The sequence below is a fragment of the Protofrankia sp. Cj5 genome (assembly GCF_917627405.1).
In the GTDB taxonomy this organism is placed as follows: domain Bacteria; phylum Actinomycetota; class Actinomycetes; order Frankiales; family Frankiaceae; genus Protofrankia.
The window spans coordinates 28900-75247 of the sequence record NZ_CAKJTO010000007.1 but is presented as its reverse complement, the minus strand read 5'-3'; the positions used below and the strand labels follow the sequence as shown (position 1 = coordinate 75247).

The 46348-nt window shown below is 66.4% G+C and carries 34 protein-coding genes, 1 tRNA gene, 1 pseudogene and 1 riboswitch; of the genes and pseudogenes, 24 read left to right on the top strand and 12 right to left on the bottom strand.

The features are described from left to right. The first annotated feature begins 32 nt into the window (after positions 1-32). The 3 genes and pseudogenes from MJ777_RS03535 to MJ777_RS22980 form a co-directional block, all read left to right on the top strand. Positions 33-212 (top strand): DUF4244 domain-containing protein, encoded by a 180-nt coding sequence (locus MJ777_RS03535; RefSeq protein ID WP_239348209.1) that lies wholly within the window; start codon positions 33-35, stop codon positions 210-212. A gap of 91 nt (positions 213-303) precedes the next feature. Beyond that, positions 304-774 carry a TadE family type IV pilus minor pilin gene (locus MJ777_RS03530; RefSeq protein WP_239373111.1) on the top strand — a complete coding sequence of 157 codons (471 nt, stop codon included), beginning with the start codon at positions 304-306 and terminating at the stop codon, positions 772-774. 22 nt (positions 775-796) lie between these two features. Next, positions 797-1216: pseudogene (locus MJ777_RS22980) on the top strand (Rv3654c family TadE-like protein); the annotation flags it as partial. Positions 1217-1348: 132 nt separating this feature from the next. Here MJ777_RS22980 and MJ777_RS03525 read toward each other — a convergent pair. Continuing rightward, positions 1349-3874, bottom strand: coding sequence for a DEAD/DEAH box helicase (locus MJ777_RS03525; RefSeq protein WP_370651458.1), 2526 nt, complete (start codon positions 3872-3874; stop codon positions 1349-1351). Between the two features lie 311 nt (positions 3875-4185). Here MJ777_RS03525 and MJ777_RS03520 point away from each other — a divergent pair, with 311 nt between their 5' ends. From MJ777_RS03520 to MJ777_RS03490, 7 genes are all read left to right on the top strand, one after another. Next, positions 4186-4527 (top strand): anti-sigma factor antagonist, encoded by a 342-nt coding sequence (locus MJ777_RS03520; protein WP_239309048.1) that lies wholly within the window; start codon positions 4186-4188, stop codon positions 4525-4527. A 421-nt stretch (positions 4528-4948) separates the two neighbouring features. Next, entirely contained in the window at positions 4949-5470 is a 522-nt protein-coding gene (locus tag MJ777_RS03515; protein WP_239309046.1) for an ATP-binding protein, read from the top strand. Positions 5471-6038: 568 nt separating this feature from the next. Next, positions 6039-8378: a sodium-translocating pyrophosphatase gene (locus MJ777_RS03510; RefSeq protein ID WP_239309044.1), complete on the top strand. Its 2340-nt coding sequence runs from the start codon at positions 6039-6041 to the stop codon at positions 8376-8378. A 402-nt stretch (positions 8379-8780) separates the two neighbouring features. Next, positions 8781-11834 (top strand): type I DNA topoisomerase, encoded by a 3054-nt coding sequence (topA, locus tag MJ777_RS03505; protein WP_239373109.1) that lies wholly within the window; start codon positions 8781-8783, stop codon positions 11832-11834. Continuing rightward, positions 11834-14182, top strand: coding sequence for a dTMP kinase (tmk, locus tag MJ777_RS03500; RefSeq protein WP_239309041.1), 2349 nt, complete (start codon positions 11834-11836; stop codon positions 14180-14182). Before topA ends, tmk begins: the two co-directional genes overlap by 1 nt. An 83-nt stretch (positions 14183-14265) precedes the next feature. Beyond that, on the top strand, positions 14266-15504 hold the full coding sequence (locus tag MJ777_RS03495) for a DNA polymerase III subunit delta' (RefSeq protein ID WP_239348205.1): 1239 nt from the start codon (positions 14266-14268) through the stop codon (positions 15502-15504). An 80-nt stretch (positions 15505-15584) separates the two neighbouring features. Next, the gene (locus MJ777_RS03490) at positions 15585-16589 is read left to right on the top strand and encodes a beta-ketoacyl-ACP synthase III (RefSeq protein ID WP_239309037.1); all 1005 of its coding nucleotides are present in this window, start codon (positions 15585-15587) and stop codon (positions 16587-16589) included. 80 nt (positions 16590-16669) lie between these two features. On the opposite strand, the gene MJ777_RS03485 is transcribed toward MJ777_RS03490, so the two are convergent. Continuing rightward, positions 16670-18151 (bottom strand): MFS transporter, encoded by a 1482-nt coding sequence (locus MJ777_RS03485; RefSeq protein ID WP_239373107.1) that lies wholly within the window; start codon positions 18149-18151, stop codon positions 16670-16672. 287 nt (positions 18152-18438) lie between these two features. Between MJ777_RS03485 and MJ777_RS03480 the strand changes: the two genes are divergently transcribed. Then, positions 18439-19059: a TetR family transcriptional regulator gene (locus MJ777_RS03480; RefSeq protein ID WP_239309033.1), complete on the top strand. Its 621-nt coding sequence runs from the start codon at positions 18439-18441 to the stop codon at positions 19057-19059. Positions 19060-19567: 508 nt separating this feature from the next. After that, positions 19568-20752 carry a glycoside hydrolase family 26 protein gene (locus MJ777_RS03475; RefSeq protein ID WP_239373105.1) on the top strand — a complete coding sequence of 395 codons (1185 nt, stop codon included), beginning with the start codon at positions 19568-19570 and terminating at the stop codon, positions 20750-20752. Positions 20753-20793: 41 nt separating this feature from the next. Here the strand turns inward: MJ777_RS03475 and MJ777_RS03470 are convergent, their stop codons facing one another. Together MJ777_RS03470 and MJ777_RS03465 are read right to left on the bottom strand one after the other, a co-directional pair. Further along, complete coding sequence (locus tag MJ777_RS03470; RefSeq protein WP_239309029.1) at positions 20794-21429, bottom strand: TIGR03085 family metal-binding protein; 636 nt, start codon at positions 21427-21429, stop codon at positions 20794-20796. A 61-nt stretch (positions 21430-21490) separates the two neighbouring features. Continuing rightward, positions 21491-22300 carry a hemerythrin domain-containing protein gene (locus tag MJ777_RS03465; RefSeq protein ID WP_239373095.1) on the bottom strand — a complete coding sequence of 270 codons (810 nt, stop codon included), beginning with the start codon at positions 22298-22300 and terminating at the stop codon, positions 21491-21493. A gap of 929 nt (positions 22301-23229) precedes the next feature. On the opposite strand from MJ777_RS03465, the gene corA reads away from it, so the two are divergent. The 3 genes from corA (at position 23230) to MJ777_RS03450 (ending at position 27298) form a co-directional block, all read left to right on the top strand. Further along, positions 23230-24417 carry a magnesium/cobalt transporter CorA gene (gene corA / locus MJ777_RS03460; protein WP_239309025.1) on the top strand — a complete coding sequence of 396 codons (1188 nt, stop codon included), beginning with the start codon at positions 23230-23232 and terminating at the stop codon, positions 24415-24417. Positions 24418-25138: 721 nt separating this feature from the next. Then, entirely contained in the window at positions 25139-25510 is a 372-nt protein-coding gene (locus MJ777_RS03455; RefSeq protein ID WP_239309024.1) for a hypothetical protein, read from the top strand. Positions 25511-25958: 448 nt separating this feature from the next. Next, a riboswitch (cyclic di-AMP (ydaO/yuaA leader) is annotated at positions 25959-26129 on the top strand. A 185-nt stretch (positions 26130-26314) separates the two neighbouring features. Continuing rightward, positions 26315-27298 carry a C40 family peptidase gene (locus tag MJ777_RS03450; RefSeq protein WP_239348215.1) on the top strand — a complete coding sequence of 328 codons (984 nt, stop codon included), beginning with the start codon at positions 26315-26317 and terminating at the stop codon, positions 27296-27298. Between the two features lie 528 nt (positions 27299-27826). On the opposite strand, the gene MJ777_RS03445 is transcribed toward MJ777_RS03450, so the two are convergent. Beyond that, the gene (locus MJ777_RS03445; RefSeq protein WP_239348216.1) at positions 27827-28486 is read right to left on the bottom strand and encodes a plasmid partitioning protein; all 660 of its coding nucleotides are present in this window, start codon (positions 28484-28486) and stop codon (positions 27827-27829) included. A gap of 273 nt (positions 28487-28759) precedes the next feature. Here MJ777_RS03445 and MJ777_RS03440 point away from each other — a divergent pair, with 273 nt between their 5' ends. Further along, positions 28760-29275 (top strand): MarR family winged helix-turn-helix transcriptional regulator, encoded by a 516-nt coding sequence (locus tag MJ777_RS03440; protein WP_239373093.1) that lies wholly within the window; start codon positions 28760-28762, stop codon positions 29273-29275. On the opposite strand, the gene MJ777_RS03435 is transcribed toward MJ777_RS03440, so the two are convergent. The 3 genes from MJ777_RS03435 to MJ777_RS03425 form a co-directional block, all read right to left on the bottom strand. Next, positions 29239-29991: a type 1 glutamine amidotransferase gene (locus MJ777_RS03435; RefSeq protein ID WP_239373091.1), complete on the bottom strand. Its 753-nt coding sequence runs from the start codon at positions 29989-29991 to the stop codon at positions 29239-29241. The two genes, MJ777_RS03440 and MJ777_RS03435, sit on opposite strands and share 37 nt — an antisense overlap. 13 nt (positions 29992-30004) lie before the next feature. Beyond that, positions 30005-31270, bottom strand: coding sequence for a Mur ligase family protein (locus MJ777_RS03430; protein ID WP_239348219.1), 1266 nt, complete (start codon positions 31268-31270; stop codon positions 30005-30007). A 99-nt stretch (positions 31271-31369) separates the two neighbouring features. Beyond that, a complete protein-coding gene (locus tag MJ777_RS03425) occupies positions 31370-32671 on the bottom strand; it encodes a M23 family metallopeptidase (protein WP_239313766.1) in 1302 nt (433 codons plus the stop codon). Positions 32672-33031: 360 nt separating this feature from the next. Here MJ777_RS03425 and MJ777_RS03420 point away from each other — a divergent pair, with 360 nt between their 5' ends. The 5 genes from MJ777_RS03420 (at position 33032) to MJ777_RS03400 (ending at position 36534) form a co-directional block, all read left to right on the top strand. Next, positions 33032-33517 (top strand): tRNA adenosine deaminase-associated protein, encoded by a 486-nt coding sequence (locus MJ777_RS03420; RefSeq protein WP_239310205.1) that lies wholly within the window; start codon positions 33032-33034, stop codon positions 33515-33517. Between the two features lie 43 nt (positions 33518-33560). After that, positions 33561-34016, top strand: coding sequence for a tRNA adenosine(34) deaminase TadA (gene tadA / locus MJ777_RS03415; protein WP_239310207.1), 456 nt, complete (start codon positions 33561-33563; stop codon positions 34014-34016). 104 nt (positions 34017-34120) lie between these two features. Further along, positions 34121-34207: transfer RNA gene (locus MJ777_RS03410), tRNA-Ser, on the top strand. A gap of 278 nt (positions 34208-34485) precedes the next feature. Further along, positions 34486-35772 carry a helix-turn-helix domain-containing protein gene (locus MJ777_RS03405; protein ID WP_239373089.1) on the top strand — a complete coding sequence of 429 codons (1287 nt, stop codon included), beginning with the start codon at positions 34486-34488 and terminating at the stop codon, positions 35770-35772. 252 nt (positions 35773-36024) lie between these two features. Further along, on the top strand, positions 36025-36534 hold the full coding sequence (locus MJ777_RS03400; protein ID WP_239373087.1) for a hypothetical protein: 510 nt from the start codon (positions 36025-36027) through the stop codon (positions 36532-36534). 196 nt (positions 36535-36730) lie between these two features. Here MJ777_RS03400 and MJ777_RS03395 read toward each other — a convergent pair whose 3' ends face one another. Further along, on the bottom strand, positions 36731-38107 hold the full coding sequence (locus MJ777_RS03395) for an aminotransferase class V-fold PLP-dependent enzyme (RefSeq protein WP_239310202.1): 1377 nt from the start codon (positions 38105-38107) through the stop codon (positions 36731-36733). 1034 nt (positions 38108-39141) lie between these two features. Beyond that, entirely contained in the window at positions 39142-40425 is a 1284-nt protein-coding gene (locus MJ777_RS03390) for an adenylosuccinate synthase (protein WP_239373085.1), read from the bottom strand. 292 nt (positions 40426-40717) lie between these two features. Here MJ777_RS03390 and MJ777_RS03385 point away from each other — a divergent pair, with 292 nt between their 5' ends. The 3 genes from MJ777_RS03385 to purE all read left to right on the top strand — a co-directional run bounded on the left by MJ777_RS03385 (position 40718) and on the right by purE (position 43995). Beyond that, positions 40718-41758, top strand: a complete 1041-nt coding sequence (locus MJ777_RS03385) for a hypothetical protein (RefSeq protein ID WP_239310200.1) — start codon at positions 40718-40720, stop codon at positions 41756-41758. Between the two features lie 191 nt (positions 41759-41949). Beyond that, the gene (gene purD / locus MJ777_RS03380) at positions 41950-43224 is read left to right on the top strand and encodes a phosphoribosylamine--glycine ligase (RefSeq protein WP_239373083.1); all 1275 of its coding nucleotides are present in this window, start codon (positions 41950-41952) and stop codon (positions 43222-43224) included. A gap of 249 nt (positions 43225-43473) precedes the next feature. After that, positions 43474-43995, top strand: coding sequence for a 5-(carboxyamino)imidazole ribonucleotide mutase (gene purE / locus MJ777_RS03375; protein WP_239310198.1), 522 nt, complete (start codon positions 43474-43476; stop codon positions 43993-43995). A 96-nt stretch (positions 43996-44091) separates the two neighbouring features. On the opposite strand, the gene purB is transcribed toward purE, so the two are convergent. Further along, positions 44092-45534: an adenylosuccinate lyase gene (purB, locus tag MJ777_RS03370; RefSeq protein ID WP_370651591.1), complete on the bottom strand. Its 1443-nt coding sequence runs from the start codon at positions 45532-45534 to the stop codon at positions 44092-44094. Positions 45535-45638: 104 nt separating this feature from the next. Then, the coding region (locus MJ777_RS03365) for a hypothetical protein (protein WP_239373081.1) at positions 45639-46348 on the bottom strand (710 nt) is incomplete at its 5' end.

Below are 46348 nucleotides of genomic sequence, written 5' to 3'. Positions count from 1 at the left end.
GCTCACAGTCGGGTCGAGCCGGCCGCTGGAACATCACTTCCGGAACTGTTCGGAAATTCCGTGACGACACGGGAATGTCGACTGCGGAGTACGCCGTGGGCACAGTCGCCGCAGTCGGGTTCGCCGCCGTGCTCTATGCGGTTATCCATAGTTCGGCAACCCGCACACTACTGACCAACATCATAAATCGGGCATTATCGATTCAGTTCTGAGGCGAATCGAAACGATATTCGGATAACGGCAAAAAATTTTGCCCACAAATTTCTGCCGACGACCGATGATTCCGAGAATGCCAACGACAATATGATTACGCTACGCCGCACCCGCTCTGGCGACACCGGAGAACCTGGCCTTCCTCACGCCGCGGCAGCCGGCAGCAAACGGCGCACGGCTGATGACAGCGGCCAGGCAACAGCCGAACTGGCGTTCGCGATCCCGTCTCTGATACTCGTGCTGCTGATCTCAATATGGCTTGTCAGCGCCGTGGCCATTCAAGCGCGGTGCGCGGAGGCGGCTCGCGTAGGGGCCCGTGCCGCCGCTCGCGGGGAAACTGACGAAACAGTGCGATTATGGTCTGGAAGAGCCGCGCCGCACGGTTCAGAAATATCTATCACTCGTGGCTTTAATTTCGTTGTGGTACGGGTCGCTCTCGACACACACGCAACCATGGGAATCGCTTCCATCACTCCTTTCATCACTATTAAAGCATCATCAACAGCACCGCTTGAAGCAGCCGGAAGCACCGAAGAAAGCCATCTTGACAGCAGTTCCTGAGAATCAGGAAAGAAGGAGAAAAATGCCTTCGAAAGACATGATCGAAACGCGCCCGAAGGAATGGTTTCGATGGCGGCTACACGATGAATCCGACGGCGGGAACATGCCGCGGAGAAAGCGTCCGGGCGACACGGGCTCGGCGACCGTACTCGTACTTTCCGCATTTCTCGTTCTTGGCGCCTTAACCGGCGTCGTCCTGATGGTGGCGATGATCGCGGTCTATCGTCAGCGGGCCGCGAACGCCGCCGACATGGCAGCGCTCGCGGCCGCCAGCGATCCATTCGGAAATCCACTGTCCAGGTGCGCCCGTGCTGACGAAATCGGATTCGCGAACCACGGCCGCGTCCTGTCCTGCATGATCTCGGGAGATATCGTGAAGATTGAAATAGCAATCGATCTGCCCGGAACGCTCAGAGGCTTTGGACCGTTGCTTGCCCAGGCCCGTGCCGGCCCGTGGAACGCAACCGCTGACGGTTCTGCCCTGAGCGCTCCGCCCACCCGCGAAAGCCACGGTCGCGCCGGTGATCCGCGCGTGGAGATGGCCCGCACCACCGGGACAGAGCCAGCTCGCAGCCTACGAAGGCGTGTCCTGCCCGGCTCCGGTCGGATCGAGTCGCCGCAGTACAGCCGCCAGCAACCGGTGCGAGGCCGGCTTGTCCAGCGGTTCGTTACCATTGCCGCACTTTGGCGAGTACACACACGATGGACATCCAGCAACGCACTCACAAGCGGCGATCACATCTCGAGTCGCCCGGAGCCAGGGCCCACCGTGCAGAAAGCCCCGTTCGGCGAAGCCCGCTCCACCCGGATGGCCGTCATAGACAAATACCGTGGCCCTGCCCGTATCGGGATGCAACGCGGTGGACACCCCCCCGATATCCCACCGATCGCAGGTGGCGAACAGCGGAAGGATGCCGATCGCCGCGTGCTCGGCCGCATGGACCGCACCCGGGACATCATCTTCATCGATCTCCGCCTCGGCCAGCAGATCGTCGGTCACCGTGTACCAGACAGCCCGGGTGCGCAGATGCCGTGGGGGAAGGTCAAGCGGCTCCTCCCCCAGCACCCGTCCAGTCACGACCTGACGTCGCTGGTAGCCCACTACCCGACTACTGACCTCGACCATCCCAAGGTGCAGCTCGACCTCATCGACGCGCCGGGAACGGGCCACGTCCATCACCGTGATGTTGGTCACGTCCCTGGCCGATGTTGTCCAGCCCGGCGTGCCCGCCTCAACAAAGGCGACCGCCACATCAAGATCAAATTCGGTGACCACGTAAAAACTGCCCTGATGGAGATATACCGCGCCGCGGTGGACCGTCGCATGCGACGCCGCGGCGTCCACCGTTCCGAGCAGACGCCCGGTCGAGGCCTCCACGATCCGCACGGGCGGACCGCCGATGCCACGGATATCAACATTCGGTCGGTGTTGGTGCGTCCAGTACCAGCCTGTCGGCCGGCGCCGGAGCCGACCGCGACGCACGAGATCATCGACTGTGACCCGGGCCGCCGGCCCGAAAAGATCAAAATCAGCCTCGGTCAACGGCAGTTCGGCCGCCGCGCACTCCAAATGGGGACCGAGCACGTAAGGGTTGTCAGGATCAAGCACGGTGGCCTCGACCGGCCGGCCAAACAAGGCCTCCTGGTGGTGCACGAGATAGGTGTCAAGAGGATCATCACGAGCAATCATGATCACAAAGGCTCCCTGGCCGTCACGGCCCGCGCGACCCGCCTGCTGCCACAACGATGCGAGCGTGCCCGGATACCCGGTGATGATGGCGGCATCCAGCCCGGTAACGTCCACACCCAGTTCGAGAGCGTTCGTCGCGGCAACCCCAAGCAGCCGTCCCGAGCGCAGATCCGCCTCCAGCTCCCGGCGTTCCTCCGGCAGGTAGCCCGCACGATAGGCCGCAACTCGCTTCGCGAGCTCCTCCGACACGTCCGACAACGCTCGCCGGGCCGACTGCGCAACTGCTTCCGCCGCTCGCCGCGAGCGTACGAACGCAAGAGTACGTACACCGTCGATCACGAGATCCACAAGCAGATCCGCGGCTTCGGCGGAGGCCGAGCGGCGAACCTGCCCGCCGTGATCATTGATCGACGAGCCCCCCGGCCCTGCGAGTCCCGTCCCGCCGGGCGCCGATTCCAGGACAGCCGATACCGCTGGTTGCCGGGCCGGCATCGGTGCCGCGGGCGACGGTGCGGACGCTTCGGGACCCGCCAGCTGAAGAGCTGCCGGACAAGGCGGACCAGGCCGAGAGGACGCGGGCGGCTGCCAGGGATCGGTGAGTGGTGGTTCATACAGCACAAACCGTGTCGCGCCCCGGGGGGAGGCATCGTCCTCGACGACTTCAACATCGAGTCCGGTAAGAAGGCCGGCGGAACGGCCGGGGCCGGAGACGGTCGCCGACGCCAGGACGAACACGGGCATCGACCCGTACCGAGCAGCCACCCGTCGCAACCGCCGCAGCACGTGCGCGATGTGGGAGCCGAACACGCCCCGGTAGCCATGGCACTCGTCGACCACGACATATCGAAGACCCCGCAGGAAGACCGACCACCGCCGATGGTAGGGCAACACACCGTGATTCAACATGTCAGGATTAGTCAGTACGAACGTCGCGTGAGCCCGAACCCAGTCGCGCTCGGAGGCAGGCGTGTCGCCGTCGTAAGTAGCGGCACGCACCCCGGTCAGATTGAGCGCACGAACCGCACGGAGCTGGTCGTTCGCCAGCGCCTTGGTCGGAGCGAGGTACAGCGCCCGGGCCGATGGTCCGGCCAGCAGACCGCTGAGCACCGGCATGAGGTATCCCAGCGACTTGCCCGAAGCGGTGCCCGTCGCCAGCACGACGCTGCGTCCGCTGTGCGCATGCTCGGCGGCGAGCGCCTGATGAATCCATGGCGCGTCAATCCCCGCGGCCCTCAGCCGTGCGATCAGTACCGGATCCACCCACGCCGGCCAGGGCGCCCGCATACCAGCCCGAGCCGGGACGTACTCCACGTGTGTGACACACCGCCGACGACGGGCACGCGCGAAAAGTTGATCAAAAATCACCGCGCCACGATCCGGCGCGCCCTCGGGCACTGCGGTTCCGCCCACAGCAGCCCAGCGTAGGCCAGGACGCTCGACCCGCGCCTGGCTGGGCAAACATGCTCACGTGCCGGCTACACAGCCCTGTGTCGTTCGCTGGAGCGTCCCGACGTGACACATCGCGCCGATCGCAGCGAGACATCACACAGTCAACGATGAACAATAGAAAAACAATGAGATCGCAATAATATGCAGAATGCCAGTGGATGCAGGCAACGGCTGTGTCGCGGTGAGCCGGATTGATCCGAGCGTGGGAGGGTAGTGCCGCCGTGATGCCGGCCGTCCGCCGGACGGCTGTCGAACACACGCTAGGAGGAACCGTGGACCTGTCTCTCACGACCCGTGTGGAAGGGGACTTCACGATCGTCGTCGTGGGCGGCGAGATTGACGTCTACACGGCACCGAAGTTGCGTGAGCAGCTCATCGATCTTGTGTCGGGCGGGTCGTACCACCTCATCGTCGACATGGAAAGCGTCGAGTTCCTCGACTCGACCGGTCTCGGTGTACTCGTCGGCGGCCTCAAGCGGGTCCGGGCGCACGAGGGGTCACTGCGGCTCGTCTGCACCCAGGAACGGATATTGAAAATCTTCCGGATCACCGGTCTCACGAAGGTCTTCCCCATCCATGCCTCGGTCGAGGAAGCACTCGCCGCAAAGGACTAGGGCGCGCCTGATGGATGTTGGTCGATGTGGGCACCGATCCGCGCGATCGACGATCCATCAGACACGCCCTGGCCAGCCGAGAACGTCACGAACGGGCGTTTCGCCCGGCCGGGAGGCGGGCCCGGCCGACGGGGCCCGCGGTACACGCGGCCCTGCCGCCGGCTCCCCAGCTCCAGACGGCCGAGCCGGGGAGTCCCGGGCGCGCGGCCAGACGGGCCCCGGCCGATCGCCTGCGCACCCGGGACTCCCCGCGCAACGCCGGACGTCACATGATGGATGCCCGTCGGGCGACCGGACGCAACGAAGTGGTCGGCCACACAGCGCATGTCGGAAAGTCCTGTACCCGGTCATCCCCTCTCCCCCATAACGGTCAGGCACCCCAGAGCCCCCACCACCCATCGAGAGGCAGGTATTTCGACGCATGCCCATCGTCGAGTTGCGCTTCGCCGCCCTGCCCGGGCATGTCCGCACAGCCAGGCTGATCGCTGCCGCGATCAGCCGACGTTCGGGCGTGCCCGACGAGATCCTGGACGAGGTCAAGCTCGCGGTCGGTGAGGCATGTGCCCGAGCTGTCAGCGTGAACCGCCGGTCTGATCCACAAGCACCTGTAATCGTCCGGGTCAACGACGATGACGACGTGTTCGAGATATCGGTGTCCGACCGCGGGCCGCAAGACCGCGGTCGGACACCCGTCCACCACGATGGCCAGGTCCCCTCGCCCGCACTGATCGGTACCGACTGTGCCCAGGTCAGCAAGGATCAGGCCGGCGACGAGATCGGCGACGAGACGTCGCTGGTGGCTCCCGCGGGGCTCGGTCTCGCCCTCATCGAGGGCCTCGTGGACGACGTCACCGTTACCGCATGGCCCGACACACGTGGAACAGTCGTCACGATGCGCTGGCCGATCCGCAAGAAGGCGGACAAACCGATCTCAGCGATCTGACTCCGCGTCACACCGGAACCGAGGCCGCACCGGGACGCCGCGCCGGTCACCGGGGCAAGCCGCCATCGAGCGCGATTACTTATCGTAATCACGTAACATCAACGACACCAGACGGCAACCACTAGGGCATCGAAACCCACCCAGGGAACATGCACAAACCACCAAAGCACAACATTCATCAACTATGACCAACCAAAAACGAGCGCGTGTTACAGCCATGTGGATAGACTGCGCCGCATCGCACACTCGGTCGATCGGCCGGGTGAGATGCCGTGAGTGCTCCCCGTGGTACCGGACGGAGGTTCGGGGGAACGTGGGCCAGTGCGCTGGTTGCCGTATGACGGTACGACAGCGAGCCGGATAATCATCCGGACTCGTTCCAGCCGGCAGTCATGTCGGCGATCGCACTGCATACGTTGACGCGTACGCCGGCCCGGCGTCCCTTCGCGCCCGGACGGCGACCTCGAGGACGTCGTCAGGTGCGACGTCGGGCCGTGCGCGCCCATCGCCACGCCATAACTGGCGCCGGGCGGACTCGGAGGGTGCACCGACCTGACCGGGAGGGCCCATGGTCCCGATCCAAGCCGAGGCAGGTACAAACCCCGGTGGTGTCGCCATCGAACTTAGCGGAGGCCAGCTTGGGCTGGTCGCCAGTGTGGCGGCTATCGCAGCGATCGCGTTGCTGGTCGCCGGGTATCTGGTCCGCGAAGTGCTCGCCGCGAGCCAGGGAAGCCCCCGAATGATCGAGGTCGGCCGGGCCGTCCAAGAAGGCGCCGCAGCGTATCTACGACGGCAGTTCATCACTGTGGCGGGCTTCGTCGTCGTGATCCCGTTTGTGCTGCTGCTGCTGCCGGCGGACACGGCCGGCTCCCGGGTGGGACGCTCGGTGTTCTTCGTCCTCGGAGCCGTTTTCTCCGCGCTTGTCGGCTTCGTCGGCATGTCGCTCGCCACCCGTGCGAACACCCGTACCGCCGCCGCGGCCATCCAGCAGGGGGAGCGTGCCGCCATGCGGATCGCCTTCCGTACCGGCGGTGTCGTCGGGATGTTCACGGTTGGTCTGGGCCTGCTCGGAGCTGCGGTCGTCGTATTGGCCTTCCGTGACACAGCTCCGCAGGTCCTGGAAGGATTCGGGTTCGGAGCGGCGCTGCTGGCGATGTTCATGCGAGTCGGTGGAGGTATTTTCACCAAGGCCGCGGACGTAGGAGCCGATCTCGTCGGCAAGGTCGAACAGGGCATCCCCGAGGACGACCCACGCAACGCGGCCACGATCGCCGACAACGTGGGGGACAACGTCGGAGACTGCGCGGGAATGGCAGCCGACCTGTTCGAGTCCTACGCGGTGATGCTGGTAGCCGCGTTGATCCTCGGCGTCAAGGCCTTTGGCGAGAACGGCCTGGTCTTCCCGCTGCTCGTTCCCGCGGTGGGTGTACTCACCGCGATCATCGGCATCTTCTCAGTCGCCCCACGTACCGGCGACCGCAACGGCATGGCGGCGATCAACCGAGGGTTCTTCATCTCGGCGCTGGTCTCCGCGGTCGGCGTGGTCATCGTCTCGTTCGCCTACCTGCCGGACAGCTTCGCCGGTTTCCCCGGCCTCGAGAAGAGCAGCCAGGGTGGCGACCCGCGGTTCATCGCGATCACAGCTGTCCTTATCGGTATCATACTGGCTACCGCAATCCAGCTCCTCACCGGTTACTTCACCGAAACCAACCGCAGGCCGGTTCAGGACATCGTGAAGGCATCCACCACGGGCCCGGCAACCAACATTCTTTCCGGTATCGGGGTCGGGCTGGAGTCGGCCGTGTATTCGGCGCTGCTCATCAGCGCGGCGGTCTTCGGCGCATACCTGCTCGGGTCCGGCAGTACCACAGTAGCGCTCTTCGCAGTAGCCCTGGCCGGCACCGGACTGCTGACAACGGTCGGAGTGATCGTATCCATGGACACCTTCGGTCCGGTCAGCGACAACGCCCAGGGTATTGCCGAGATGTCCGGTGAGGGCATGGACGGCGAAGGTGCCGCGATCCTCACCTCCCTCGACGCGGTCGGCAACACCACCAAGGCCATCACCAAGGGCATCGCGATCGCCACCGCGGTGCTGGCCGCCACCGCTCTGTTCGGATCGTTCACCGACACGGTCAACGAGGCGCTCATCGACGCAGGCCGGACCGCCCTGGGATCGCGCACCCTCGACATCGCCTATCCGGACGCCCTGGTCGGATTGATCATCGGCGCCTCGGTCGTGTTCCTGTTCGCCGGGCTCGCGATCAACGCGGTCGGGCGCGCCGCTGGACGGGTGGTGGAGGAGGTACGCGACCAGTTCCGAACCAAGCCAGGAATCATGGATGGTACCCAGAAGCCCGACTACGGTGCTGTTGTCGACATCTGCACCCGGGACTCACTACGAGAGCTGGTCACTCCAGGCACTCTTGCGGTTCTCGCGCCGATCGCGGTTGGCTTCGGACTCGGCTACCCACCGCTGGGCGCCTACCTTGCCGGGGCGATCGCCGGCGGCGTCCTCATGGCGGTCTTTCTCGCCAACTCCGGTGGGGCCTGGGATAACGCGAAGAAACTCGTCGAAGACGGCAACTACGGCGGCAAGGGCTCCGACGTCCACGCCGCCACCGTCATTGGTGACACCGTCGGTGATCCGTTCAAGGACACCGCCGGCCCGTCGATCAACCCTCTGATCAAGGTAATGAATCTGGTCAGCCTGTTGATCGCGCCATCTGTGGTGAAGTACTCGGTCGGTGATGACGAGAACAAACCGCTACGGATCGCCATCGCCGTCGTGGTCGTCGGGGTGATTTCCACCGTCATCATCTACTCGAAACGACGTAATACCGCACTAGGGCTTGCACCGGCAGTGACCGAACAGCGCTCGGCAGCCACCCCGAAGGCGACAGTGTAGCCAATCCCCTCATCGCTCCCACCCGGCGCACCAAGAGGAGGAGAAGGAGGGAGAAGAAGGGGGAAGGAGTGGGAAGGAGGAGTCACCGTCACCGCCGGAACGGGGCATCCGGCGGTGACGGACCGGGTCCCGTCAGGGCCCGCTCCGTCGACGTCAGCAGACCCGGGTGCGCGACACGGCGTACGGTCTCCTCCGGCGTCCACAACACCGGACGCCGGAGAAAGCCGCCGCGCCGCCGGCTGACATACCGGTGTGTGTCGACCTACTGTCGGGATATGGGCCCGGGAGCTCGCAACGAGCCCCAGGCCGGTTTCCACCGGCGGTTTGGCCGTCCGCACCGCAGCCCGACACCCTACGAGTCGCACAGCCGAAGTCGAACCACCCCCTGCAACGAGGAGAGAAGTGCCCCCGCGCACGAAGCCGACAAATAGCGGGACGCGCCGGTCGAACGCCGGGTCATCGAGCGCCGGGTCATCGACGCCCGTCGTCGAGCCCACGGCCTTCGGCACCGACGCCGAGCCCGACACGGACATCGACACGTCCGGCAACGGCACCGCATCCCGTCCCAGCACGCGGACGAACACGAATAGTAATCGAACCGGTACCTCATCGACCGCTCCCAGCGGCACCGGGACCCGGCTGGTGATTGTTGAGTCACCCGCGAAGGCAAAGACCATCGCCGGGTACCTCGGCCCCGGCTGGCAGGTCGAGTCCAGTATCGGCCACATCCGGGACCTACCGCGCAACGCCGAGGAAGTGCCGGTCGCGCACAAGGGCAAACCGTGGGCCCGGCTCGGGGTGGACGTCGACAACGGCTTCGAGCCGCTCTACGTCGTCACGCCCACCAAGAAACCCCAGGTCAGCAAGCTCAAGGCGCTGGTCAAGGAAGCGAGCGAGCTCTACCTCGCCACAGATGAGGACCGCGAGGGCGAGGCGATCGCCTGGCACCTGCTGCAGACGCTGAAGCCGACCGTGCCGGTGAAACGCATGGTCTTCCACGAGATCACGCCTCAGGCGATCCAGCGAGCGGTGGACAACCCGCGCGAGATCAACGAGAACCTGGTCAACGCGCAGGAGACCCGGCGCATTCTCGACCGGCTCTACGGCTACGAGGTCAGCCCGGTGCTGTGGAAGAAGGTGATGCCGAAGCTGTCAGCCGGTCGGGTCCAGAGCGTTGCAACCCGCATCCTGGTGGAACGCGAACGCGCTCGGATGCGCTTCACCGCGGCCGAGTACTGGAACATCGAAGGGGTCTTCGGGACGCGGGCGACGCAGGCGACGGGTGACGGCGCTTCGCCGGACCGGGTACCGGCTGCCGCGGCGCCCGACAGCACTCCGCTGCCGGCGAACCTGGTCGCGCTCGACGGCCGGCGGCTGGCCACCGGACGCGACTTCAGCTCCTCCGGGGAGCTCACCGCCGCGGACGTGGTGCGGCTCGACGAGACCGCGGCGCGCGCCCTGGCCGGCAGGCTTGTCGACACGATCTTCACGGTTCGGTCGGTGGAGACCAAACCGTACCGCCGCTCTCCCTACCCGCCGTTCATGACATCCACCCTGCAGCAGGAGGCCGGCCGCAAGCTGCGCTTCTCCAGCCAGCGGACGATGCAGGTAGCGCAGAAGCTGTACGAGAACGGCTATATCACCTATATGCGGACGGACTCGACGAACCTGTCCGCAACCGCGCTCACCGCCGCCCGGGAGCAGGCCCGAACCCTCTACGGGCCGGAGTACGTGCCCGAGCGGCCCCGTACCTACACGAAAAAGGTCAAGAACGCCCAGGAGGCGCACGAGGCGATCCGACCGGCCGGGGATCACTTCCAGACCCCCGGCGAGGTGCGTGCCGCACTCCGCGACGACATCGACGGCTATCGGCTCTATGAACTGATCTGGCAGCGGACGGTCGCAAGCCAGATGGCCGACGCTCTCGGTACGTCGGCGACGGTCCGGCTCGGTGGGGTGTCCAGCGCGGGGGAGGATGCCGAGTTCTCGGCGTCGGGAAAGGTCATCACCTTCCCGGGCTTCCTGCGCGCCTACGTCGAGGGCGCGGACGACCCCGACGCGGAGCTTGAGGACCGTGAACGCCGCCTGCCAGCCGTCCGCCAGGGTGACCGGTTGGCCACCCGCGAGTTGAACCCCCGCGGGCACACGACCAGCCCGCCGCCGCGCTTCACCGAGGCGAGCCTGGTCAAGACCCTTGAGGAACTTGGCATCGGGCGGCCGTCCACCTATGCGTCGATCATCGGGACGATCCAGGACCGCGGGTACGTGTGGAAGAAGGGCAGCGCGCTGATTCCCAGCTTCGTCGCGTTCGCCGTGGTCGGCCTGTTGGAAGAGCATTTCGGTCGGCTGGTCGACTACCGCTTCACCGCCTCGATGGAGGACGACCTCGACGACATCGCGGCCGGTACGGCGGCGTCGATCGACTGGCTGACCCGGTTCTACTTCGGTTCGGACGTGGGCCAGCCGGGCGGTGTCGCGCGGTCAGGCGGGCTCAAGCACTTGGTCGGCGAGCGGCTCGGCGAGATCGACGCCCGCGAGGTGAACTCGATCCACCTGGGTACGGCGGATGACGAGCAACCCGTAATGATCAGAGTGGGTAAGTACGGTCCGTACATCCAACACGGTGACCAGCGGGCAAGCATCCCCGAAGATCTTGCTCCGGACGAGCTCACCGTGGCGAGAGCGATGGAACTGCTCGACGCGCCGAGCGGGGACCGGTCGCTTGGCACCGACCCGGACAGCGGCGCGACCATCACCGTCAAGATCGGACGTTTCGGCCCGTACGTCAGCACAGACGACGACCCGCCGCGCAGGGCGAGCCTGTTGGCCACGATGTCCGTTGAGACGGTCACCCTCGCCGATGCGCGCAAACTGCTCACCCTGCCCCGATCGCTGGGCGTTGCACAGGACGGCGAAGAGGTGACGGCCCAGAATGGCCGGTACGGACCCTACGTCAAGAAGGGAGCGGAGAGCCGGTCGCTGGAGTCTGAGGAGCAGTTGTTCACCGTGACATTGGATGAGGCCCTGGCGCTGATCGCACAGCCGAAGGCACGAGGACGCAAGCGAGCCGCGCAAGCCCCGCCGCTGCGCGAACTCGGCGCCGACCCGGCCAGCGGTGCGCCGATGGTGCTGCGGGAGGGCCGATTCGGCCCATACGTCACCGATGGTGAGACGAACGCGAGCCTCCGCAAGGGCGACGAGGTTGCGTCGATCACTGTGGAACGGGCAGCCGAGCTACTGGCCGAACGGCGCGCCCGCGGGCCGGCGCCCAAACGGCGGACAGCGCGCGCTGCCGCATCAGGCGCCAAGGAGCCGGCCGCCACGAAACGGGCCACCGTCCGGAAAGCCCCGGCCAAGAAGGCCCCGGCGAAGAAGGCTGCGAGCGAGAAAAGCACGACCGGGACGGACGGCGGCACGACGGGCACCTCGTCAACCCAACCACGCCGGACGGACTGATGGGCGACCCGGTAGGCGGTGACCACGGCCCACCCCGTTCGCGGCCAGCCCCGGCAGCGTCGTCGGATGGTGGCGGACCGTCTACCGGCAGCACATCACCGACGCCCGCCGCAACCCGTGATGATCCGCGCCAGCACACCGAAGGAGATTTCCGCGCGGTCCTGCGGATCGCGCAGTTCCGCCAGCTCTGGCTGGCGCTGGCCCTGTCCAGCCTGGGTGACTGGATGGGCCTGCTCGCGACGACCGCGCTGGCCAGCTCACTGCGGGCGAGCTTCTCCGACAAGGCATTCGCCATCGGCTCCGTACTGATCGTCCGACTGCTGCCAGCGCTGATCTTCGGACCGCTCGCCGGTGTCGTGGCGGACCGGCTCGACCGACGGTTGACGATGGTCGTCGCGGACATCCTGCGGTTCGGGCTGTTCATGTCCATTCCGCTGGTCGGGACGCTGACCTGGCTGCTCGTCGCATCGCTGCTGATCGAGTGCGTGAGCCTGTTCTGGAACCCGGCCAAGGACGCGAGCGTGCCGAACCTGGTACCCGCACGGCGGCTCGCCGCGGCGAACACGCTGAGTCTGATCACCACGTACGGTTCAGCGCCACTGGGTGCGGCGGTCTTCTCGCTGTTGGCCACCCTGTCGCGGGCGTTGGCGACCAGTGTGTCCTTCTTCGAGACCTCCCCGCTGGACCTCGCGCTCTTCTTCAACGCGACGACGTTCCTGGTATCAGCAATTGTGATCTTCCGGCTGCGCGGGATCGGCCGGACAGCACTCCAACGCGCCGATGCGCACCCCGGGCTGTGGTCGTCGATCACGGAGGGCTGGCGCTTCGTCGGTCACAACCGGCTGGTCCGCGGTCTGGTGATCGGTATTCTCGGGGGGTTCGCCGGTGCCGGCTGCGTGGTGGCGCTCGGGCGGCTCTACGTCCAGATTCTCGGCGGTGGCGACTCCGCGTACGGTGTCCTGTTCGGCGCGGTGTTCGTGGGACTCGCCACCGGGATGGCGCTGGGACCGCGGCTGCTCGGTGACTTCAGCCGGTCCCGCCTGTTCGGCCTGAGCGTCACCGCGGCCGGGGTGGCCATGCTGGCGGTAGCCGTCATGCCCAACCTTGTTCTCGCCTGTGTCCTGGTCGTCTTCGTCGGCATGTTCGCCGGGATCGCATGGGTCACCGGTTACACCCTGTTGCAGGCAGCGGTAAGCGACGAGTTGCGTGGACGAACCTTCGCGCTGGTCCAGTCCCTGGTCCGTATCGACCTGTTGGTGGTGCTCGCGGCCGCGCCGGCGCTGGTGGGAATCATCGGATCACACCGCATCAGCCTGTTTGGCGGCGTCCAGCTCCGTGCCGACGGGGTCACGATCGTCCTGTTTGCCGGCGGCCTGCTCGCGGTGGCCGTCGGCCTGTTCGCCTACCGGCAGATGGATCAGCGTACCGGCATCGCGATCATTCCCGAGCTGCGGAACGCCCTGCTGGGGCGTGAGACATCACCACAGCGTCCTCGCCATGCCGGCCTGTTCGTGGCCCTCGAAGGTGGCGAGGGATCCGGTAAATCGACACAGGCCGAACATTTACGATCATGGCTCGCGTCCGCGGGGCGTGAAGTTGTGATCACCCATGAGCCCGGCGGGACCGCCATCGGCGCAACGCTACGGAAACTGTTGCTGGACCCCACGACGCGGCTGCACCCTCGTACCGAGGCGCTGCTGTACGCCGCTGACCGTGCCGAGCATGTCGCGCGGGTCATCGAGCCGGCGCTGGCGCGGGGCGCGGTCGTCGTCAGTGACCGCTTCATCGACTCATCCGTTGCCTATCAGGGCGCCGGCCGTCAACTCGGGGCGGACGGGGTCGCGGCGCTGTCGCGGTGGGCCACCCAGTCCCTGGTCCCCGACATCACGATCCTCCTCGATCTTCCCGCCGAGATCGGCCTCCGTCGGGTCCGAGAACGGGCCGAGCGGAACAGCTCGACCCGCGACCCGAGCGGCCCGGCTACCAGCCCCACAGCCGGCATCGACCGGATCGAGGCGGAGCGGCTTGCCTTTCACGAACGGGTGCGTGAGGGGTTCCACCGACTCGCTGACAGCGCGCCAGGCCGCTACGTGGTACTCGACGCGGACCAGCCGCCCCGGACGCTGCACAACAAGATCCGGGATGTCATCAACGAACGGTTGCGCGCTGATCGCGACTCAGTCGCCGCGGACCCGCCTGTTGGGCCTGCCTCCACCGGACCAGCTGAGGGCATGCGGGCTGAGAGCATGCGGGCTGAGAGCACTGCCACCGAGGCGACTACGGCGGTTACGGCCGAGCTGTTGCCCGGCCGCCCCACAGCAACGAGGAAAACTCCGTCGGCTCGATAACCCGCCTGCCGTCCAGCGGCTCCCCACGGGCCGTGGTGCGGCCCGCCGGTAACCGTCGACCAGCGGCGTCAGAGAATGGACGGGTGAGCGTGTGGGATGCCCTGATCGGCCAGGAACCGGTCATCGAGGCCCTCGCGGGCGCAGCCAGCACGGCAGCCGGGGTGACCGGGAGCGGTGGGCTCGTCGCGGCCAGAGCCACTATGACCCATTCATGGCTGTTCACCGGCCCGGCGGGCGCTGGGCGGTCGACGGCAGCGCGTGCCTTCGCGGCGGCGTTGAACTGCGAGAACTCCCCCCCAGGATGCGGTGGGTGTCATGGCTGCCACACCGTCCTGACGGACACCGCGTCCGATCTGCGCTCGGTACGCCCGGAGGGGCTGTCGCTGGGTGTGAAGGACATCCGGGAGCTGGTGCGCGACGCCGCGAGCGCGCCGACATCGGGCCGCTGGCGGGTGCTGCTTCTCGAAGACGCCGACCGGCTTACCGATCAGGCCGCCAACGCCCTGCTCAAGGCGTTGGAGGAGCCCGCCAAGCGATCGGTGTTCCTCCTTTGCGCGCCGTCGGTCGACGACGTCCTGCCGACAGTGCGGTCGCGCTGCCGAGTCGTCTCGCTGCGCCTGCCCACCCCCGCACAGGTCGCCGCGGTGCTGGGACGGGACGGGATCGATCCCGCCCTTGCCCAGTTTGCGGCCCAGGCGGCCGCGGGCGATGTGGACCGGGCCCGGTCGCTGGCCGCCGACGAAGCGGCGCGGGACCGGCGCACCGAGGTCCTGCGTATCCCGACCCGCCTGCAACGCACCGGGGACTGTCTCGACGCGGCTGCGGACCTGGTGGCCGCCGCGAACGCCGACGCGGACGCGGCGAACACGAATCGTGACGAGGCCGAAACCGAGGCGTTGAAGATCTCGCTCGGTGTGGGTGCAACATCCGCTGGCAGCACGGCGAAGCGTGCGCGGGCACCAAAGCCCGGCGCGAAGACCCGGGCCGTGGCCGTTCGGGGTGCCGCCGGAGCTCTCAAGGAACTGGCGAAAACGCAGAAAAGCCGTGGCCGACGGACCGTGCTCGACTCTCTTGACCGGGCGCTGGTCGACCTCGCCGGCTGGTATCGGGACGTGCTCGTCGTCCAGCTGGGTGCACCGGTCGACGCGATCCACCCGGACCAGGGCGATGCCGTGACACGGGCCGCGCGGGCGTCCACCCCGGAGCAGACGCTGCGCCGGCTCGAGGCGGTGCTGAGGTACCGGCGGAAGCTGGCGGATAATCCCGCCCTCGTCCCGCTACTGGCTATAGAAGCACTCACCCTCGAACTGCGCGCCGGATAGATCATTACCCACCGTACCGGCAACAGTGTCAGTAAGTCATTCCGTGTCATGAACAGGGGACAACATAGTATGCTCCGGATGTGAGTGGAATCATCCGGGCACGAGTCCGTCCCGCCGGCAGCCGAATTCTTGGCGTGGGCGCCTATCGTCCCATAAAAATAGTATCCAACGCTGAGATCTGTCAACGGATAGACTCCACTCCCGAGTGGATAGAATCTCGGTCCGGTATTCGCAGCAGGCGATTCGCTGCTGTGGATGAATCACTGGGAGCAATGGCAGCCACGGCCGGTGGCAAAGCTCTGGCCAGCGCCGGCATCGGAGTCCCGGATGTCGATTGCATCGTGGTGGCCACCATGTCCCATGTCACGCAGTCGCCATCGGTGGCCACCGACGTGGCTAACCGGCTCGGCGCCCGGCAGGCGGCCGCGTTCGACCTCTCAGCCGCGTGCGCGGGCTTCTGCCATGCTCTTGCGGTGGCCAGCGACATGGTACTCGCCGGCAGCGCCACGTACGTTCTGGTGATCGGCGCCGAACGGATGTCGGACATCATCGACCCGCATGACCGCGGAACGGCTTTTCTTTTCGGGGACGGCGCCGGAGCGATTGTCGTCGGGCCGTCGGAAACAGCGGGCATCGGGCCGGTCGTATGGGGTTCTGATTCCTCGGGCCGGGACGCGATCGGACACGACCGCTCCTATCTGGAATGGCGCGACAACCCAGAGCTGCCATGGCCGACAATGCGGATGGCGGGGCAGCGGGTATACCGGTGGGCATCATGGCAGATGGCGCCCGTCGCGCGCCAGGCCCTCGACATGGCCGGGATCAGCGCGGACGAGCTCGCCGCCTTCATTCCCCATCAGGCCAACATCCGCATCATTGACATGCTCTGCAAGGTGCTCGCCCTGCCCGGCACCGTGACCGTCGCCCGGGACGTCGCGGTGCACGGGAACACCTCGGGTGCGTCCATTCCGCTCGCGATGGACGAGGTTCTCGCGAGCGGTGAGGTGCCCTCGGGTGGCCTTGCGCTGCTCATCGGCTTCGGCGCGGGTCTCGTCTACGCGGCCCAGGTCGTCCGGCTCCCCTGACCTCCGGCCCCCTGACCTCCGGCCCCTGGACCTCCGGGGGCACGGGTGTTCGGCAGGGGCCCGTCTCCCGCCGGCACGGGCTACCTGTCGGCGACGGCGGCCCCGGAACCACGAGCGCTCCGGGGGCGCGGCACGGGGCTGGCACCCATCCGCTCCGGCGCGGCCACCGCGATGCCGTCAGCACCCGACGACGGCCGGACGTTCGGAAGCGAGGCGGCGGCGACCACGGCCACGGCGAGCCCGGCGGTCATCAGCAGGAACGCGTTCGTGTAACCGCTTTCATGCGGCAGTTTTCCCGCGCCTGCACCGGCTGCGATGACAGTGGCGGTAACGGTGGTGCCGATGGAACCACCGATCGTCCGGATGTTGGCGTTCATCCCGGACGCGATTCCGGTCTGGTCAGGGCGAACCGCTACAACCACGAGGTGTGACATCGCCGCGAAGCCCAGCCCGATACCTACTCCCAGCAACGAGGTGGCGATGTAAATCATGTAGCTCTGGCTGTGCGCGAACGTGAGGACGCTGGTGGCGGAAGTCGCGATGAGCGTACCCAGGAGGAGCGGGATCTTCGTGCCGTACCGGGCTCCGATGCGGCCGGCGAATATTCCGGCTACCAGCATGAATACGCTGGCCGGCACCATGTAGAGGCCAGCTGCGGTGACGCTCGCCCCGAACCCGTAGCCTGCCGACCGAGGCGTTTCCACGAACTGCGGTACGAACACCATCACCGAGAACATCGTGAAGCCAAAGAGGACCGCGGTGATGTTCGTCCGGTACACCGTGGGAATCCGCATCATCCGCATGTCCACAAGCGGCTCGGCACTACGGCTCTCAACAGCGAGCCAGAGTGCGATGAGCAGCCCCGCCAACGCGAACAGACCGAGAACCGAGGCGGATTCCCATCCCCACCGGGGCCCCTGGTTGATCCCGAGAAGCAGCGCGACAAGCCAGGCGGCAAGCAGCAACGCGCCGGTGACCGACACGTTTCCACCCACGCGGACGGGTGATTCCGGCACCCGCAGCATGGTCGTCACCAGCGCCACGGCAATGGCCATCGCGGGCAGCCAGAACAGCCAGTGATAGCCCAGGTGGCTGCTGATCGGCCCGGAGATGACCGTCCCCGTCCCGGAACCAACCCCGAGCACAGCTGACACGACACCGATCGCGCTGCCGACCTTCTCCGGCGAAAACTCGTCCCGGATGATCCCGAACGCGAGCGGGAAGATCGCTCCACCCACCCCCTGGACGACCCTGGCAAAGAGCATCACGGGCAGTGACGTCGCAAGCGCGGCAATCACTGTGCCGATACCAAGCACCGCGAGCATAACGACGAGCACGCGCTTCTTACCGCAGACATCTCCGAGACGCCCGAGGATCGGGGTCGCCACGGATGCGCTGAGCAGGTAGGCCGTCATGATCCAGGCAATGCCCGCCTGGCTCGCGCCGAACTCCGCCCGGATCGTCGGCAGCGCTGGCGCGATCATCGTCTGCAGCAGCGAGAAGGTCAGCGCCGACAGGCTGAGAGCCGCGAAGGTCACCGATGACGAGCGTCTTCCATCCACCCCGGCCGTCATACTGGACAGTCCTCTCGCTCGCCGATAGGAGCACATCCCATGATCAATAAAACATATAAAGGATGATACTCAGTATCATTGACGATACCAAGTATCTATTCATCAAAAACGGCGCCGGGATGTGGCCTACACTTCATCTCTGGAGATCGACTTGAGATCGGCTTGGCGACGTAGATCACCACCTCGCGAAACAGCCGCGGAGCAACAATGATCATTGTGGTAGCCCCGAACATCAACGGACGCATCCGACGCCCACGACCACGCAGGTGACTTCTATGACCAACCCGACCGGGATAACCGCCTTCCGGGAACGGCTACGGACGACCGTCCGCGGTGACCTGGCGCAGGTCGCAGTCGAGCTGTTCCTCGAGCACGGCTTCGATGCCGTCACGGTGGATGCGATCGCCGCGGCGGCCGGCGTGTCCCGCAGCACCTTCTTCAGGTATTTTCAGACGAAGGAGGATGCGGTCTTGGCGCACGTCGAGGCCCGTGGGGAGCAGTTCCGCCAGGCCGCGCTGGCCCGGCCGGCCGATGAGCCCGCGCTCCTGGCTGCACGCAACGCCCTCACCCCCCTGATCGAAGACATGAGCCGCAACCGCGAGCGGTCCGTGGCGATCAACGGCCTGATTGAGAGAACCCCGTCTCTGCGTGCCCGCAGGATCGACAAACAGCTGGTCCTGCGCACGATGCTGGCCGATGCGATGGCGAACCGGATGGCGACGGATCCAGCGACCGACCTCCGGCCCGCGCTCATCGCCGGCGTCACCCTGAGCGTGTTCGAAGCCGCCCACACGGCGTGGCTGAGCGCCAACGACGACACCGACCTGGCCGATCTGGTGGACGAGGCGTTCGTGACGGTGGGCGTGGCGTTCGCCACAGCTGCCGTACAGCCCTGAACAAGCCGCCGCGGTCCAGTCCAGATATTGACGGGCCCGAACAACAACAACGGACACAGGCAATTTTGCCTGGAAACACATTCCTTCACCAAATTAGAACAATATAAACACAACAAACGACGGACCGCACCAGCTCCACCTTCACACGGAGATCTGATCAAAAACTCTTTGACCTGCTGATATACCCATCCGCAGGGCATTGAACCGGGTCCGTGTAGCCTCATCGTCCGATGATGACTTTGCTGCCGCCCGCCCACGCCAGGCCTGCTGAAGCCCGTCGCCTAGACACTTCCCCCAGCTACGGATCGTGCGCACCCTGTTGTGTCGCAGCCTTCTCGAGCGGAGGAGGTCGAGTGTGAAACACCAAGAAATCTTCAAAAAAACACGGAGACCACTCCGAAACACAACACTGACTGATTCAACGCGTCTGACAACGGAGCAACACGAAGCCGGCCGGATCACTGCCGAGAACAGGTACGCACATGCACCCGGCAGCCCGAGGACCTCGGTGCGCAAGGTGCTGTCGCGGCGCGGCCGGCTCTGGCTCGCCGGCCTGGGTGTGCTGACGATCGCAACCACGAGCCTCGGCTGCCGCATCGCTCCCACCGGCCGTAACGAGGTCGAGAGCGCGATGGTGGCAGCCACACCCGCTCCATCCGCAGCCGATACCGCCGGCACGCTCACCCCCCCAGCCAGCCCCCCAGCCAGCCCCCCAGCCAGCCCCGGCGCCGCCACCGTCCGATCAGCCGCCGTGACCGCCGGGGCGCCCGGCACATCCATGACGGCCGACGGGCCCACCGGATCGGCGGCCACAGCGCAGGCAACGGCCGGGTGGATGAGCGGCGTCGCCGCGGGCACGCTGACACAGGCGAACCAGTGGTCGGCCTTTCGCGGACGGCCGGTCGACGTGGTCGTCACCTTCGCCGACCGGTCAAGCTGGGAAACGATAACCCATCCGTGGCTTGGCGCGGGCCCGGAGAAGTTCGCCGGTTTCCCCGGCACCTGGGTGATCAGTCAGCCGTTCTTCCCCGCCTCCGGCGGCGACATCGGCGCCTGCGCGTCAGGAGCCTACAACTCCCACTGGCAGGAGTTCGGCCGGTGGCTGACCAACCAGGGCCGCGCGGCCACCGTTGTCCGGCTGGCCTGGGAATTCAACGGCAGCTGGTTCCCATGGTCGGCCTCGAGCAGGCCGGGGTCGTGGGTCGGCTGCTTCCAACAGGTGGTCGGTGCCATCCGGCAGACAGCTGCCCAGGTCCGGATCGACTGGACGATGAACGCACATACCGACGGCGCATTCGACTTCTACCCGGGTGACGCGTACGTCGATGTCATCGGCATCGACACCTTCGACATGTGGCCGGCAAGCACGGACGAGAACTCCTGGAACACCCAGTGCAACGAAGCCGAGGGGCTCTGCTCAGTGATCAGATTTGCCCGCGCGCACGGCAAGAAGTTCTCCGTACCGGAATGGGGACTGGTCGGCAAGCAGGACACCGGTGCCGCGGCAGCCGGGCAGTCGGGTGGGGACAACCCCTTCTACATCCGGAAGATGCACGACACGTTCGTCGCCAACGCCGACGTCTTGTCCTACGAGGCGTACTTCAACAGTCCGGACGCGGGCAACGTCCATTCCGCCCTGGTCAACCCGACTGAACAGCCCAACGGTGCCCAGACCTACGCGCTGTTGTGGTGATGGCGTTATAGGGCACCGCCGAGCCCCGCAACCACAACCGGTCACCGGCTGGCCTCTCCACCGGTGAAGGCCGCGACCACGCCATTGTCACCGTGGACATCAACGACGGCATGGTCGCGGCGGCCGAAGGCGAACAGGAGGAGTTCGGCCGGATTACCGACGAGGGTTACCTCACCGGCACCACGACGCAGTACGACCCGCCCCGGGCCGTCGGCGCGCTCAGCAACCACCCCGACAGCGGACCGTCGGTAGGCGGCCCGGCCGAACATCTGAAACGATCGCCAGAGCGCCCGCTGCATCCCGTCGTCGAGCTGGGATCCGCTCCACCCTGGCCTGGCCCGTCGAACATCCTCATGATGGACGAAGAACTCGACCAGGTTCGCGGCGTCGTCGACCAGGCCGAAACGGGTTGGATGCCACCATGGTGGACCGTCACGGAATATCCTCACCAGGTCCGGAAAGGTATCACCGCGCATGGTGGCTCTCTCCGCCATCGCCGTCACACCATGCAGTGATTTAATCACGAAACCAGGCAGTGCGTATGGCACCCGGTCCCGAGTCACCAAATGAGCAACAAGATCATGAGCGGTCCAGCCAGCACACAGCGTAGCCTGAGCCGGACCGACCTCATCCAGCAGATCCGCAAGAGCCACACGCTGCGCACGGGCACGTCCCATGCACGCAATGCTAAAACCTTCGCATCGCCCTGGCTGGCTACCGACGCGGCCGCCACTCGCCTCAGGGCCCGCCCTCCCCCGCCCCCGCCGCCGGGGAAGCGCTGGGGGCCGGCCGCTGAGCGGCGGTGCTACCGGCGGCGGTGCCGGCGGTGTCCGGCGGCGGGACCGGGCGGCCGAGCAGGTACCAGCCCCACAGGCCCGCCGGTGCTGGTGCGCGCACCGGTCCATCCGCGGCAATGCGGGCGTCCATGGTGTCAAGGATGTGATCCCAGCTCCCGGCGAGCCGCAGCACCAGGCTCCCGACGACAGCGGTGCGGGGAAGGTGCGGATGCGGGCGGGTGGGTGCCCGCCGCATCGATCGTCGGAACGCGGTGGCCATCCGGCGCCGGTCGTCTGGGGAGAGCGCCTTGTCGAGATCGGCGACCAGGGCCTCCTCCGCCGCGATGTGCTGTTCCTCAAGCTCGGCAAGACGCTCACGCAGCCTGCCCATCGACTCGTCCGGCCGGTGGACGTCGCCCTGGATGTACTGGGAGATGCCGCGTAGCACCGACGCGGTTTCCCGTCCCTGGGCACACAGTTCGGCGATGCGCGGCCGACTGTCCGGGAGGCGGCGACGCGCCATGGGATAGACGGATGTCTGCACGGCGTACATATGGGCGCTGATCGCCGCAACCGCCGTGTCGGCGGCTCGCAACGCGCGTCTCGGATCCCCCGAGGTCGCGGCCTCGGTGAAGGTAAGACCAACAAGGTGTGTCGCGGCGTCATGCGACGCTTTGATCATTTCAGGCAGGGACGTCCCGCTCGAATCGTCCCGCTCGCCGGCTCTGGCCTTCTCGGTCGTCGCCGTCCCCTCCGGCCCTGTTGTGGACATCATTGCCACCCCCAAGCCTGCGCACTGCCAATACGGGACCGCTAGGCGACGACCGAGCCGCCAGCGGCTGAATCGACGCTCCTTGGAGCGCCCGGCAGCGGGGCTGTCCGGCTCGCGCCGCCCAGGCGGCGCCGCGCGTCATCGCTCCCCATCCATCGCCGCGCGATACAGGGGTACCCGGCTCGTCGGCCCCCACCCACCACCGCCGGTGGCTCCCCGCGCAGCCTCGCGATGCACGCACCCCAACCCCGCTCCTTGATCCACACCCCTATTGCCGGACGCTCTTAATCATCAGACAAACTCTATACCCAACATTTCAACTTCGCTATCCATCGTCAATCACAACAGATCACCCAGCTGTTCAATCACGGCCGGCGCGCACGGCAACCAACACCTGGCCTGGCACAAACCGCCCATCGCCCGCAAGATCGCGAACCACCACCGCCGTCGCCATCGCGGTCGGCCGGCAAACGGCCAAGAGGCTCCGGCAACAGGACTGCCCGGCTCGCGCATCCAGGCCGCCTCCTGGCTGCGTTGCCGGCCAAACCGGGACAACTCATCCGGTATCGCTTCGGCCTCCCGCCTTGCCAGGGGCCGCCTGGACGCGGCTCACTGATCGAAAGCCTGATCTCCCACACGCTCTCAGCGGGGCATGATCGGAGAAGGGCTCGTCGAGCACCCCCGCCGGTAACGAGGATCAGGCAGGTACGGGTAGAAGTACTGACAAGAAGGCCACAAAAAGTCCAGCCGCGACCGATTGGAACAGGATGGTTACTCAATGCCGTGGCGCCAGCCAGCGAAGCACCGTTCGACCGCACGGCGATGCGCGCCAGCGCCCGCCCGAAACACTGGTACCCAAAAAAGCCAGACCGGCATAACTATCGACCGCATAACAATTAAGCGAAGGACATGAACAGGATGATCCGGAAATGAACAACAAGGAGTCTGCTGACGACAGCGGTAATCGGCACAACGGGCAGCTTCCGTTCGCACAGGCTGCCGCCAGCCATCCGTCAACCGCGGCAGGATGGCTGGCCGGCGCCCTGAGCAAGCCCGTGTCACTGGTCCGGATGGTCCCCAAACGCCGCCGCATACGCCCGGAGAGTCCTTCGACACCGCCCGGCCGAGTGATCGCGTGTCACATATACCGGGACGGCTACCGCGATCCGCGATCGATCCACCATACCGATGCGCTGCGTGTTGCCCGGGATCACCGCGGCAGTTTTGCCTGGCTCGGCCTGTACGAACCGAGCACGACGGAACTGTCCAATATCGCCGATGTCTACGGGCTGCATCCGCTCGCGGTCGAGGACGCCGTCACCGCCCATCAACGGCCGAAACTGGAGCGATACGGGGAGACCCTTTTCGTCGTCCTCAAGACCGCCTGTTACGTGGAACACGAGGAGCTGACCTCGACATCGGAGATCGTCAACACCGGCGAGGTCATGGTGTTTCTCGGCCAGGATTTCGTAGTCACGGTCCGGCATGGGGAACATGGCGGGCTCCAAGCCCTGCGCAGCCGGCTGGAAGCGCACCCGGAAATGCTCCGCCACGGACCGTCGGCTGTCCTCCACGCTATCTGCGACCAGATTGTCGACGATTACCTGGCGGTTACCGAGAAGATTGAAATCGACATCGACGACGCCGAGGGATCGGTCTTTCACCGATCGATTCCGCCCGATGCCAGTAAAGTTTACCAGCTCAAACGTGAGGTGCTTGAGCTCAAGCACGCTGTCACGCCACTCGCCGCTCCGCTGCGAGCGCTCACCGAACCGGACGTCGGCGGGATTGCCCCGCGCATTCAGGAATACTTCCGTGACGTGGCCGACCACCTCGAACAGGTCACCGAACGAATAGCTCGATTCGACGAGCTGCTGTCGTCAATTATTCAGGCGACCTTGACACAGGTGGCCATCGCGCAAAACGAGGACATGCGCCGCATCAGTGCCTGGGTCGCCATCGCCGCGGTTCCGACAGCGGTTGCCGCCATTTACGGGATGAATTTCGAGCACATGCCCGAACTGCGGCAGCCGTGGGGATATCCCGCTGCTCTCTGCTTGATGGCGGCAATCTGCTTCACCCTGCACCGAGCCTTCAAACGGAATGGCTGGCTGTAGCCTCGTACCGTGGTACGCTCAAATATCAACTGATAGCATGATGGACGCTCGTGAATATTGCTGCTGGCTTTCGCGGCCGGTCCGGTCAGCTCGCCGGTGGAGCCGATACACCGACGAGCTGACCGGTATAGCAGAAGGCCGCGATCATCATTTTTTGCGTGGCTGACGCCCAAAAACCGACCGAACTCATGTTTCGTGGCGTCCCGTGTGTAAAAATTGAGCAGGGTGTTGAAGGCGCCACAATACCAGGCAAATTATCCACCGAGCTGGCCGCGCCGCGAAGCTCCCGCCAGACGCGGGTGGCCTCCGTTCGAGCCAGCACAACTGGCACAACCAGTGCCACAGGCCGGGCCATGGGAATTACCACGGCGCGGCCCCGCCGACCCGGCTGGGATACCGCCCGTCAGGACTATACCGTACCCAGCAGGACCGCACCGCGGCTTCGTTCGATAGCTATTTCATACTAGGAACAACGACATATCACCCGACAGCGGGATTCACGGAGACCACGCTGTCGGCTACCGTAATCGCCTGTGTCAGGCCTTCGTGCGGGAGTTCACAGTCAACTGCCGTCCCAGCCGCGGGCTAGCGGCAGCGTACGGTTACAATCCGTTCTCAGTCGCAACGCGGGCGTGGGTGGCAATGACGACGCCCCCCGCCGTATCCACACCATCACCTGTGACGTCGACCGCGACATCCGCGACATCCGCGACGCGATCCGATGACCCAGCCGACATACCCGGTCCGTAACGATCTTATCGCCGAGCTGGCGACAAGACTGGAGCAGCTCGATCAGATCCTTGGGCGGCTGGAGGATGCCGAGCGGCAGGCCGCCGACGCCAGCGAGCGCCTGATGCGCACCCGGCGGTGGCAGGAGGAGACGGTCCGCGCGATCCAGGACGAGCGAGCGCAGATGCGCACCCATCAGCGGGCGCTGGACGATCTCGCGGACCGCGCGCAGGCGGCCGTCGAGGCCCTGTCCGGCCAGTACCGCTCCCTGCCCCCGGAGATTCACGAACTCGCGGTCGAACTGCACGTCCTGCAGACCGCGGGCCTGCTCTCCCGCCGCGACACCCGCGCCCGGCGCCGCTGACGCCGACCCGTCCCAGGCCGCGGACATCCTCTCGCACAGCGGATTTCGGAGCGGGAAATCCCATAACGGCTGACACAGTGCGTAATCTAGCGAGCCTATTCATTAAGATAATTTTCGCTACTACATGTCAGCGATATATAGCTGTCGGCACTCAAGCACCCCCCCGTCGCCGGACCGTCACCGCTATGGCGTAATGTCATCTTCCGCATCCTGTGGGTCATGGCATGGCAAGCCTCCGTCTAGGCGACCTGTCGCAGTGGCCAGCAGATCAAGATAGAGCGGCGAGTGATCGGCAAGGAGGATGGGAGGAACCGCTATGGTCACTTCTGCGAGTACTCGCCGTAGTTGTGAGGGACTAGTATTTGCTGGCACCATCCTTTTGAACTAGTCTCGCGCCGACGTCACGACAACACCGGGCCGAACGCCGAATCCTGCCCACGGCCCCGGTGTCCCCTCCGAGTCGTCACCAGGGCAGGAGCGGGGGACCCATCCTCCACCGGTTGGCACCGAGCCACGGTGCCGACCTAGGGGTGAAGTGAGTCGTGTGCTGGTCGCACGGCCCACCGGGCAGCCCAGCCCGAACCCGACAGCTCACCTCGCAGGCGAACGGGAAGGATCACAGTCTTGTCTGCGCCCGATGTGCAGCTTGATCCGGCAATATGGCCATGTTCGTCGCCGACGGCGTCGCTGTCCTCGCTGCGACCTCAGGCCGAGACACCTGGGCGTCCAGCCCGCGGTAGGCACCGCGCGCCCGCTCCGCCGTCGGCCCCCGGCCGCGTCCGGGCACGTGCCGCGGTCGCGGCGATGACAACCGGCACGGTTGCGGTGTCAGGCGTCGCGCTGGCCGGCTGCGCCCCGACCGACTCAGGGATGGACGAGACTTCGGTCAGTTCCCGGATCACCCTTGGCTCTCAGTTCGGAAGCCAGGCGTCACTCGCCGGTCTGCGCACGTCCGTTATCAACCCGGCCACCTCGGTTGGCCCCGGGTCCATCACCAGCCATGTGATCGATCAGGCTGACCTGCACCCCAAGTCAGGTGTCGCGCTCAGGGTCACTAATCCGGACGTGTCAGTACAGGCCGACCAGCCCATTGACATGGGCTTCTCCCTCGAGGACGGGACGACCCACGCGCCGCTGTCAAACCAGCTCATCAAAATTCAGGTAAAGCTGCCTGACGGCTGGGCAACATTCAAGCACCTGTATACTAACGAGCAGGGCTTTGCGAGCTACACTGCCAAGGTCCTCACCACCACACAGATCACTGCTATCTTCGACGGAACGGATGCCCTGCAGTCGGCTCGCTCCTCGAACGTTGGTACTATGACGGTGGTGCCCAGTTCGGTCCCCGCGCCTCCGGCGCAGGCCGCCGGCTCGGCCGCTGCTGCCGCGTTTCGGGTATCCACCTCCGATACAGCGGATGCTACGATGCCAGTCGGATCGCTCGGTGAAAGAGCTGTCTATCTGGCCGCGCAGCAAGCCGGCAAGCCTTACGTGTATGGTGCGGAGGGCCCCTACTCCTTCGACTGTTCCGGCCTGGTTCAGTATGTTTTCAAACAGCTCGGCCGCAGTCTCCCCCGCACCGCGGAAGAACAGTACGAAGCCACGGCCCATGTGTCGCAGTACAATAAGCAGGTCGGCGACCTCATCTTCTTTGGTACGCCGGGAAACATCTACCACATCGGCATCTATGCCGGCGGTGGCAAGATGTGGGCGGCACCAAAGTCCGGTGAAGTCGTTTCGCTCAGAGATATCTACACCACGTCATACTCAGTCGGCCGGGTCAGTTAGCGGCCAGCGGCCTCGCTCGTTGACTCCTTCATCTCACTGATATGACTGACGCAGTCAGCCTCTGAAAAACATATAGCGGGTTCACGCGTGTCCTCCCCCTCCGGTCACGCGTGAACCTCACCGCCAGATCGGTGTTGTCGATATAAACACCGGTCTGGCGGTCCCAAACCACAACTGGATGTCTCCAAAGACTTCCGCTGGTCGGATCGAGCCAACCCCCCCGGCTCGCAATGCCCGGCGGAACACGGGCTTCCCCGGCCTTTCGCACTGAACCCCCCCCACAGTGCGCTTGGCCGGCGGAGGTCCTGGGCTCCCGCTGGTCGGCCGTGCCACCCCCCCGGCCAAGCCGACCGGCGGGAGCCCTCTCAACGACAGCCGACGAGGCGGGTCGAGGATTGATCCACAAATTGCCGGGATCTCCAGCTCGCTTCAGACCGAAGGCCACGCGAAAACACCATCATCGCGTGGCCTTCGGTGGCCGCTTAGAGCGACCGGCAATAGGGCGTTCGATCAGGGAGCGGCGACCGCTTAGCCCTTGATGTCCTTTGAGAATTTCCACAGCTCGCTGGTCGTGGCTTCGTTCCATTTCCGCCCTGGCGCAAGAGCCACTGACTTGACATGGACCCGTGAAGGACACGCGGGGAGCGGCCCGACCGTGTTCACCGTCCCGACCGCCGTGAACAGTGGCTGCTGGGCGGGGTCGAGCGGGCCGCAGGCCACCGTGAGCGCGAGACGGCCGCCCTCTCCCGCACCCCAGATGTAGATCCGGGACATATCGATGTTCGATCGCTCCTTGGCGACGTAACGGACCACGTCCCACAGATACCGCGCGTCCTGACCGTTGGTCTGCCAGGTACTGGCCACCGCCTCCGGATACACCAGAGCGAACTTCTGTTGATCAGCAAGCGCGGACACCTTACTGTCCTTCTCGATCGTCGCCGCGTCACTCTCGTCGTCATGCAGGACGAGGAGCAGCGGCACCGGCTTCTCGGGCTTGGCCTCGGCGTGGACCGCAAGCTCCCGGCCCGCGGACTCGTAGCCCGCCGGAATCTCGGCGCGCTCGGTCTTCACCTCGGGTGAGTGATGCCCGTAGGCGAGGGCAACGACGACCACGCCAGCGGCCACCAGCACCCGTCGACGGTTCTTGCTCCACAGCTCTTTCCCGGCTTTGAGCGGATTCGACGCCACCAGACAACCGAACCACACCGAGAGCCGTTGATTCGGCAGATTCGACACGTGGCGTGGACGAGTCGGGCACCACAGCCGTGGTCTGGCACACACCTGTGCGGGTTGACGCCAACGGCGACCAGCCGGGCGGACGCGGCCAGGCGCCAGCGGCCGCTCCACGGATCCGCCGCGGCGGCCCCAGGACACCCGCTTCGCGCCGATGGTGTATCCACAAGAATCTGTAGAGATCCGAGACGCCGCGGACGGATGACATGGCGTAGGGATGAGGCCGAGGTGGACAATGAACAAGCACTCGATCATCGGGCGCTGGAGAAGATCGAGCATGAGCTGGCCGTGCTCGGCCGCCGGGCCGAACGGTTCCGCATGGCCATCGCGGACGGCTCCGGCCCGCCTCTCGACCGTTCCGCCTATCTGCTTCTCAGCTATCTGTACGACCACGGCTCGGTACGGTTGACCACCCTCGGCGCGGTGTTCGCCCTCGACATCTCGACGGTGAGCCGCCAGGTCGCCGCACTGGCCACCGAGGGGCTGGTGGAACGCGCCACCGATCCCACCGATCGCCGGGCCAGCCTGGTGACCCTGAGCGCACGCGGACGCGATCGCTACGTCGTCACCCGGGCAGCGCGGGTAACGAGCATCAGCGGCTTGGTGAGCGGCTGGGAAAAGGACGAACGCGACAGTTTCGGAACGCTTCTCGGTCGTCTCAACGCGGCGATTGCCGAACGCGACAGGGCACAGCTGCCGTCACGGAGTCAGGCCGCGACGTCGAGAGCGCGCAGCCGCGCCTGACGCAGTAGTTGTATCTCAGCCGGGTCAACCAGCGCCGGCAGCGGGCCGTGCACCCAGGACAGCAACAGATCGGCCAGTGCGGGGTTCTGCGCGAGAACCGGGCCGTGCAGATAGGTACCAATCACGTGGTGATCCACGATGCCGTCGGTCTGGTCCGTGGTGCCGTTACCGACGCCCTTGCGTACCACGCCCAACGGCCTGCCCCGGCCGCCAGCCAATCGTCGAGTACGCCCGGCGTGGTTCTCGTAACCGAGCAGCACCGGAAGACCCAGGTCGGATGTTGGTTCCACGACGATGTCACCGACCGCGCGGGGCGGCGCCGGCTGGTCAGCCGGGTCGAACGACCGGCGCGTCTCCACATCCACCAGGCCGAGCCCGTCATGCACCTCGTCGCCAGCGGGAAAAGATGCGCCGATCACCTGATAGCCGGCACACACCGCGAGGACGACAGCACCTTCGTTGACCGCTCGCAGCAGCGATGTGCTTCTGCGCAGGCCGTCAGCAGCCAGCACCTGCGGTGCGTCCTCACCCCCGCCCAGCAGGTAGATGTCGCAGCCGCCGGGCACCACCTCACCGGCCGGAACGTTGATCACCTCAGCCGCCAGCCCTCGCCAACGCAGCCGCTGTGCCAACACGATCGCGTTGCCGCCGTCACCATAGGTTCCGAGCAGCTCCGGATAGATCAGAGCGATGCGGGTCGCCGAGTCGGAGATCATACCGCCATCCTGGTCATCTGGTTGTCCCCACCGGGGCAACCCGCCCCAGAATGTCACGGAAGGCGGTGTAGTTGGCGACCACGTCCACGGTCTTGTCAAAGACCGTGGACGCCGCGCTCTCGGCGTCGGGGTGCACCGTGTGCGGAACCTCCGCATAGGCCAGCCGGACGCTCATGTCCTCCTTACGCTCGCCGGTCACCAGCACGTCGCGGCCCGCGAGCCGCTCGAACGGGACATCCCAGATCCAGGAAGGATCACGGCCGTCAGCGGTCTGGGAGTTGAAATCTATGATCACTGGGCGCGCGGGTGCCGTGTTGAGCAGCTCCATCATCTCCACCCAGCCGGCCGGGTTCTTGGCCAGCAGGAGCCGCCCGCGTACACCACTCTCACCGAGCTCGACCTCCTGATAGCGACCTTGGACGTCATCGAGACCGGTCATCGCGGCAAGCGCGTCCGCGACCTCGACCCCGAAGAGCTTCGCGGCGGCGGCGGCCATCGCCGCGTTGCCGAGGTTCACCCGCCCCGGCAGGTCGATGGAGGCCCTGATGTGACGACCGAACCACAGCAGTTCGCCAGGCCCGGTGACGGCGACGATCGGCTCCGGGCGGGCCAGCCCGCAGTCGCACCACCACCCCGAAGAGTTGCGATGCAGCAGCCGGGCACACTGCGGACACACCATCGCATCCGCTGTCCAGTTCTGCCCGACCGACACCCAGATCTGGTTCGACCACCCGGACGCGGCCCAGGCGACCAGCGGGTCGTCGACGTTGGCGACCACTGTCGCGGCGGGCAGATCCGCCCCGAGCTCACGCCAGAGGCTCGCGATCCGCCGGGTCTCGTTCGACCGGTCGAGCTGGTCACGGCTAATGTTGAGCAGCACAACCGCCCGGGGAAGGATCTGCCTGGCGACCTTGGGCAACCAGATTTCGTCCACCTCGAGCGCGGCGGCCGCGTCGAAGGGCGGACGGGACAACGCGGCGAGCACCCCCGGCGCCATGTTCGCGCCGCCGCTGTTGCTCTTCACCGGGCCGAGGGTGCCCAGCGCGCGGGCCAGCAGCCGAGTGGTCGTGGTCTTGCCGTTGGTCCCGCTGACGCAGACCGCCATCCGGCCGGCCGCGACCTCGGTGAGGATCCGCGGGGATACCTGTAGGGCGAGCTTACCGCCGATCATCTCGCCTGATCCACGTCCCAGCCGGCGGGAGGCTGAGGACGCGAGTTTCTCCACCGCGAGCGCGGCGCGGGTCCGGGTGGAGAAACGGCGTGGGGGTGGTGTGGTCATCGCCTCATCAGCGTGCCATGACTCGTCTCGCCTGTTACAGAGACCCCGTACATCTCCACAGGGTGCCACGCCCAGGCTGGCGCCGACGACGTGAAATCGTCAGATCCGGGCATGGTGCTCGCGGAGCCAGGCCAACGGATCCACCGGGCGGTCCCCGACATGCACCTCGAAATGCAGGTGGGGGCCGGTGGAATGACCTTCGTTTCCCACCAGGGCGATCTGCTGACCAGCCGCGACGGTTCCTCCCCGGACCGTGAGGACCCGCATGTGCCCGTAAAGCGTCTCGACACCATCCCCGTGCTGCAGCACAATCTCGTTCCCAAAGCCGGAGGCGGGCCCGGCGTAGAGTACATAACCGGCGGCGGCGGCCATGATGGGAGTGCCGAGTGGCGCGGCGATGTCAAGCCCGAGATGACGCTCGGAGCCGGCGGTGGGGTTGAAACCGCGGGAGATCGTCCCGATCACCGGTGGCACCCAGCCCGGCGCCACCGGATCGGCCGCGGCTGGTGGCTGCGGCGACTGCGGTGCCGCTCCGGGCGCGGGCGGATCATCCTGTGGCGGTGTTCCAGGCGCGGACCAGCTCGAAGCCGAGGGAGCCGAGGGAGCCGCCGCGGGTGGCGGCAGAACAGTCCGCAGCGACATGACCCGCAGGCCCTGGACAGCTTGGCGGGCTGTGGCGGCAAGCAGCACCGGGTCCGGCGTCCCGGGGACGACGAGCGCCACCGCGCTGTCGGCGACCAGGCCGAGCGCGGCGGACCGGGATCGGTCCACCACCACCCCGACACCCGGCAGACGAATTGTTGCCAACGCACCGATTCGTAAACCAACCGGCCGGTCATGGCCGACATCAACCTGGCCGCCCAACCGCACATCCAGCGCCGCCGCAACACTGTGCGCAACCGCGATCTCCCCATCCGCGATTCGCTGCCACAGCGCGGTGACCTCGGCAGTGCCCGCGGGCGCGACGGTACGCAGCACGTTTGGATCAGCCCCAATCGCGCCTGTACGGCCACTTCCCACACTCACCTCGGCAAAATCGGCGACAACCGCCTCGGATGCGCCCACGGCCCGGCCGAGTCGATCGATCTCAGTCCGGGTAAGACTGCGATCAGTGGTGACGAACAGGTACGGATCGGTGCGGTGAGTCAGCGGACCCACCGAGGCTCGGGGACCCACAAGCGCGCCGAACGCAGCCGCGACGGGCGGATGGGCACCAGCCCGCGTCCTCAGGCTGACGCTTCCCGCGCCGAGTACGCTCACGCTCACCACTGTGCCCGCCAGTAACAGCGCAGCCGCCGCGCCGGCAACCAGCGGCGGCACACCGGCCGAGCCGCGCCAACCGCGGTGGGTGTCGGCATCCGCCGCCGGAACAGCCGCCCGGACACCCGGCTGGGTCCACACCCAACGTCACCCCCGTAGTAATCTTCCAGACCGTCGGCCGCACGAAAACAGCGCGACAGCATGATTGCGCCGTCCTTGGTGCGTTAAGTCCGCCAGTAAGCTGATCAGGTACAAGTGTGCTGCAAGGTGTGATATGACGTGCCCGATATGGGCGTCCGATGGGCGAAAGCACGGTGACTGTCGTCCGACCGGGGCATGCCCCAGCCCACGCGGCGGCGGGCAGCGGCTCGCCGGGTCCGGTGACCGCTCGGGCGGCTCCGCGGGCTGGGCGACCACCGTGGTCGCCACAACGCCAAGCGGAGGCACGGAGCCGGGTGCTGAAGTGGGTATGGACTCGATAGAAGGACGTGGGGGAGTTCGGTGACGCAGAGAGCCAGTGCCATCGGCCGCGAGCGCGGACGCTGGAGCGCACACGAGATCAGTCTTGACGACGCGGAAGACCTTGACGGGCTCGCGGATTTCATGCATGACATCTCCGCCGAACTCGTCATCGCCTTCATCGAGGAGGATGACGAGTACCTGGGCATTGTCCGGATCGACGGTGACACCGGTGATCCCAGGGTGTTCCTGTCCGACCATCGGGTGCTGTTCACCTCGGCGCTGGCCGATCGGCTGTTCGCGGGTGCGCTGCCGCCGGCGGGCAGTGCCGCCATCGACGACGAGTCCGACGACCTGCTCGCGGGCGCCACACCAGCAGGTGACATCGACTTGCTTGCGGACGTCGGCACGGACGCGGACGCCCTCCTCGAACTGATTACGGAAAAGGGGCTGCTACCTGCCGACGTCATATTCGCGATCAGTGAACGCGCTGGCTGCGCGGATATTCTGGACGAAATCGGGAACTGAGGTGGCGGCCGGACACGGCGGCGTGGCCCGCTTCGCCGATCTGATGGGTGCCGCGCTGGAAGAGGCCGAACGGGCTCTGCTCACGGGGGACGTTCCGGTGGGTGCCGTCGTGTCCGCCGCGGACGGAACCATCATCGGCCGGGGCTGTAACGCCCGGGAGGCCGACCAGGATCCGACCGCTCACGCGGAGGTGGTCGCGTTGCGCGCCGCGGCGGCGGCAGCCGGCTCATGGCGGCTGTCGGCCGCAACCCTGGTTGTCACCCTGGAACCATGCACGATGTGCGCGGGCGCGCTGGTCCTCGCCCGGGTCGGCCGGCTGGTCTACGGAGCGTATGACCCCAAGGCCGGAGCAGCCGGATCAGTGTGGGATGCCGTCCGCGACCCGCGGCTCAACCATCGCCCCGAGGTGATCACAGGCGTGCGGGAAGAGGAATGCGCACGCCTGCTCACGGACTTTTTCGCCACCCGCCGACTCCCGCGCCGGACATCCGGTTCATGATTGACTAACAGCACCCGACCACTAAAAGCGACCGGATCGCGCCGCCGCGCGCCCGCCGACAGGCAATCGCCAGCATGCCCGCCGCGTCCAGTAAGCTAGCTAGCGGTGGAGTCGCCTAGTGGCCGAGGGCGCACGCCTCGAAAGCGTGTGAGGGGGCAACCCCTCCGTGGGTTCAAATCCCACCTCCACCGCTCTCTACCAGGCCAGTCAGTCGCACCGGCGCACCCACGCCTGAATCTGCCCGTTGATCATTTGGTCTCACTTCCGGTCTCATTCGGTCCGCCGGTGGGCGCCGGACCATCCCCCGGAAAGATCCTTCGGCTGCTTCCCCCACGCCCCTTGACGACGAGCAGGATGACGAGCAACCGCCAGTGTTCACCCTTGTGTGTCTGGCGCGGGCCGATTCGGGGTGTCGAGCTCCGTGAAGACACTTCGCGTTGTCTGTTTGTGCAGGTCAGCCAGTTGCGCTGTGCATGCACGTACCCTGACTACAGGCACGCTCGGGGAGGGGTACGACGTGGTGGACGATCCGGGCGCTCGTCTGCGGGCTCTCCGGCTGCGGCGTGGCTTCTCACAGGAGAGGCTGGCTGACGAGGCTGGGCTGAGCGTGTCGACGGTGCGGAAGATTGAGCAGGGTGGAAGCGCGCGAATCGAAACGCTGCGCACACTGGCCGGTGCGTTGGATACGGAGACGTCGTCGCTGTTCGGGGCGCGTTCGCCTGAGCCGGTGACTGATGCGATGGAAGACGAGAAGCTGAATCTGCTGCCGCTGCGCCAGGTCCTCACGCCTGCTGTCGGCTTGATCGGCGTTTCGCGGTCGCCTGCTGGCAGGTCAGTGCGGGAATCACAGTCTCAGCTTCGAGATGCGTTGTCGAACGCGGTCCGCGTCTACCAGAGTGACGACTTCGGCGCGGTGGCTGCGATGTTGCCGGTGATGATCGAGGAAAGTCGCGGGCTTGTCGACGGCGCGGAGAACGAGGATGATCGGCGGGAGGCGGCGCGGCTGCGGGCGGAGATTTTCCAGATCGCGGGTTGGTTTCTGACCCAGGTACGTCAATACGATCTTGCCTATGCGGCAATTCGCGATGCGATGCGAGATGCGCTTGATTCCGGGGATCTGCTGACGGCCGCGGTGGGTGCCATCTCGCAGTCATGGCTGTTTGTGCGTCAGGGGCGGTTCGATGACGCGGAGCGGCTTGCTCAGGAGACAGCATCGCAGGTTGAGCCGCGCCTGTCGATAGCGAGTGATGCGGAGCTGTCGGCGTGGGGATGGTTGTTGCTGCGTGGCTCGGCGGCGGCGGTGCGGAATAACCGGGTTGATGCTTCGGATGACTTCTTGTCGCTTGCCGAGGTCGCCGCGTCCAGGCTCACTGGATCTGGGGCCACTGGCCGATACCACCAGTATCTGACGACGTTCGGTCCAAACGTTGTGCGGATGAAGCGAGCTGAGGCTCTGATGATCGTTGATGATCCGCGTGGGGTACTGCGTATCGCGGAGGACGTTGGCGGCATCGGAGGGAAAGTGCGGCGGTCGGACAACTACAGCCGTCATCTGCTTGACGTGGCGGCTGCGCATGCGGCGCTTCGGGACTTCGGGGATGCGGTCGACGTGCTGACGCTGCTGCTTCGCGGCGCGCCGGAGTGGCTGCGACATCAGCGCAAGGGTAAGGACGTTCTGAGCACGGTTCTGCACTCGCGGAAGCGGAAGCTGAGCTCGGAGCTACGTGAGCTTGCCGACTTCATGCAGGTGCAATAGATCGTTTAGCTACCGCATAGCGCGGTAGTTGCGCGTAGCGCATCGAGCGAACTACCACGTTACACGACTCGTCCCGATTACCGGTTGGCGTTAGGTTCTTCGCATGGCCTCCGGGGCTGGTTGAGATGGGAATCGGTTTTGGGAATCGGTTTCCTGTTTCCTGGCCTCGGGGTGCCCTTTCGTCACCTCTATTGGCTGGAGAACCTATGACCTGGCGATCCTGCATCATCGGCAAATGGGAGCTACCCGTCTATGGGCGTTGACCGCGTCCGTTGGCAGCGTTCGTCCTCGGCGGACTGGGAGCTCGACGTGGGGGATCTGCCGGAGCTGCGGGTGGGCTATCAGGACGGTCTGATCATCGGTCTGCTCCCCGAACCGCTCGGCCCCGATGCGGACGGCCAGCAGATGATGGCGTCCGACATGGTGGATGCCGCGCCGGATGTGATGGTCGGGGCGGGTATCGGCGTCGTGCAGCTGTCGACGGTGGGCCTGGTGATGCTGCATCGGCGGTTCACGCCACTGGTGCAGTCCCGGGTGGCATGGGCGGTGGGCATCCGATTGCGGCGGCAACGCCTGCTGGCGGGTGCGGATCCTCGGGTGGTGATGACGGGGGCACGCCCGACGGCGGATCTGGTGCCGGCTGGGGTGAGCTTCTCCGGGTATCCGGTGCGGCTACGTGAGGACGCTGCCGTGTCGGTGGTGGAGGTGTGGGAGGTGCTGTTTCCGGTCTTGATCATCGCGGAGGAGCCCTCCCCGGCCTGACCGTATCTGCTCCGCGGAGTTGAGACGCGCGTACTCCGCCGAAAACCGTGCGATGGGGTCAAAGATCGGCACTTGTTTTTCCAGCCCGGAGAGCCATCCCCACCCCCGAGACAGCCCCACCGACAACCCACAACACCCCGGTTCGGGGCTCTCCCCCGCCTCGGTTCTCCTGCTCGATGCGCTCGGGCGCGGCCGGTCAGGCCATGGTCTCCAGGATGGCGGCGATGTCCGCCGGCTCGGTGCACGGATTGATGATCGCGAAGCGGGTCACCGTCTCCCCCTCGTGGACGGTCGGGGTGACGAAGGCGAAGCCTGACTGCAGCAGCTTTTCCGTCCACTCGTAGTATGTCTGCGGCGGCCAGTTCAGACGCCGCAGAACAACCACGGAAAGCTGGGGTTCACGCACGAGCTCCACGTAGGGCAGCGCCCGGATCTGCTCTGCCGCGGCGCGGGCGGTGGCCAACGACTTCTCGACAGCGGCACTGTACGCACGGGTACCGTGCACCGCGAGCGAGAACCAGAAGGGCAGGCCGCGCGCCCGCCGGGACAGGCCGATCGCGTAGTCCGCCGGGTTCCAGGCGTCTGGGGACTCCAGGACCTTGAGGTAACCCGCCTTCTGCGCATGTGCCGCGCGGGCCAGCGCTGGTTCCCGGTAAATCAGCGCGCAGGCGTCGAACGGCGCGAACAGCCATTTATGCGGGTCGACGATGAAAGAATCCGCCGCCGCCACACCGGCAAAAAGATGACGGACTGATTCCGCGGCCAACGCGGCCAGCCCGTAGGCACCGTCCACATGTACCCAGATACCACGTTCACGGGCTACTTCGACAATACCTCGAATATCGTCGACAATACCGAACTGCGTGGTACCGGCTGTTGCCACGACCGCGAAGACCGTGTCCGACACAGCGGTACCGGCAAGGTCCAGTGCCTTTGCCAGGGCAGCGCCGGTGAACCGTCCATCGGGGTCCGTCGGAACAACCAGGACGTCGACACCCATAATCCGGGCGGCGGTCTCGATCGAGGAATGTGCCTCGGAACCGCAGACGACGCGCCACGCTATGGGCCCGGTGTTGGGACCTGTCGCCCGGTGCCTGGCCTGCTGCGCCGCGTGTCTGGCCGTGACCAGCGCGGAAAGGTTACCAACCGTCCCCCCCTGGACGAAGACACCGCCGGCCTGGAGCGGGAAACCGGCCAGCTCGGCCAGCCAGCGTAGTGCCTGGTTTTCCGCGTAGACGGCGCCAGCGCCCTCCAGCCAGCTGCCCGCGTATACCGAGGAGGCTCCGACAACAAGATCGAACAGGACTGCGGCCTTGGTGGGAGCCGCCGGGATGAACGAGAGGTTGCGTGGATGATCGACCGAAATGCAGGCCCTGGACAAGAGCGTGTCGAAAAGGTCGAGCACCGCGACGCCGCCCATACCGTCGGGAGTTATGGTCTCGCCCACCGTGGCGGCGAGGTCCGCATGTGACCGGGAGCCGTCCAGCGGGACCGGATGCATACGCAGGCGCTCCCGCGCATAGTCAACAATGGCCTGGGTCAGATCCTCGCTATCCCTGTCATAACGATGCACGGAACAGATTATAGCCAGCTGCACCTGACAATAGAGGCCGAATATCACGGCGAAAATATGTGCATTTCATGTGCATTGACGCACGGCCGGAAACATGCAAAAAATAATACGGAACAGGAACGTCCGGCGACAGGGGCCTGGATCAAGGAGCGGGGCTGGGGCGCGTGCCTCGCGAGGCGGCGGAGGGAGCCACCGGAGGTGCTGGGTGGCGACCGACGAGCCGGGGTACCCGTGCATCGCGCAGCGATGGACGGGGAGCGATGACGCGAGGTGCGCGCCCCAGCCCCGCGACGCCGCGTCCCCTGTTGCCGGTCGCTCTTACCGCCGGAGCCCCCAGCTGCCGCACTCCAGGTGTGCACCGCACGGCGATCGTCACGGACGCGAGCCGATCCGAGCCCGCGGAACGGGGCGTGGCGCCCAGACGGATCATGAATGATCAACAAAAAGTTGACCATCGACCAACTGGCCGTCAGTCAGTTGGTCGACAGCACGACCGCAGCCTTCCCAACGGGACCGGCCGAACAGCCCGGATCGGTGGCAGGCCGCAGCCTGCCCTTTGACGGGTATCCGAGTGCCGATGACGGGTATCGGAGCGCCGACCGTGGGCCACGATTACCCGCGGTCAGAGGCAGATGCTCGCTGGATCGCCCCAGGCGCGCGCGGAGCCGCGATCGCGCGCCCCGTGGCCTGCTGACTCGGCTCAGACGTCCTGCTTGCCCCGCCTGCGGAAGAGGAAACCGCCGCCAGCGATGGCGGCCAACAGGGCGATCAGCGCGAAACGCTTCATTGCGTACCTCCACGATGCGGACAAAAGGCGTTACAGAACATTCCAACACCGGCATCGCCCCTGGCGCATCGGCCATGGGACACACCAGCAATATCATCTTGACCAACGGACCGAACCACGCGGATCGGTGACGGACCAAGCCTGAGCATGCCATGCCCACCGCCAACGGGAGAGCAGGCAGGCCCGGATGCCGACCCATCATACGGACGCCGTTTCCCAGCCGCCGGGCAGCCCAACCGCGACGATCTCAAAGAAGATCACGAATAGCTATGGTCTGATCCCGGCCGGGGCCGACCCCAACCGCTGACACCGGCGCTCCGGCCAGCTCCTCAACGGCCTTCACGTAGTCGCGAGCGGCCCGCGGCAGCTGGTCGAAGGAGGTGGCTCCCGCAATGTTCTCACCCCAGCCCGGCAGCTCATCGTAAATGGGCCTGGCGTGGTGAAACTCGGTCTGCGTCATGGGCATGTCGTCGTGACGTACACCATGAACATCATATCCGACACAGATCGGAACTCGATCAAATCCAGACAAAACATCCAATTTGGTGAGAAAAATATCAGTCAGTCCGTTCACCCGTACGGCGTAGCGGGCGATGACAGCGTCGAACCAGCCGGTACGCCGCGCTCGACCGGTGGTCACACCAAACTCGCCGCCCACGGCACGGAGCTCATCGCCGACCTTGTCGGTGAGCTCTGTCGGAAACGGGCCAGCGCCGACCCGGGTCGTGTATGCCTTGCAGATACCGATCACCCGCGTGATCCGAGTCGGACCGATGCCCGAACCGGTCGCGGCCCCGCCCGCCGTCGGGTTCGACGAGGTGACAAACGGATAGGTTCCATGATCAACATCTAGCAGCGTACCCTGCGAGCCCTCAAGCAGGACAACCTTACCATCACGTAATGCCCGATCGAGGACAAGCCCGGTATCGACGATATGCGGCCCGAGCTGGCGAGCGTATCCGGCGTACTCCTCGACGATCGCATCCGCGTCGAGAGCCCGCCGATTATAGATCTTGGTCAGTATCTGGTTCTTCTCCCGCAGCGCCAGCTCCAGCTTGGCCCGGAAGATCCCGGGATCGAGCAGATCCTGGACGCGAATCCCGGTCCGGGCGATCTTGTCACCGTACGTCGGACCTATCCCGCGACCCGTCGTCCCGATCCGGGCCTTGCCAAGGTAACGCTCTGTAACCTTATCGAGCGCGCGATGATGCGGCATGATCAAATGAGCGTCCGCACTGATCAGCAGGCGGGATACATCGATACCACGGGCGGTCAGCCCGTCCATCTCCTGGAGCAGGACCCCAGGATCGATCACAACACCGTTGCCGATCACGGGCACACAGTCTGCCCGTAGCACACCGCTCGGAATCAGATGCAAAGCGTAGCTTTCCTCGCCGATGACAACTGTGTGTCCGGCGTTGTTACCGCCCTGGTAACGGACGACGAAGTCAACCGCCCCACCAAGGAGGTCAGTCGCTTTTCCCTTGCCTTCATCGCCCCACTGGGCGCCGATGAGCACGAGCGCGGGCACCGAGCGAGGTTACCTGGCCCGCCGGCCATGGAGTGCGGAAGGCCAGCGCACCCTGATATCGATCTAGCCCGACAAGGGAGAAGCCGCGCCTTCTCCAGACCTTCGCACGCTCCGTGGCACGCCAATCAGCCAGAAAAAGAATCATGGTTCTTTCGGCTTCCGGCGACCTAGGAAGATCCAGAAGAGACTCAAAAAAGATCATCATGCAGGGCGCCCCAGGGCACCCGAGGTGCGCGGGGGGACATACTTGATCGTCTAAAAGAAAGTCCTACTTGCATTACCAAGAGTTACTGTGGAGGCTGTTCTGGTAACAGGAGTAGTCGATCGGGACGGGGGTGTCACGGTGGCCGCTGTCACCGCCCGGTCCGTGCCTGCCGAAGGCTCCGGCCAGAGCACCGGCACGGCGGACGACCTGGCATCGGAGAGCGCTTCCGCCAACCGACGGCGACACGAACAAACGATCAGCAGGGAGCCGTCGGTCCCTTCGCCGCATCCGTCCAACAGATCCCTATCAGCACAGCCGGTCCAGCCGCCAACGCCGGCCGGGGACCCGCCTGGGAGAGGCCTGACCACACTGAATCTGCCCAATACCCCCCTGCCGCCAGCGCTGCGGCAACCCGACGGGGACGGCTCACCGGACAGCTCGCCACCCGTCGCGGCCGCGTCAGCCGACCCCCGGCCCGACAGCCTGGTCGGTCCGCTCACGGTTCACTGGACACCGGCACTGCGCACCAATCTCGTTCGCCAGTCGCAGGCAGCGAGCCCGGTTGTCGGTATACGGGCCTGGCCAGTCGGCTTCTCGCCCATCGGCGACCTGCTTCCCGCCACGCTGCCCGAGGTGCTCAACCGCGGCAGCCATGCGGTGCGCAGCGCCAAGCAGGTCGAGGAGCAGCGCAAGGAACGCGCGGACGCCATCGCCAACTACGCGGTCGCGCAGATTGCCGAGTTCCTCGCCATCTGCGCGGCCGAGGAGCTTGCCCCGACCTTCGCGATCCGAGTGATCGCGGACCAGGAACCGGATCCACCCGCCGACGGGACGCCTCGACGCGGGCGGCGCGCCCAGCCACGAGCCTGGCCGATACTCCACTGGCGCAATCAGAGTTTCCCGTATACCGGCCGATCCCTGCACCTGTTCGTGGACTCCGCCGGGCGGACCTTCGAAAGCCGCGAGGATCCCGGGCCACGGGCCGTCCTCGGTCGCGAGGTCCGGGTGTGGCCGGTGGACCTCCACACGGTCATCGGGGCCATGGCGGAAGTCGACGCCCGGCGCTGCGCGCACCAGCTCGTCTACGCCATGGCGCACCTGCTCTGGAATGCCGGCATCAGCCTGTAAGCGCCAGCTCCGCAACCGCCAGCTTCGCCCGCAAGTCCGGATAGCGCGGTCGGCACGGGCGCTACCCTGTACCGCGTGCCCTCCCCCACCGACCGCGACGACCGCGACGCGGGCGCCGTGACCGGAGACGAGTCCGGACGCTGCGCGCTGGCAGCCCGCCGCCGGCAGACCAGGCCGGCACGGGTGGCGAGGTGAAGATCCTCGTCGTCGGTTCGGGCGGCCGGGAACACGCGCTGTGCCGAGCGCTGGCGCGTGACCCGGCGGTGGGCTCGTTGGTCTGCGCCCCCGGTAACGTCGGCACCGCCGAGCTGGCACAACCGCATCCGCTCGATGTCACGGACCCGGACGCAGTGGCCGACCTGGCCGAAGCCGTCCAGGCGGAGCTGACCATCATCGGCCCGGAGATCCCCCTGGTTGCCGGCGCGGCCGACAAGCTGCGGGCCAGCGGCCAACGCTGCTTCGGGCCGACCGCCGCGGCCGCGCGGCTGGAGGGCAGCAAAGCCTTCGCCAAGAACGTGATGCGCGCGGCCGGCGTTCCCACCGCATCATCACGTGATCACACCGAGGTCGAGCCAGCCCTCGCCGATCTCGACGAGTTCGGCCCGCCATACGTCGTCAAGTACGACGGTCTCGCCGCGGGCAAGGGCGTCACCGTCACCGCCGACCGGCAGGCCGCGGTCCGCGCGGTGCACGCCTGCCTGCGCAATCCGGGCGACCGGGTCGTGATCGAGGAGTATCTGGACGGGCCAGAGGTCTCCCTGTTCGCGATCGTGACCGAAGCCGGAGCCGTCATTCCCCTGCTGCCCGCCCAGGACCACAAGCGGGTCGGGGACGGCGACGCCGGACCGAACACCGGCGGGATGGGCGCATATACGCCGCTTCCGTGGGTACCGCACGGCTTGTCCACCCAGGTCGTCCAGACGGTTATCCAGCCCACCGTGGACGAGATGGCGCGCCGCGGCACCCCCTTCCACGGCCTTCTCTACGCCGGTCTCGCCCTGACCTCCCGCGGTGTACGGGTGATCGAGTTCAACGTCAGGTTCGGGGACCCCGAGATACAGGCGATCCTGGCCCTGCTGTCCAGCCCACTGACCGGCGTCCTGACCGGGCAGCAGGCACCGGTGTGGCGGTCCGGCGCCGCGGTCACGGTCGTCGTCGCGGCGGCCGGCTATCCGCGGGCGCCGAGAGTCGGTGATCCGATCAGTGGTCTTGCCGCCGCCAGTGCCCTCACCGGCGTGGACATCCTGCATGCCGGAACCCGCCGGGACACCGATGGCAGAATCGTGTCGTCCGGCGGGCGCGTGCTGTGCGTCACCGCGATCGGCTCGCATCTGGAGGCCGCGAGAGGATCAGCCTACGAAGCCGTCAGCCGCATCTCCCTGGCCGGCGCACACTACCGGACCGACATCGGGGACCCGGGCCGGTTGGGCTACTCCGGGCCTCCGGCCGTGCGACCCACATCATGATCGCACGCCCTTTGGCCCATATTCTCCGCCAAGCCTCCGGCCGTGCGACCCACATCATGATCGCACGCCCTTTGGCCCACATCCTCCGCCAAGCCTCCGGCCGTGCGACCCACCACGATCGCACGCCCTTTGGCCCACATCCTCCGCCAAGCCTCCGGCCGTGCGACCCACCACGATCGCACGCCCTTTGGCCCAGTTGGCTACGGGTAGGGGCACACCGAGAAAGTGAGTGAACGAGCAGGTATGAACATGGCCGACCAGACCATCTCCACCGCGTTGCCGCCCAAGGTGGCCATCGTGTATGGCTCTCCCTCCGACGCGCAGACGATGAGCAAGGCAGGCGCGACGCTAGAACGTTTCGGAGTCCCCTACGAGCAGGTCTCCCTGTCAGCTCATCGCGCCCCCCACGCCCTCGCCCGGTACGTGGGTGAGCTGCGGACCCGCGGGATCGCGGTCGCCATCGCCGGTGCCGGCCTCGCCGCCGCCCTGCCCGGCGCGGTCGCCGCGCTCACGACGCTGCCCGTGATCGGCGTCCCGATCTCGGGTGGGGCGCTGGACGGTATGGACGCCCTGCTCGCCATTGCGCAGATGCCGCCCGGCGTCCCCGTTGCCACGGTCGGGCTGAACAACTCCACGAACGCGGCCGTGCTGGCTGCCCAGATCCTCGCGCTGAGCGACCCGGACCTACACCTCCTGCTCACCGCGTTCAAGGACGACTTCGAGAAGGCCGCCGCCGCGGGCCTCGCGGAGATGCTGCCCCCCAGCAGCTGACCGCATGGCGGGCAACCGGACTGATCAACACTGATCAACACTGGACAGCCGCTGTTCAGCCCCGCTGAACAGCACCGAACAGCCCGCTGGGACGGGTCACAGGATGGGCGCGGGAAAGTACCCCGCGGCGTCGGGGTAGCGACGTACTACGTCGTCAACACGGGTATGGAAGTCCGCGACCTGCGCCTGGGCCGCGCCCGTGAAGGCAAGCGGCTCGGCCAGCACCGACGACAGCTCGGCGGCATCCAGCCCCAGCCGCTCGTCGCTGGCGAGCCGCTTCATCAAATCGTTGTGGTCAGCTCCCTTCTCCCGCATCGCGAGGGCGACCGCGACCGCATGCTCACGGATGACCTCGTGGGCGGTCTCCCGCCCGGCCCCACGGCGCACCGCCGCCATCAGGACCTTGGTCGTGGCCAGGAACGGCAGGTTGCGGTCCAGCTCCCGGGCGATCACCGCCGGGTAGGCCCCGAAGTCGTCGAGGACGGTGAGGAACGTCTCGTAGAGCCCGTCCGCGGCGAAGAAGGCGCCTGGAAGAGCCACCCTGCGCACGACCGAACAGGACACATCCCCCTCGTTCCACTGGTTCCCGGCAAGCTCACCGGTCATGGCCGTGAACCCGCGCAGCACCACAGCCAGGCCACTGACTCGCTCGCACGAACGCGTGTTCATCTTGTGCGGCATCGCCGACGAGCCCACCTGGCCGGCGGCGAAACCCTCGGTAACCAGTTCATGGCCGGCCATCAGCCGGATGGTCACCGCGAGACTCGCTGGCGCCGCCACCGCCTGCGCCAACGCGCTGAGGACGTCGAAGTCGAGCGACCGCGGGTAGACCTGCCCGACGTTGACCAGCACCCGTCCGAAGCCGAGGAAATCCGCGATCCGCCGCTCCAGCTCGGCAAGTTTCGCCGGATCCGCGGCAAGCAGGTCGAGCATGTCCTGCCCGGTCCCGACCGGGCCCTTCATCCCACGCAGCGGATAGCGGGCGAGCAGCTCCTCGACTCGCTCGAAGGCGACGAGCAGCTCCTGCCCGGCCGACGCGAAGCGTTTGCCGAGCGTGGTGGCCTGCGCGGGGACGTTGTGGCTGCGGCCGGTCAGCACCAGTGTGTCGTATTCGGCGGCCAAGCGCCCGAGGCGGGCCAGCGCCGCGACCATGCGTCTCTGGATCACCAACAACGAGCCGCGTACCTGGAGCTGTTCGACGTTCTCGGTAAGATCCCGCGATGTCATGCCCTTGTGTATGTGCTCATGGCCGGCAAGAGCGTTGAACTCCTCGATCCGGGCCTTGACGTCATGCCGGCGGATCCGCTCCCGCCGCGCGATCGAATCGAGATCGACCTCGGGGAGCACCCGCTCATAGTCTTCGATCACCCCCGCGGGGACGTCGAGGCCCAGGTCCCGCTGGGCGCGCAACACCGCCAGCCACAACCTGCGTTCCTGGACAACCTTGTTCGCCGGTGACCACAGGTCGGTCAGCTCAGCCGAGGCATAGCGGGTCGCCAGGACGTCAGGGATCACATACTCGGTCGCCATACAGGCCATCGTGCCCCACTCCGGGCCCGGATCCCCAGCGCCGGATCCCCGCCGCCGGATCTCTGAGCAACCGGATCTTTCAAGGTCCGCATGGTCAGGATTCGTACGGTCAGTCAGTGGATGAGGACCTCCAAGATGATCATTAGGAAACCGAGCACCGCGCTGCTGCCCGCATAGCACACCAGGCGCCAGCCAACCAGCTGAGAGGCCCGGCCGGCCACCGTGCTCCAGATCCCGAGCAGGACTACCGACGTCCACAAGGCCGCCTGCTGGGCGCCCTCCACCGTGGCACCCTCCCCGGCGGCGATGGCCAGCACCGCCATCGGCGGCACGGCCGCCTGCACGATCGGCCAGTGCTCAGCCAGTGCCGCGCGGACCTCACCCAGCGACAGTCCCGCGCCCGTACTGAGCCGGCTGCTGATGACGCGCGCGTAGCCGTGCGCGAGCCAGAAGACAACGACGGTCACGGCGACCGTCAGCGCGATCTCGTAGCTCTGGGTCTGCTGCGGATCCTCGGCCGCGACGACGGCCGCGACGAGAATCGTCCCGTAGATGGCGTTTGCGGGGTCGCCGGTCGGCAGGATCAGCCACCGGACGACACCCCGACGCCACGCCGACACCCCGGCAGCGACAGCCGGCCCAGCCACCTCGGTGTGGGCGTCCGCGGATGGCAGCGGCGATTGTCGCTCCGTCACGATCCCCCTTACGACAACGCCCGGGAGCCAGCGGCGCCGGCTGGCCTTACCCAGCCCGTGTCTGGCCCGCCAAGGTCGTTGACTTAGAGCGCCCGAGGACAGGACTGTCCGGCTCGCGGCTCCCCGCG

Excerpts from the sequence above, each read along its gene's own strand:
- MJ777_RS03530 (WP_239373111.1), top strand. The coding sequence starts at position 304 with ATGATTACGCTACGCCGCACCCGCTCTGGCGACACCGGAGAACCTGGC.
- MJ777_RS03515 (WP_239309046.1), top strand. The coding sequence starts at position 4,949 with ATGCCCATCGTCGAGTTGCGCTTCGCCGCCCTGCCCGGGCATGTCCGC.
- MJ777_RS03510 (WP_239309044.1), top strand. The coding sequence starts at position 6,039 with ATGGTCCCGATCCAAGCCGAGGCAGGTACAAACCCCGGTGGTGTCGCC.
- tmk (WP_239309041.1), top strand. The coding sequence starts at position 11,834 with ATGGGCGACCCGGTAGGCGGTGACCACGGCCCACCCCGTTCGCGGCCA.
- MJ777_RS03480 (WP_239309033.1), top strand. The coding sequence starts at position 18,439 with ATGACCAACCCGACCGGGATAACCGCCTTCCGGGAACGGCTACGGACG.
- MJ777_RS03470 (WP_239309029.1), bottom strand. The coding sequence starts at position 21,429 with ATGGGACGTGCCCGTGCGCAGCGTGTGGCTCTTGCGGATCTGCTGGAT.
- MJ777_RS03465 (WP_239373095.1), bottom strand. The coding sequence starts at position 22,300 with ATGTCCACAACAGGGCCGGAGGGGACGGCGACGACCGAGAAGGCCAGA.
- corA (WP_239309025.1), top strand. The coding sequence starts at position 23,230 with ATGAACAACAAGGAGTCTGCTGACGACAGCGGTAATCGGCACAACGGG.
- MJ777_RS03455 (WP_239309024.1), top strand. The coding sequence starts at position 25,139 with ATGACCCAGCCGACATACCCGGTCCGTAACGATCTTATCGCCGAGCTG.
- MJ777_RS03450 (WP_239348215.1), top strand. The coding sequence starts at position 26,315 with ATGACAACCGGCACGGTTGCGGTGTCAGGCGTCGCGCTGGCCGGCTGC.
- MJ777_RS03435 (WP_239373091.1), bottom strand. The coding sequence starts at position 29,991 with ATGATCTCCGACTCGGCGACCCGCATCGCTCTGATCTATCCGGAGCTG.
- MJ777_RS03430 (WP_239348219.1), bottom strand. The coding sequence starts at position 31,270 with ATGACCACACCACCCCCACGCCGTTTCTCCACCCGGACCCGCGCCGCG.
- tadA (WP_239310207.1), top strand. The coding sequence starts at position 33,561 with ATGGGTGCCGCGCTGGAAGAGGCCGAACGGGCTCTGCTCACGGGGGAC.
- MJ777_RS03400 (WP_239373087.1), top strand. The coding sequence starts at position 36,025 with ATGGGCGTTGACCGCGTCCGTTGGCAGCGTTCGTCCTCGGCGGACTGG.
- purE (WP_239310198.1), top strand. The coding sequence starts at position 43,474 with ATGGCCGACCAGACCATCTCCACCGCGTTGCCGCCCAAGGTGGCCATC.
- purB (WP_370651591.1), bottom strand. The coding sequence starts at position 45,534 with ATGGCCTGTATGGCGACCGAGTATGTGATCCCTGACGTCCTGGCGACC.